At 56.5% G+C, this 56,567-nt stretch carries 55 protein-coding genes, 1 other RNA gene, 3 pseudogenes and 1 other annotated feature (1 of these 60 cut by a window edge); of the genes and pseudogenes, 25 read left to right on the top strand and 34 right to left on the bottom strand.

Features of this window, described 5'->3' with window-relative positions:
• Nucleotides 1-73 precede the first annotated feature (73 nt).
• From nirB to ORD17_RS08460, 8 genes are read left to right on the top strand one after another with little or no spacing between them, the layout of a single operon-like run.
• On the top strand, nt 74-2,503 hold the full coding sequence (nirB, locus tag ORD17_RS08495; RefSeq protein WP_308387939.1) for a nitrite reductase large subunit NirB: 2,430 nt from the start codon (nt 74-76) through the stop codon (nt 2,501-2,503).
• Nucleotides 2,504-2,514: 11 nt separating this feature from the next.
• Complete coding sequence (nirD, locus tag ORD17_RS08490; protein ID WP_308387938.1) at nt 2,515-2,835, top strand: nitrite reductase small subunit NirD; 321 nt, start codon at nt 2,515-2,517, stop codon at nt 2,833-2,835.
• Nucleotides 2,832-5,594, top strand: a complete 2,763-nt coding sequence (locus ORD17_RS08485; RefSeq protein ID WP_308387936.1) for a molybdopterin-dependent oxidoreductase — start codon at nt 2,832-2,834, stop codon at nt 5,592-5,594. Before nirD ends, ORD17_RS08485 begins: the two co-directional genes overlap by 4 nt.
• A 2-nt stretch (nt 5,595-5,596) precedes the next feature.
• Nucleotides 5,597-6,421 (top strand): DNA-binding protein YbiB, encoded by an 825-nt coding sequence (gene ybiB, locus ORD17_RS08480; RefSeq protein WP_308387935.1) that lies wholly within the window; start codon nt 5,597-5,599, stop codon nt 6,419-6,421.
• A 2-nt stretch (nt 6,422-6,423) separates the two neighbouring features.
• A complete protein-coding gene (locus ORD17_RS08475; protein ID WP_308387933.1) occupies nt 6,424-6,606 on the top strand; it encodes a hypothetical protein in 183 nt (60 codons plus the stop codon).
• A gap of 11 nt (nt 6,607-6,617) precedes the next feature.
• Complete coding sequence (gene cobA / locus ORD17_RS08470; protein WP_308387932.1) at nt 6,618-7,409, top strand: uroporphyrinogen-III C-methyltransferase; 792 nt, start codon at nt 6,618-6,620, stop codon at nt 7,407-7,409.
• Nucleotides 7,406-7,765, top strand: a complete 360-nt coding sequence (locus tag ORD17_RS08465; RefSeq protein ID WP_308387931.1) for a CbiX/SirB N-terminal domain-containing protein — start codon at nt 7,406-7,408, stop codon at nt 7,763-7,765. Before cobA ends, ORD17_RS08465 begins: the two co-directional genes overlap by 4 nt.
• 5 nt (nt 7,766-7,770) lie before the next feature.
• Nucleotides 7,771-8,340 (top strand): ANTAR domain-containing protein, encoded by a 570-nt coding sequence (locus ORD17_RS08460; RefSeq protein ID WP_308387930.1) that lies wholly within the window; start codon nt 7,771-7,773, stop codon nt 8,338-8,340.
• A 355-nt stretch (nt 8,341-8,695) separates the two neighbouring features.
• Here the strand turns inward: ORD17_RS08460 and ORD17_RS08455 are convergent, their stop codons facing one another.
• The 14 genes from ORD17_RS08455 to ORD17_RS08390 all read right to left on the bottom strand — a co-directional run bounded on the left by ORD17_RS08455 (nt 8,696) and on the right by ORD17_RS08390 (nt 21,415).
• Nucleotides 8,696-9,355: a hypothetical protein gene (locus ORD17_RS08455; protein ID WP_308387928.1), complete on the bottom strand. Its 660-nt coding sequence runs from the start codon at nt 9,353-9,355 to the stop codon at nt 8,696-8,698.
• Nucleotides 9,356-9,366: 11 nt separating this feature from the next.
• A complete protein-coding gene (locus ORD17_RS08450; protein WP_308387927.1) occupies nt 9,367-9,633 on the bottom strand; it encodes a metal-sensitive transcriptional regulator in 267 nt (88 codons plus the stop codon).
• A gap of 158 nt (nt 9,634-9,791) precedes the next feature.
• Nucleotides 9,792-10,340: a hypothetical protein gene (locus ORD17_RS08445; protein ID WP_308387926.1), complete on the bottom strand. Its 549-nt coding sequence runs from the start codon at nt 10,338-10,340 to the stop codon at nt 9,792-9,794.
• 14 nt (nt 10,341-10,354) lie between these two features.
• Nucleotides 10,355-13,465, bottom strand: coding sequence for a CusA/CzcA family heavy metal efflux RND transporter (locus ORD17_RS08440; RefSeq protein WP_308387925.1), 3,111 nt, complete (start codon nt 13,463-13,465; stop codon nt 10,355-10,357).
• On the bottom strand, nt 13,458-14,846 hold the full coding sequence (locus tag ORD17_RS08435; RefSeq protein WP_308387923.1) for an efflux RND transporter periplasmic adaptor subunit: 1,389 nt from the start codon (nt 14,844-14,846) through the stop codon (nt 13,458-13,460). Before ORD17_RS08435 ends, ORD17_RS08440 begins: the two co-directional genes overlap by 8 nt.
• A complete protein-coding gene (locus tag ORD17_RS08430) occupies nt 14,843-16,135 on the bottom strand; it encodes a TolC family protein (protein ID WP_308387922.1) in 1,293 nt (430 codons plus the stop codon). Before ORD17_RS08430 ends, ORD17_RS08435 begins: the two co-directional genes overlap by 4 nt.
• A gap of 70 nt (nt 16,136-16,205) precedes the next feature.
• Nucleotides 16,206-16,577 (bottom strand): hypothetical protein, encoded by a 372-nt coding sequence (locus tag ORD17_RS08425; protein ID WP_308387921.1) that lies wholly within the window; start codon nt 16,575-16,577, stop codon nt 16,206-16,208.
• Between the two features lie 213 nt (nt 16,578-16,790).
• Nucleotides 16,791-16,964 (bottom strand): DUF2892 domain-containing protein, encoded by a 174-nt coding sequence (locus ORD17_RS08420; RefSeq protein WP_308390082.1) that lies wholly within the window; start codon nt 16,962-16,964, stop codon nt 16,791-16,793.
• Nucleotides 16,965-17,046: 82 nt separating this feature from the next.
• Entirely contained in the window at nt 17,047-17,709 is a 663-nt protein-coding gene (locus tag ORD17_RS08415) for a Crp/Fnr family transcriptional regulator (protein ID WP_308387919.1), read from the bottom strand.
• A gap of 261 nt (nt 17,710-17,970) precedes the next feature.
• A complete protein-coding gene (locus ORD17_RS08410; RefSeq protein WP_308387918.1) occupies nt 17,971-18,369 on the bottom strand; it encodes a group II truncated hemoglobin in 399 nt (132 codons plus the stop codon).
• Between the two features lie 13 nt (nt 18,370-18,382).
• Entirely contained in the window at nt 18,383-19,114 is a 732-nt protein-coding gene (locus tag ORD17_RS08405) for a DUF2202 domain-containing protein (RefSeq protein ID WP_308387917.1), read from the bottom strand.
• A 28-nt stretch (nt 19,115-19,142) separates the two neighbouring features.
• Nucleotides 19,143-19,586, bottom strand: coding sequence for a PadR family transcriptional regulator (locus tag ORD17_RS08400; protein WP_308387916.1), 444 nt, complete (start codon nt 19,584-19,586; stop codon nt 19,143-19,145).
• Between the two features lie 201 nt (nt 19,587-19,787).
• Nucleotides 19,788-20,567: a 2OG-Fe dioxygenase family protein gene (locus ORD17_RS08395; protein ID WP_308390081.1), complete on the bottom strand. Its 780-nt coding sequence runs from the start codon at nt 20,565-20,567 to the stop codon at nt 19,788-19,790.
• A 122-nt stretch (nt 20,568-20,689) separates the two neighbouring features.
• Nucleotides 20,690-21,415, bottom strand: a complete 726-nt coding sequence (locus tag ORD17_RS08390; protein WP_308387914.1) for a Crp/Fnr family transcriptional regulator — start codon at nt 21,413-21,415, stop codon at nt 20,690-20,692.
• Between the two features lie 274 nt (nt 21,416-21,689).
• Between ORD17_RS08390 and ORD17_RS08385 the strand changes: the two genes are divergently transcribed.
• The 4 genes from ORD17_RS08385 (at nt 21,690) to ORD17_RS08370 (ending at nt 25,140) form a co-directional block, all read left to right on the top strand.
• Nucleotides 21,690-23,141: a cytochrome ubiquinol oxidase subunit I gene (locus ORD17_RS08385; protein WP_308387913.1), complete on the top strand. Its 1,452-nt coding sequence runs from the start codon at nt 21,690-21,692 to the stop codon at nt 23,139-23,141.
• Between the two features lie 49 nt (nt 23,142-23,190).
• Complete coding sequence (locus ORD17_RS08380; protein WP_308387912.1) at nt 23,191-24,276, top strand: cytochrome d ubiquinol oxidase subunit II; 1,086 nt, start codon at nt 23,191-23,193, stop codon at nt 24,274-24,276.
• 83 nt (nt 24,277-24,359) lie between these two features.
• On the top strand, nt 24,360-24,632 hold the full coding sequence (locus ORD17_RS08375) for a hypothetical protein (protein WP_308387911.1): 273 nt from the start codon (nt 24,360-24,362) through the stop codon (nt 24,630-24,632).
• 322 nt (nt 24,633-24,954) lie between these two features.
• Nucleotides 24,955-25,140, top strand: a complete 186-nt coding sequence (locus ORD17_RS08370) for a hypothetical protein (RefSeq protein WP_308387909.1) — start codon at nt 24,955-24,957, stop codon at nt 25,138-25,140.
• Between the two features lie 245 nt (nt 25,141-25,385).
• On the opposite strand, the gene ORD17_RS08365 is transcribed toward ORD17_RS08370, so the two are convergent.
• The 5 genes and pseudogenes from ORD17_RS08365 to ppsA all read right to left on the bottom strand — a co-directional run bounded on the left by ORD17_RS08365 (nt 25,386) and on the right by ppsA (nt 30,983).
• Nucleotides 25,386-26,981: an IS66 family transposase gene (locus ORD17_RS08365; protein WP_308387600.1), complete on the bottom strand. Its 1,596-nt coding sequence runs from the start codon at nt 26,979-26,981 to the stop codon at nt 25,386-25,388.
• Between the two features lie 15 nt (nt 26,982-26,996).
• Nucleotides 26,997-27,362 carry an IS66 family insertion sequence element accessory protein TnpB gene (gene tnpB / locus ORD17_RS08360; RefSeq protein ID WP_308387601.1) on the bottom strand — a complete coding sequence of 122 codons (366 nt, stop codon included), beginning with the start codon at nt 27,360-27,362 and terminating at the stop codon, nt 26,997-26,999.
• Between the two features lies 1 nt (nt 27,363).
• The gene (locus tag ORD17_RS08355; protein ID WP_308387602.1) at nt 27,364-27,663 is read right to left on the bottom strand and encodes a hypothetical protein; all 300 of its coding nucleotides are present in this window, start codon (nt 27,661-27,663) and stop codon (nt 27,364-27,366) included.
• Between the two features lie 113 nt (nt 27,664-27,776).
• A pseudogene (locus tag ORD17_RS08350) lies at nt 27,777-28,442 on the bottom strand (IS1595 family transposase); the annotation flags it as partial.
• A gap of 129 nt (nt 28,443-28,571) precedes the next feature.
• Nucleotides 28,572-30,983 (bottom strand): phosphoenolpyruvate synthase, encoded by a 2,412-nt coding sequence (ppsA, locus tag ORD17_RS08345; RefSeq protein WP_308387907.1) that lies wholly within the window; start codon nt 30,981-30,983, stop codon nt 28,572-28,574.
• A gap of 819 nt (nt 30,984-31,802) precedes the next feature.
• On the opposite strand from ppsA, the gene ORD17_RS08340 reads away from it, so the two are divergent.
• The 3 genes from ORD17_RS08340 to ORD17_RS08330 all read left to right on the top strand — a co-directional run bounded on the left by ORD17_RS08340 (nt 31,803) and on the right by ORD17_RS08330 (nt 34,630).
• The gene (locus tag ORD17_RS08340; RefSeq protein WP_308387905.1) at nt 31,803-32,234 is read left to right on the top strand and encodes a universal stress protein; all 432 of its coding nucleotides are present in this window, start codon (nt 31,803-31,805) and stop codon (nt 32,232-32,234) included.
• A 39-nt stretch (nt 32,235-32,273) separates the two neighbouring features.
• Complete coding sequence (locus ORD17_RS08335; RefSeq protein ID WP_308387904.1) at nt 32,274-33,794, top strand: DHA2 family efflux MFS transporter permease subunit; 1,521 nt, start codon at nt 32,274-32,276, stop codon at nt 33,792-33,794.
• A gap of 413 nt (nt 33,795-34,207) precedes the next feature.
• The gene (locus tag ORD17_RS08330; RefSeq protein WP_308387903.1) at nt 34,208-34,630 is read left to right on the top strand and encodes a DUF3417 domain-containing protein; all 423 of its coding nucleotides are present in this window, start codon (nt 34,208-34,210) and stop codon (nt 34,628-34,630) included.
• A 78-nt stretch (nt 34,631-34,708) separates the two neighbouring features.
• On the opposite strand, the gene ORD17_RS08325 is transcribed toward ORD17_RS08330, so the two are convergent.
• On the bottom strand, nt 34,709-35,764 hold the full coding sequence (locus tag ORD17_RS08325; protein WP_308387902.1) for an IS5 family transposase: 1,056 nt from the start codon (nt 35,762-35,764) through the stop codon (nt 34,709-34,711).
• A gap of 171 nt (nt 35,765-35,935) precedes the next feature.
• Nucleotides 35,936-37,153: an ISL3 family transposase gene (locus ORD17_RS08320; RefSeq protein ID WP_014003049.1), complete on the bottom strand. Its 1,218-nt coding sequence runs from the start codon at nt 37,151-37,153 to the stop codon at nt 35,936-35,938.
• Between the two features lie 179 nt (nt 37,154-37,332).
• Here ORD17_RS08320 and ORD17_RS08315 point away from each other — a divergent pair, with 179 nt between their 5' ends.
• The 3 genes and pseudogenes from ORD17_RS08315 (at nt 37,333) to ORD17_RS08310 (ending at nt 39,489) form a co-directional block, all read left to right on the top strand.
• Nucleotides 37,333-38,085, top strand: coding sequence for a sulfite exporter TauE/SafE family protein (locus ORD17_RS08315; protein ID WP_308390080.1), 753 nt, complete (start codon nt 37,333-37,335; stop codon nt 38,083-38,085).
• Between the two features lie 566 nt (nt 38,086-38,651).
• Nucleotides 38,652-38,990: pseudogene (locus ORD17_RS13475) on the top strand (transposase); the annotation flags it as partial.
• A 190-nt stretch (nt 38,991-39,180) separates the two neighbouring features.
• Nucleotides 39,181-39,489 (top strand): transposase, encoded by a 309-nt coding sequence (locus tag ORD17_RS08310; protein WP_374693365.1) that lies wholly within the window; start codon nt 39,181-39,183, stop codon nt 39,487-39,489.
• A 147-nt stretch (nt 39,490-39,636) separates the two neighbouring features.
• Here ORD17_RS08310 and ORD17_RS08305 read toward each other — a convergent pair whose 3' ends face one another.
• The 5 genes and pseudogenes from ORD17_RS08305 to ORD17_RS08285 all read right to left on the bottom strand — a co-directional run bounded on the left by ORD17_RS08305 (nt 39,637) and on the right by ORD17_RS08285 (nt 43,910).
• The gene (locus ORD17_RS08305; RefSeq protein ID WP_308387600.1) at nt 39,637-41,232 is read right to left on the bottom strand and encodes an IS66 family transposase; all 1,596 of its coding nucleotides are present in this window, start codon (nt 41,230-41,232) and stop codon (nt 39,637-39,639) included.
• Nucleotides 41,233-41,247: 15 nt separating this feature from the next.
• Nucleotides 41,248-41,613, bottom strand: coding sequence for an IS66 family insertion sequence element accessory protein TnpB (tnpB, locus tag ORD17_RS08300; protein WP_308387601.1), 366 nt, complete (start codon nt 41,611-41,613; stop codon nt 41,248-41,250).
• A 1-nt stretch (nt 41,614) separates the two neighbouring features.
• Nucleotides 41,615-41,914 carry a hypothetical protein gene (locus ORD17_RS08295; RefSeq protein ID WP_308387602.1) on the bottom strand — a complete coding sequence of 100 codons (300 nt, stop codon included), beginning with the start codon at nt 41,912-41,914 and terminating at the stop codon, nt 41,615-41,617.
• A gap of 108 nt (nt 41,915-42,022) precedes the next feature.
• Nucleotides 42,023-42,796: pseudogene (locus ORD17_RS08290) on the bottom strand (IS3 family transposase); the annotation flags it as partial.
• Nucleotides 42,600-42,716: a sequence feature (AL1L pseudoknot), on the bottom strand. Its footprint overlaps the pseudogene before it by 117 nt.
• Before the next feature lie 334 nt (nt 42,797-43,130).
• Nucleotides 43,131-43,910, bottom strand: a complete 780-nt coding sequence (locus ORD17_RS08285; protein WP_308387901.1) for a PhzF family phenazine biosynthesis protein — start codon at nt 43,908-43,910, stop codon at nt 43,131-43,133.
• A 1,009-nt stretch (nt 43,911-44,919) separates the two neighbouring features.
• Here ORD17_RS08285 and ORD17_RS08280 point away from each other — a divergent pair.
• Nucleotides 44,920-46,626, top strand: a complete 1,707-nt coding sequence (locus ORD17_RS08280; protein ID WP_308387900.1) for a proline--tRNA ligase — start codon at nt 44,920-44,922, stop codon at nt 46,624-46,626.
• Nucleotides 46,623-47,072 (top strand): universal stress protein, encoded by a 450-nt coding sequence (locus tag ORD17_RS08275; RefSeq protein WP_308387899.1) that lies wholly within the window; start codon nt 46,623-46,625, stop codon nt 47,070-47,072. The genes ORD17_RS08280 and ORD17_RS08275 overlap by 4 nt, the downstream gene beginning before the upstream one ends.
• Here the strand turns inward: ORD17_RS08275 and ORD17_RS08270 are convergent.
• Both ORD17_RS08270 and ORD17_RS08265 read right to left on the bottom strand, forming a co-directional pair.
• Nucleotides 47,069-47,689: an ABC-type transport auxiliary lipoprotein family protein gene (locus tag ORD17_RS08270; protein ID WP_308387898.1), complete on the bottom strand. Its 621-nt coding sequence runs from the start codon at nt 47,687-47,689 to the stop codon at nt 47,069-47,071. The genes ORD17_RS08275 and ORD17_RS08270 overlap by 4 nt on opposite strands.
• Nucleotides 47,690-47,700: 11 nt before the next feature.
• Nucleotides 47,701-48,639, bottom strand: coding sequence for an MlaD family protein (locus ORD17_RS08265; protein WP_308387897.1), 939 nt, complete (start codon nt 48,637-48,639; stop codon nt 47,701-47,703).
• A gap of 73 nt (nt 48,640-48,712) precedes the next feature.
• On the opposite strand from ORD17_RS08265, the gene ORD17_RS08260 reads away from it, so the two are divergent.
• The 3 genes from ORD17_RS08260 to ORD17_RS08250 are packed head-to-tail and all read left to right on the top strand — an operon-like array spanning nt 48,713 to nt 51,679.
• On the top strand, nt 48,713-49,363 hold the full coding sequence (locus ORD17_RS08260; RefSeq protein WP_308387896.1) for a protein-L-isoaspartate O-methyltransferase: 651 nt from the start codon (nt 48,713-48,715) through the stop codon (nt 49,361-49,363).
• A 2-nt stretch (nt 49,364-49,365) separates the two neighbouring features.
• Nucleotides 49,366-49,908: an isochorismatase family protein gene (locus ORD17_RS08255; protein WP_308387895.1), complete on the top strand. Its 543-nt coding sequence runs from the start codon at nt 49,366-49,368 to the stop codon at nt 49,906-49,908.
• Between the two features lie 7 nt (nt 49,909-49,915).
• Nucleotides 49,916-51,679, top strand: a complete 1,764-nt coding sequence (locus ORD17_RS08250; RefSeq protein ID WP_308387894.1) for a M61 family peptidase — start codon at nt 49,916-49,918, stop codon at nt 51,677-51,679.
• On the opposite strand, the gene ORD17_RS08245 is transcribed toward ORD17_RS08250, so the two are convergent.
• The 5 genes from ORD17_RS08245 to ORD17_RS08225 form a co-directional block, all read right to left on the bottom strand.
• Nucleotides 51,664-52,458 (bottom strand): TIGR00282 family metallophosphoesterase, encoded by a 795-nt coding sequence (locus ORD17_RS08245; protein WP_308387893.1) that lies wholly within the window; start codon nt 52,456-52,458, stop codon nt 51,664-51,666. The two genes, ORD17_RS08250 and ORD17_RS08245, sit on opposite strands and share 16 nt — an antisense overlap.
• Nucleotides 52,455-53,051 (bottom strand): 5-formyltetrahydrofolate cyclo-ligase, encoded by a 597-nt coding sequence (locus tag ORD17_RS08240; RefSeq protein WP_308387892.1) that lies wholly within the window; start codon nt 53,049-53,051, stop codon nt 52,455-52,457. The genes ORD17_RS08245 and ORD17_RS08240 overlap by 4 nt, the downstream gene beginning before the upstream one ends.
• 4 nt (nt 53,052-53,055) lie before the next feature.
• Nucleotides 53,056-53,237: non-coding RNA, 6S RNA (ssrS, locus tag ORD17_RS08235), on the bottom strand.
• Nucleotides 53,238-53,245: 8 nt separating this feature from the next.
• The gene (locus tag ORD17_RS08230; RefSeq protein ID WP_308387891.1) at nt 53,246-53,563 is read right to left on the bottom strand and encodes a cell division protein ZapA; all 318 of its coding nucleotides are present in this window, start codon (nt 53,561-53,563) and stop codon (nt 53,246-53,248) included.
• Entirely contained in the window at nt 53,560-53,805 is a 246-nt protein-coding gene (locus tag ORD17_RS08225) for a hypothetical protein (protein WP_308387890.1), read from the bottom strand. Before ORD17_RS08225 ends, ORD17_RS08230 begins: the two co-directional genes overlap by 4 nt.
• Before the next feature lie 69 nt (nt 53,806-53,874).
• Between ORD17_RS08225 and mrdA the strand changes: the two genes are divergently transcribed.
• Nucleotides 53,875-55,719, top strand: coding sequence for a penicillin-binding protein 2 (gene mrdA / locus ORD17_RS08220; RefSeq protein ID WP_308387889.1), 1,845 nt, complete (start codon nt 53,875-53,877; stop codon nt 55,717-55,719).
• Between the two features lie 271 nt (nt 55,720-55,990).
• Nucleotides 55,991-56,269: a 30S ribosomal protein S20 gene (gene rpsT, locus ORD17_RS08215; RefSeq protein ID WP_308387888.1), complete on the top strand. Its 279-nt coding sequence runs from the start codon at nt 55,991-55,993 to the stop codon at nt 56,267-56,269.
• A gap of 56 nt (nt 56,270-56,325) precedes the next feature.
• Here rpsT and ORD17_RS08210 read toward each other — a convergent pair whose 3' ends face one another.
• Nucleotides 56,326-56,567, bottom strand: partial view of a UvrD-helicase domain-containing protein gene (locus tag ORD17_RS08210; RefSeq protein ID WP_374693364.1) — the 3' end only. Its footprint extends 1,711 nt past the window's final position; only the last 242 of its 1,953 coding nucleotides appear in the window; its start codon lies off the right edge, out of view; the stop codon is at nt 56,326-56,328.

Below are 56,567 nucleotides of genomic sequence, written 5' to 3'. Positions count from 1 at the left end.
GGTATGTGAAACGGCAAAGGCGTCGTCAGCATTTACGGCTGGCTACGCCTTTTTTCTTTGGAGAATGGGCAACATGGCAAAAAAAGCGCGCCTGGTGGTAATCGGCAACGGCATGGCAGGAATTCGCACCGTCGAGGAGTTGCTCAAGATGGCGCCAGACCTATATGAAATCACGGTCTTTGGCGACGAGCCGCACCCCAACTACAACCGTATTTTGCTCACCCCGGTGCTCGCTGGCGAAATGCGTCTGGAGGAAACCATCCTCAACGACCACGACTGGTATGCCGAGCACGGCATTACCCTGCGCACCGGCAGTCCGGTGGCGAAGATCGATCGGGTCCGACGCAAAGTGATTACCGAGCAGGGGGAAACGGTTCCGTATGACCGGATTCTCATTGCCACGGGCGCTGCAGCGGCCTTGGCGCCCATCCCCGGCAAGGATCTTCCCGGCGTCTACAGTTACCGTGACATGCGTGACGTGGAAGCGCTGACCCAGGTAAGTGCAGAAGGCGGGGAAGCAGTTATTATCGGCGCCGGCCTCCTCGGCTTGGAGGTGGCCCATGGCTTGAATGCCCGGGGGATGCAGGTAACCGTCGTGCATCGACGGGCCTGGCCTTTAGATAAGCAGCTCGACGCTCGCGGTGGAGCCATGCTGCAGCAGGCAATGGAGGCGCGTGGCATCCGCTTTTTACTGGAGCGAGAAAGCGCTGCGGTGCTGGGTACCGACCGGGTAGAGGGTTTGCAGTTCCAGGACGGCAGCAGCATCCCCGCTCGAATCGTGGTCATGACCGTGGGCATTCGTCCGCGCATCGCCCTCGCAAAAGATGCTGGCCTCGCCTGCGAACAGGGAATTTTGGTCAGTGACACCTTGCAGACCTACGATCCCCGCATCTATGCCGTGGGGGAATGTGTCCAGCACCGCGGAATGACCTATGGTTTAGTCGCACCGCTATTTGAGCAGGCCAAGGTGGCTGCAAACCATCTGGCCGAGTATGGACGTATGCGCTATGAAGGTTCCGTCACTAGCACCAAGCTGAAGGTCACCGGGATTGAACTGTTTTCTGCCGGGGACTTCTTGGGCGGTGAAGACACGGAAGAACTCACCCTGCTCGATGCACATCAAGGAATCTACAAAAAGGTGGTATTACAAAACAGCAAAATCAAGGGGATTTTGTTGTACGGCGACACCAGCATCGGTCCCTGGCTTTTCGAACACCTGCGCCAAGAAAGTGATATTTCCACCATGCGTGACCACCTTCTCTTTGGAGAAACCCATTTGGGCGACGCAGGACACTCCGGGGCCAGCCAAGCAGCTAGATTGCCCGATAGTGCCGAGATCTGTGGCTGCAATGGAGTCAGTAAAGGGCAAATCGTGCATGCGATTCGGGAGGGCTTATTTACCGTCGAGGAGGTGCGCAAATGTACCAAGGCAAGTGCCTCCTGCGGCTCCTGCACCGGTCTCGTCGAACAATTATTGATGAGCACACTCGGTGGCGTATACGACGGAAGCGCACGAAAAAAAGCCATCTGCGCTTGCACGGACTACACTCATCAAGAAGTGCGCGATGCCATTCGTAAGGAAAAATTGCTATCTGTTCGGGAAACATTTCGTTTTCTCGGTTGGCGTAACCCTGGTGGTTGTGCCAGTTGTCGTCCGGCGGTCAATTACTATGTGCGTGCTGCTTGGCCAGCAGAGGGAAAAGATGATCCCTCGGCGCGATTCATCAACGAGCGCGCCCACGCCAATATCCAAAAGGACGGAACCTATTCGGTCGTTCCGCGCATTTACGGCGGCGTGACTACGCCAGCCGAATTGAAGCGCATTGCCGAAGTTGCCGAGCGTCATGCCGTCCCCATGGTCAAATTTACCGGGGGACAGCGCCTGGATTTGCTCGGCGTTGCAAAGGAGAAACTGCCGGTCATTTGGGCAGAGCTCGATATGCCCTCCGGACACGCCTATGGCAAGGCACTGCGTACGGTGAAATCCTGCGTGGGCAAGGAATTTTGTCGTTTTGGAGTACAGGACAGCACCCAGCTTGCCATTGATCTCGAGAAAAACTTGGAACGCATGTGGGCACCCCACAAAGTCAAGCTCGCCGCCTCGGGCTGCCCACGCAACTGCGCCGAAAGCACGATCAAGGACGTGGGTGTCATTGGGGTGGACTCTGGCTGGGAGATCTATGTCGGTGGCAACGGCGGGATGAAGGTGCGCGCCGCCGATTTGCTCACCAAGGTCAAGACCGAGGCCGAGGTTATCGAGATCAGTAAAGCATTTTTGCAAATGTATCGAGAGGATGCGCAGTACCTGGAACGTACCGCGCCATGGGTGGAGCGGGTCGGTCTGGAACGTATCAAAGCGCGGGTCGTCGATGACCTGGAGCAGCGCAAGGCCCTAGCCCAGGCGTTGGACTTTGCCATTGCCCAAGAAAAGGACCCCTGGGCGGAAGCGGTCGCGGGTCGTCTGGACATTCACGCTGGGCCATTACGCCGGATTTCGGCCTAAGGAGGGCAAAAATGGATTGGTTTCCTCTGGGGAAGGTAAGTGACGTGCCTCTGGGTGGTGGTCGTTATGTGGACACCCCCGCCGGGCAGATTGCCGTGCTGCGTAATGAGGAGGGAGAACTGTTTGCGGTACACAATCGTTGCCCGCATCGTGGCGGCCCTCTTTCGGAGGGATTTGTCTCAGGCAAAACAGTGTTCTGTCCGCTACACAACTGGCAGATCGATCTGGAGCGTGGCGAAGCTCTGCCTCCCGATCAAGGCTGCGTAAAGACCTTTCCCCTGAAAACGGAGGGTGAGGAGATTTGGCTGGGCTTGTCGGAAGCGCAGCCATGAGCGCGCTGACTACGACGATGCTTAGCAAGTCCGTTTGCCCCTACTGTGGGACCGGTTGCGGGGTTCTCATCGAGCATGACGGTACGCAAGTTCTCGGGGTACGGGGTGACCCGGAGCACCCCGCCAACTTCGGCCAATTGTGCAGCAAAGGGATAACCCTGGCGCAAACCGTGCACGGTCCGGGTCGGGCAGTTGTTCCGCTGCAACGGGTGGGGGGCGAGCAATGGCAGCAGCGCAGCTGGGAGGAGAGTCTGACCCAGATTGCGACGCGCTGGGCCGAAATCTATCGTGATCGCGGAGCGCAGGCACTCGCCTTTTATGTGTCCGGGCAGTTGCCAACGGAGGACTACTACGTTGCCAACAAGCTGGCCAAGGGTTTCCTCGGTACCAATCATATCGACACCAATTCTCGGCTCTGTATGGCCTCTGCAGTGACGGGGTACAAACGTAGTCTGGGTATGGACTCGGTACCCTGCTGTTATGACGATCTCGAAAAGACGGATTGTCTATTCATCGTCGGGGCAAATGTGGCCTATGCCCATCCCATTTTGTTTCGTCGCATCGAGGCGGCCAAGGCTAAACGGCCAGAATTGCGCATCATCGTCGTTGATCCACGGCGCACCGCGACGGCAAGTATTGCCGATCTCTTTCTGCCCATCCTGCCAGGCACCGACGTAGCGTTATTCCACGGCATGCTGCACCTGCTGATCTGGAATGACTGGCTGGACGAGGATTTTATCCGCAACCACACCCAAGGCTGGGGAGAACTCAAACAGCGAGTGCAGGAGTATACACCACAACGGGTTGCCGAGATCTGTCAGATATCGGAAGCCGATCTGCAACGGGCGACGGAACTCTTTGCCACTTCGCCGACAGTGCTGTCGCTGTGGTGTCAGGGGCTGAATCAATCGGCCCATGGCACCGACAACAATGTGGCGCTGATCAACCTGCATTTGGCAACCGGGCAGATCGGACGGGCCGGCGCGGGTCCGCTCAGTCTCACTGGGCAGCCCAATGCCATGGGTGGTCGAGAGACGGGGGGTATGCCGGCGCTCCTTCCGGGGCATCGAGAAGTTGCCAATGCCGAGCACCGGGCCGCTATCGCCGAACTTTGGGGGATCGACGCGCTGCACCCTACCCCTGGGCTTACTGCTGTACCGATGTATCAGGCTCTGGAACAGGGAGAATTGGCAGCGATCTGGATTACTTGCACCAACCCCGTGCTTTCTCTCCCGGATCGGCAGCAGGTTGAACATGCACTGCGGGCTGCCGAGCAGGTCGTTTTGCAAGAGAGCTATCTTGATGGGGAAACCATGCCCTTTGCGGATTGGGTACTGCCCGCAGCTAGTTGGGGAGAACGCGAAGCGCTGGTCACCAACTCTGAACGGCGGATCTCCCATCTGCAGGCCGCTGTGCCTGCCCCGGGTTCTGCCCGTCCCGACTGGCAGATCTTTTGTGATTTTGCCCATGCCCTCGGAGATGCCCTGGATCGATTGCGTATACCGCTGCCTGATCGAAGGGATCCATCCTGGCGCCAGCGTGCGGCACGCATGTTCCCCTTTCGCGATACGGCGAGCATTTTTCAAGAATATCGGCGCTGTACCAGCGGACGCGATCTGGACATCAGCGGCTTGGACATTGCCATCCTCGACCAGCAGGGGCCTCAGCAATGGCCTTTCCCCGCCGGGGCAAAAACGGGGCGGCAACGGCTCTACGAAGACGGGATATTCCCCACCGCGAGTGGCCGCGCTCAATTCCATGCGCCGGAGCACCTCGGTGTGGCGGAAGAAATTGACGCGCGCTATCCCTTACGCCTCACGACCGGCCGCTTGCGAGATCAATGGCACAGCATGGCGCGCAGTGGGCGTGTCGCGAGTCTTTTTGCCAGCGCGGAAGAGGCCTTTTTGCACATTCATCCCAGTGACGCCAAGCAGTTTGCTGTCAACGAGGGCGAGTTGGTCCAAATTGAAAGTCGACGGGGCAAGGCACTGTATCGGTTGCGCATTGATGAGACTCTGCAACGTGGGTTGCTGTTTGTGCCGATGCATTTCGGCACACGCAACGCGCCCGCCGCCCTATGCAATAACGTCACGATCCCCGCAATTGATCCGTATTCCGGGGAACCGGAATTCAAACACAACGCTGTGCGCCTGCAAGCTGCAGACCTTCCTTGGGAGGCCGCAGTGCTGTTAGAGGACAACGAGGGAAAAGAAGCCAAACGATTACGCACACTCGCACGAGAATTCCCCTATGCGGCTATCACGCCGCTTGTTTCTGCGCGCGGTCCAGCGATTCTGCTGCGCGTAGCGGCAAAGCAGGCGCCGGCAACCGCACTGGCACAACGCTGGGACGAGGAGTTTGGGTTATCGGGTTCGGATAGCTTGTTGTATGAGGACCCTCGGAATGCAGTAAGCAAACGTTTGCGCATCCGGGATGGACAGTTGACGGCAGTACGCCTGTGGGGAGGCCTGCAAACCTTGGACTGGTTACGTCAGTTATTTCTGGATGGAACGGATGTGGAGCCCTTTCGTCTGGCACTGCTGGCACCTCGCGTACCCGCAGATCTGGGGGCATGGCAACGATCGCGCGGCATTTGCGCCTGTAAGGGGGTGGACGAAAAGACCATCGTGCAAGTCATCGCCAATGGCGAGAGTACCCTGGAAGGGGTGATGCGGGCCTGTGGTGCGGGTACCGAATGTGGTTCTTGCAAACCCGAGATCCAACAGCTACTGCAGATCAACTTTGCCGAGGCGTCCTGAAGATGTGGAATGAATATCTCAGCCGTGTTGCCCGCGGTCGTGAACATGCCGAAGACCTCAGCAAAAGCGAAGCCGAAGCGCTTTTTGCTGCTTGGTTAGAGGGAGAACTACCGGAACTTTTTGCTGGCGCCTTTTGGGTCGCCTATCGTATCAAGGGCGAAAGCCTGGAGGAATTGCAGGGATTTCATGACGCCATCCGTGGGCGTATGACAACCCTGGCGCGTCCGAGTCGAATACGCCCGGTGGTCTTTGCCAGTTACAATGGTACGCGGCGGCGCGCCAATTTATTGCCGCTGCTGGCATTGGTGCTCACTCGCTGTGGAGTTCCGGTTCTGCTGCATGGACCAGACCTCGATGCACTACCGGCATCGCCTTCCCAAGACCACTCTCCCCACGGGCGGGTTCATAGCATACAAATCCTCCAACACTTGGGCCTGGCCTACGCCGAAACCATAGCCCAGGCGGACACCTTACTGCACCTTCAAGGTTTGACCTATCTGCCGTTGTCCTGCTGGCAACCGGGTCTGGCACGAATCTTCGCCCTACGTGAGAAGCTGGGCATACGTTCCAGTGTACATACCCTGCTGAAAGTCTTGCACCCTTTTGCCCCACAGGATGCGGTCGTCTGCGCTGCTGTCACCCACCCCCCTATCTCCAGCGCCTGCAAGAGTTTTTCATCCACAACGAAATGCCGGCCCTGTGCTTTCGCGCGACGGAGGGAGAACCTTTTGCCAACCCGCAGCGGCGCCCCGATCTCTTCGCCTGCCAGCAAGAACAAACGGAGATCCTCATCGCTAAGGACCAGAGGTCATCACCCAACCTGCTAGCCTTGCCAGACAACACAGTCGTTGCCACCAGTGCGTACATTCAGGACGTCCTTGATGGCCGGCAAGCCCTTCCTCACCCTCTGGCGGAGCAGGCTGCGGCGCTTCTGTTGCTAAGCAGACGTTGTGACAGCCTCGCCAGTGCTCGAGCCCTCCTGCGTCACTCCTTCTCCCGTATCGCTGCCTAGAGGAACGTGCCATGAATCCGTCCTTCTCTCCACCGTTGGTCTCGTTACTCGGCGCTGGTCCAGGCGATCCCGAGCTTTTGACCTTGCGTGCGGCGCGACGTCTCGCTGCGGCTGAGGTGATTTTCTACGATGCCTTGGCCAACCCGGAAATTCTCTCGCTAGCGCCCGATGACTGTCAGCGCATCGATGTGGGAAAACGCGGGGGACGGCCGTCGACTGCACAGCTGCTGATCCATGAACAGATGATCCGTGCCGCGCGACAGGGGCAGCGGGTGGTACGCTTGAAAGGCGGCGACCCCTTCCTGTTTGGGCGGGGAAGTGAAGAATGTCTCGCCTTACGCGCCGCGGGAATTGCCTATGAAATCGTGCCAGGCATCACCAGTGCCATGGGTGCCGCCGCCTATGCGGGAATCCCACTGACCCATCGCCAGATGAGCCGTTCCGTGCTTTTCTGCACCGGCCAGCAGGCGCGTAACTCCCCTCCCATCGATTGGTCACGCTTCGCCCAAGCTGCAGATACACTGGTCATCTACATGGGTATCAGCCAGATCACGCAGATCTGTGCCGGTCTGCTGGCGGGTGGCATGTCGCCCAGCACTCCTGCCACCGCCATCCAGTGGGCAACCCTGGAACAGCGGCAGGTACGCAGCACGGTTCAGGAGTTGCCCATAGCGATTGCTCGTGTCGGCATCGCCAGCCCTGCCGTGCTCATCATTGGTGCTGTGGTGGAGCTTGGCGATGTCCTTGCCTGGCGGCCGGCAGCGCAGGAATCTGGGCTTGCCCAACAGGCCGGTTGCCGATGATGGGACCAGTCCATGTCCTCCTCGCCCATGGCTCCCGCGATCCAGAATGGCGCTGGCCTTTCGAACGAATTGCAGGAGAACTGCAGACAGCCCACCCGCAACGCTCTGTCGTGCTCTGCTACCTGGAGATGTGGTCACCCAGTCTCGCTGAGGCGGTTTTTGCCGCGCACGCGAAGGGCAATAGAGATTTTCGCATAACGCCCTTATTCTGGAGTCGCGGCCGTCATTTGCGGGATGATCTACCGAAGCTTGTCCAGGACCTGTTGCGTGACTTACCCGATTGCAGCTTTGTTGTCGATCCACCCGTTGGCGAATCCGAAGTCGTACGCGCTGCAGTGCTGCGTCTGTTAGCCTGATCCGCATGTATCGTATCGTTCTCATTGACGACGACGAAGCGCGAGTATCCATCCTGCGTGATGCACTCGTCGGTGAAGGGCACGCGGTGCCCGCGGTATTGTCGTGGAAGGCGTTGTCTTGGCAGCGGGTAGAGGAATGCAAGGCAGAGGTCATCATTGCCGATGCCAGCTCCCCCGAGCGCGATGTTCTGGAACATATCGTTTTTTTGAGTGAGACCCTGGAATTGCCCGTCGTAGTGTTAGGAGCTCCAGAGGATGAAGACACGATGCGCCGCGCGATTCGGGCCGGCGTTGCTGCTTACGTCGCCCATGGAATTACTGCCCGCGACATTGACCCCATTCTGAAAGTGGCAGCGTTTCGTTACGCCGAGTACCGCCAGTTGCGTCAGGAGCTCAACAATACCCGCACGGCACTCAATGAGCGCAAGACCATAGAAAAGGCAAAAGGGATTCTTATGCGCGATTTGCAAATCGACGAATCAGAAGCCTACAAACGTATGCGAAAATTGGCAATGAACCAAGGTAAAAAGCTTATTGAAGTAGCCCTGATGATTACGCAAATGGAAACCCCGTAATTGCCCTGGGCAACGGAGCCGAACAACCGCTTTGATCTGCTGCCGACCATCGGGGATCAACGGCGGCAGGGCAGCGTTAACAGTCATTCGCAACCCTTGGTTTATGGATGCAAAATTACTTACATCGCAGCAGAACCCACTTACGAAAAGCAATAATGCTCCAAATACTCTCGATTATGCCAAAGGGCCATGTTCCCGCAAGGAATCCATAAATCGCCGAGCCAATGCATGTGAAGCCAAATGCCAGGGTGTACCATGATGATTTACTTTCCAATGCATAAAAAATCATCATCAGTGTCACCACCGATGCGCCATAAAGTGTTAGAATATCCAATTGCCCTCCTTCTGCGCGCCTTTATATGCCAGCAAAAAAAATTGCCCCCAACGTGATGAGAATGATCGGGCTCAATCGCTCTCCATGACGGTCTAGCCAAGCCCACCGCCAACGTAGCCCGAGCCATGTTGCCAGCCAAACCAGAAGGATTATCAGCAATAACGTCGAAAAAGAGTACACCAGCAACACCGCAGAAACGGCCAGCGGTCCGAGGGGCAAGGCAGCGAGAAGCACTGGAACGAAGGCTCCATCGGGCGAAGCCGCCACACCGGCAACCATCAGTGTGAACCAAGACCCTTGTGGCGCCGAGTGCTCGTGCTCGTGCTCGTGCTCGTGCTCGTGCTCGTGAGGGTGAGGGTACGAACCGCGCAGGCTTTGCCAGGCAAAAAGACCGATACCAGTCACAATCAATATGCCACCAAGAATTTGGCCTTGGACATGGGAAAATGCCGAAAACGTCTGTTCCAAGCCAAAGCCCAGCGCGATGAGTACGATACCCAAGACCAGTGAGCCCGCAATATGACCGAATCCCGCCCAAGCCGCTACACGCAGGGCCTTCTTCATGCTCCAGTGTTGCGTCCGCGCCAGGAGCGCGATCGGCATCCAATGGTCGGGTAAGATCGCATGCAGGAATGCCACCAGAAATGCCGCGACCAGCACGAGTAACCATGCTGAAGGCATCTTGGCAGTCCTCAGGGAAGAAAGTAGCGGGCGAAGGCCGCCTTGATCTCTGCGAGTCGGGGTTCTGCATCCCCCTCGCGCACCGCATCCAGCAGACAATGATCCAGATGGTCCTCGAATACGAGCCGCGCCACTTGATCGAGCGCGGCTCGGGCAGCCGACATCTGCACCAAGATTTCCGGGCAATCGCGGTCGGATTCCAGCATCTGCCGGATGCCGCGCATTTGCCCCTCCAGTCTTGCCATACGCTGCAAGATCGCCTGCCGATCATGGGCCATACCTATACCCCCAAGTGTATAAATTGGAGGGCATTGAACTACGGGTTAGCCAATGGCGTCAATACGACCGACCGCAGGTCTCAGTGCCGTGGGGAAGCCGTCTGGCCCGACAACTTCTCAACGAGGCATTGCGGCGACCGTCTCTCGTGCCTTGCAGACTACATCATGTTGCGCATCATGGCGGGCATACCGTCCTTGACGAAACGGGTAATCTCTCGGGCGTGCTCGTGGATCACCCGCACCATTTCTGGATCATTCGACGTTTCCGTCACGGCAACACCATCTTTCAGCAGATCGAGCTTGCGCTGGTAGAGCGTTGGATGGGCGAACATCACCGGCACGCTACGGCTGATGGGATAGGGAAAAGGGCGATCCTCCGCAAGTCGCGCATACATCTGGGAAACGTGCGCTTGCAGCAGGGCGACGGTTTCCGGCACGGCAGAAATCGTAACGGCATGAATCCCGTTGGGCAGAAAAGTTACCTTGCGATGAACTTGCGCGTGTCTCTCGAAAAGCTCCATTCCGGTCTGCATGGGCCCCCGGTTTTCTGGCGACATCATGGCCCCCATACCCTCTTTATCGGAACCATTTCCCATCATGCCCCCCATCATCCCTGCCATGGGAGAGGCACTGGCGGGATCGATGCGCACATATCCGAGCAGGGCGAGGGCCGAAAAAAACGACTTCATCCATTGTCTACGATCCATCTTGTTTCTCCTTTTTACGAAAATTTCCAACGACGTTTTTGCCACAGCGCATAAAGCGCTGGGATGACCAACAGTGCCAATAACGCGGCACTGAACATGCCGCCGATCACCGGCGCGGCAATGCGTTTCATCATGTCCGCGCCGGTTCCGTGACTGAGCATGATGGGAAGCAGGCCGACCACAACCAAGGTAAAAGTCATGGCAAGGGGACGCAGTCGCAGCATGCTGCCTTCCACCACGGCCAATTGCAGATCATGCCAATTCTGCAGGGCATCTCGGGTTCGTCGGCGATAGACCGCCTCATCCAGATAGAGCAGCATCACTACACCGAACTCGGCCGCTACCCCAGACAGTGCAATCAGCCCGACGATGACTGCCACGGACAACTTGTAGTACAGGAGATAGACCAGCCACAGCCCGCCGATCAGGGAAAATGGCAGCGTGATCAGGACGATGCCGACTTCAACGATGTTGCGAAAGTTGAAGTAGAGCAGTACTGCGATCAGCAGCAATACCGCAGGGACAATCAGGAGCAAACGTTGATTTGCCCGTTGCATGCTTTGGTACTCGCCTACCCAATCGATGGTATAACCTGGGGGTAAACGGACCTGTTTCGCTAGCACCCGCTGCGCTGCAGACACATAGCCCCCAATGCTCGTTCCGGGCTTGAGGTCCAGGGTAACCCAGGTATTCAATTGACTGTCGTCACTTGTCAGCATGGCGGGCCCCGCTTCCATGCGCACTTGGGCCACTTGCGCCAGAGGAATTTGCGTACCATCCGGCGCTGTGACATAGGCATTTCGCAAGGCTTGCAAGGACTGCCGCAGGGTACGGGGATACCGCAGATTGACCGGAAACCGTTCCACCCCCTCGACAGCCGTGGTCAGCACCTTGCCGCCAATAGCCGTTTGCACCAGTTGATTCACGTCTGCTACGGAGATTCCATAGCGGGCTGCCGCCGCGCGATCGGTGTGAATGACGATGTAGCGTCCTCCCAGTACATGGGCCGCATACACGGACTGGGTGCCGGGCAGCGGCTGCAGGGCCTTCTGCACTTCCTGCCCAAGACGGTTCAACACGGCAAGCCTGGGTCCGGCGACCTTGATCCCGAGTGGTGTCTGCAAACCCGTGGTCAACATATCTACCCGACCTTTGATGGGCTGCGTCCAGTCGTTACTGAGCCCCGGAATTTGGAGCGCCTGATTGAGCTTGCTGCGTAAACTGTTCAGGCTCATCCCTGCAGGCCAGTGCTGTCTGCGGCGAAGGGTTACCACCGTGTCGAACATAGAAATCGGGGACTGATCGGTAGCGGTCTGTGCTCTTCCAGCCTCACCGAAGACCGTTTTTACCTCGGGGAAGCTTTTGAGGATGCGATCCGTCAACTGCAATAAGGCACCTGCTTCTCCGTAGGAGAGGGCCGGATTCTCCGCAACGGGCATATACAGGAGAGTTCCCTCATTCAAAGGTGGCATGAGCTGGGTCCCCAGGCGTTGCCACGGATAGAACAGTGTCAGCGTCAGTAACCCTGCGCCGATAACCACCAGCCACGGCGCTCGCAAAACGCCATGGATAACGGGTCGATACGCTGCCGCCAACAGGCGATTCACGGGATTTTTTCGCTCTTCAGGGATGTGCCCGCGAATCAACCAGGCCATGAGGAGTGGGACCAGGGTGATGGACAACACGGCGGCGGCGGCAATGGCAAAGGTTTTGGTAAAGGCTAAAGGGGAAAACAATTTCCCTTCCTGGCCGCCGAGGGCAAAGATGGGCAAAAACGACACGGTGATCACGAGTAGGGAAAAAAACAGTGCCGGGCCGACTTCCAAAGCCGACTCCCGGGCCACCGCCCAGGGATCGCTCATTTTCCCGCTTTCCATACGCTTGTGCATGTTCTCGATCATCACCACGGGTGCGTCGACCATGACGCCAACGGCAATCGCAATCCCTCCCAGGGACATGATGTTGGCGGGAATGCTCAGGGCATACATGGCCACAAACGCGGCCAGGATACCAATGGGCAGAGCGATCAATACAACGAGGGCAGAGCGCGCGCGGAACAAAAAGAGGAAGGTGATGAGTAGGACGGCAATACACTCCTCTACCAGCTTGCCGCTGAGTGTTGCAATACTGCGCTGGATGAGGGGACGCTGACTGTAGGTGGTGACGATGCGCACGCCATGGGGTAGGGAGGACTGCAATTTGTGCAGTTTCTGCTGTACCCGTTGAATGAGGGCATTGGCATTTCCGCCCTGATTCATCATCACAATGCCGCCAACGACTTGTCCCTGGCCATTCAACTCGGCAATGCCGCTGGGAAGAACCGGACCTAACTGTACCCTAGCGACTTGTTGCAGAGTCACCGGTACCCCATCGCGCACCCCCAGAGAAACCTGGCGCAGATCGGCAAGGGAATGGATATAGCCGGACGTTCGCACGATGTAGCGCGACTCCCCCATATCAATGACCGACCCGCTGGTTTCCCCATTGGCAGCACGAATGGCTGCCTCGACCTGTGGCAATGTGATGCCATAGCTGAGCAAGCGATGAGGATGGATGACTACCTGATATTCCTGCTCCATGCCCCCAACGGTGGCCACCTGCGCTACACCTGGAATCCCTTGGATGGCGAATTTCAAAAACCAATTCTGTAGGGTGGTCAATTGCGCCAAATTAAGCGTACCGCTGGGGTCCGTGAGGGCATATTCGTAGATCCAATCGACCCCGGAGCTGTTTGGACCCAACGCCGGGATCACGCCGCTCGGGAGCTCACTCTGCGCCTGCTCCAAGTACTGCAGAACGAGGTTCCTGGCCTGATAGATTGGGGTGCCGTCTTTGAAGAGCACATACACGTAGGAGTCGCCAAACATGGAATAGCCCCGAACCGCACGGGCACCAGGCACCTCCTGTAGGGTGGTCTCCAAGGGATAGGTCACTTGGTCCTGCACCACCTGTGGTGCTTGTCCAGGATCACTGGTTTTGACGATAACCTGGGTAGGCGAGATATCCGGGATCGCTTCCAGGGGAATGGCGCGAATCGCCAGAATTCCTGCCGCCACGGTGAGAAGCGCCGCAAGGATGACGATCAATGGATTGTCGAGGGAGGAACGAACGATGCCTTTAATCATGTCCGCCTCCCATCTGCATACCGGCCATGGAGGTAGAAGGCTTCTTTGCCGACTGATTGGTAGCAACCGAGGGTGCGGGGGCTGAGGCAGAATGGGTCGGGGCACTTGCCCTGCCAGATTCATTGCCACCGAGCATTCGAGCGCGCACCGATTGAAATTGGGACTCGGAGTAGAGTAAAAATTGCGCGTTGTCGACCACGCGCTCGCCAGCGCGTAGCCCTTGTTCGATCGCCGTCCAGCCATCCGCGGAGGGTCCCACCTGGACCTCCACGGGTAGGAAGTGCCCACCTTGCTGGCGAAGGATGACGAAGTCTCCCCGCTCTGTATGCAGGATGGCGCTGTCGGGAACGGCTAGCTGCGGTTGCACTTGGGTCCACACGCGCGCATTCACATACATTCCAGGACGCAATACGCCACCGGGATTGGCAACGCTCAAGCGTGCCGTAACGGTTCGGTTCTGCGTGCTTTGGGTGGGATACAGAAAACGCAGCCGGCCACGCCAAACCTTGCCGGGATAGTCGGGAGAGCGCAGGTCGACACGATCGCCAACGCGCACTCCCGGCAGCTGGTACCCGTACAGCGCCACTTGGACCCAGACGCGATCCAGATTGGCGATTTCCAGGAGGCTGCTCTCTGCCGACAGATATCCGCCTTGATGGACAGCGATCTGCTCGACGACACCGGAGGCGGGCGCCACAATGGGGACTTGAGCCTGCGCCACCCCAGTCTTTGCGAGTTCGTGTATCGCCTTCGGGGATAGCCCCAACAGTCGTAAACGTTCCCCCGCAGCACTGCGTAATCGCCCGACCGCAGGGCCAGCGTTGGCGTCTTCCTGCGCAAGCACGTACTCCTGTTCAGCACTGTACATTTCTGGCGAATAGATTTGCGCCAGGATGCTTCCAGCCTGCACGGGATCGCCTACCGCACGGACGGCCAAGTTCCGGATCCACCCAGAAAAACGCGGTGTAACGCTGAATACGCGGTTTTGGTCGATGGCGACTGTCCCGACGGTAGAGAACACCTGGCCGATTTTCCGCTGCATTACAGGAACCGTGTGCACGCCCAGCTCTTGTGCCATCCGCGCGTTGACTGCCAGACCAGGAGACGAGGCTGTTGGCGCGTGGGCATATACCGGGATGTAGGCCATTCCCATGTTGTCTTTCCTGGGATGACTCGCATGAATGGCGGGATTCATGGGGTTTGCCCAGTAGAGAATACGTGGCTTGGCAGGAGAAGATGAGTTTTTCTCGACGGGATGCTTCGCGACTGGTATTGAAGTGGTCGTGGGGGAAAAAGCGGATCCCAGCAGAACGCTTGCTGCCCCGATCCCTACCCCAATTCCGAGAGACGCGAGGGAAAAAACGAGAATCTTCCGGTTCATGATTGCGCTCCTTGGTATTGGGTGGCTAGGTATGCCAGTTCTGCGCTGCTGAGTGCTTGATTCTCTCTGGCGACCAGGGCCTGCAGTGCTGTCTCCAGTACCGAGTTCTGCGCATGGAGAACCGATTGCATGGACGTTCGCCCGGCGATGAAACCAGCGAGTTCGGCACGATAGGTTTGCGTTGCGAGGGGCAACAACGTTTTTTCACTGCGTTGGTACTGTGCATCAGCTGCCTGGAACTGGGCATAGGCCGTATGGATCTGACGTGCCAAGCGTAGTCGTTCTTCCTCGTAGGTATCTTCCGCAGCCATCTCTTTTTCTTGGGCCGCGGCTATGGTTTGGTCCTGGCGATCTCCGGGAAAGATCGGGAGACTCAGATTGACGCCAATCGAGAGCCAATTGGGACTACCCGGCATAAAATCCTGGCCATAGGCGGTGCTTACGGTTATGGATGGCAAGAGATTTGTGCGCGCTACCCGGACTGCAAGGGCCGCTGCGCGACTGCTGGCAGCGGCGGCTTGCAATGCCGGTTGCCCTGGTAACTTCATTTGCAGTGCGGCTAGCGGCGCTGGCGGCTGCAAATGGGGCCAAGACCAACGCAGTTGTAGGGCCGAAGTGGAGCCCAAAAGCTCGGCGATCCGAGCGAGGGCCGTTTGTTGTTGGGCGCGGACTTGGTCCATTCGATTTTCCAAGTTGGCGAGGGCCAGTTGGCTGCGTAATACCGCGGCTTGGTCCACTCTCCCGGCACGATAGGCGTCTACCGCTGCCTGTTCCGTCATCTGGTCGAGCCGTTTCTGACGCTGCAGGATGCTGCGTTCCTGGTGCGCTACCTGCGCTTGGATCCAACTCTGTTGCAAGAGCCAACGCAGCTCTGCTGCCCGTTCCGCGCGTATGGCGGTCTCTGCGGTCGCCTCCATGCGTAATTGCCGACCCCGCAACGCGAGTTGCCCAAAGGGAGGAAAGGTCTGACTCAACCCCACACTGAGCATGCTCATCTGCTGTTGGTTCATGGAGAAATTGTTAGTAGGGAGATTAACGGCTCCCAAGCTGATATGGGGATCTGGCAGTTGTGCTGCGGCCACTGCCTGGTGACGCAATGCCTGGATCTTTTGTTGATAGGCGGCCAAGCTCGGGTTTTGTTGCTGCAGCAGGCGTTCGGCGGCGGAGAGGTCAAGCCGCGTGGCGGTCGCCTGGCCCGGGGTCAGCAGACCGGCGACGGATCCGAGCATGATCCAAGCGAGAGCATGCCTGGAGCGGAAGGGTAGAGATTTCTCCGGAAAGGAAATCATGGCGTTCTCCTGAAAATGACACGGACAATCCCGCCCAACGGGCTGGGAGGCGCTCGTCTTCAGGAAAAACTCAGATCAGTAGCCGGACCTGCGAAAGGGGTGGCGGGTGCGCCCAAACCAAGACGAGATCCAGGAACGTCGCGATGGAAAAACGCAACGGCGGCAATGAGAACCACAGGAGCGCATAGAGTGAGACTGCCGGGAGAATGAGGTGGCCAAAGACCGAACCATCCGGGGCATGGGCCAAGGCGCAGAGCGCAACACAGGAATGACCCTGCATCCCGGGCATGGCCATTTTTCCGTCCATCATTGGGCAATGCATGGGCATGTCCCGCATGCTTGTCATGGACATTTCTGCCATCCGGCTGCAATGGCAAAAGTCCGGAAACACCGCATCAGCCAATGGCAGCAACAACAGGATCAGGCTGAAAAGGACCGTCATCCGGGCTCGCAATAGGGCACCCAGCCGTCCCCCGCCGTAGCTGCGGGGGAAAGAGGTGAATCTGGGCGAAGTGCTGCAAGCAGTCACAGGATTCTGGAGGCCCCTAAATGGATAAGGAAATCCTTATGGATAAATGCTAGCATTGCATCTTGCTGTAATGTCAAGGGGAAAAAGCCCCCTTGCCAGACAGTGTCTAAAGGAGCCTACAGCGCCTTATTTGCGCAGTGGACAGGTGCGCAACCCCAGGAGAGAGTAAAGTGGACACCAGCCCACCAGGCCCGTCAGCAGGGGTACCACGCCGACCCACCCCCAAGGGGTTTGCGGACCCACAAAGACCAGTATCAACAAACCCACTCCAACCAAAACCCGGATACCCCGATCAACCATTCCTTCGTTTAACATGACGCTGCTCCGCATAGTGGATACGGTAGCAGCATAGCGGTGGAACCCTTGGGTTGCAGTGACTTAATCACCAAACATCCGCCGCCAGACGTTCCAGTGCTTGGCGATCCAGAATTTGCACCAAGCCGGTACGGCGATGCAGCCATCCCCGCGTCTCAAAATCCTTTAACAAGCGGCTGATCACCTCCCGCGCCGAACCGAGCTCGAGGGCAAGTTCCTGGTGAGTAATCGTCAAATGTCCCTGGTCACCGCTCAAGCTGAGAAGCCGGCGCGCTAGGCGCACATCTAGGCGGGTGAATGCCACTTCTTCCATCACCAGGAGCATCTCGCTGAGACGTTGTCCATAGGCCTGAAACACGAAGTCACGAAACGATGCCGAGGCAGCAATGGCTTGTTGGAAAGCATCCGCAGCTAGAGTAATGGCCTGTACAGGGGTTTCGGCAAGGCCCATGGCCGGGTAGCGGTGATGACTAAGCAAACAAGCGGTGGTCAGTATGCACGTTTCTCCCGGCCCCACTCGGTAGAGCACAATCTCTCTTCCCTGGGGCGAGCACTGCTGTACCCGAACCGAGCCGGACAGAACGAATAGATAACGGCTGCAAGGACTGCCTTCCTCGAACACTACGGTACCATGTGACAGCGACAGGCGTTCGACCTGCTGCAGTGCCTGCAAAGCCACAGGATCGGAAATCTGCTGTAGCGCTGGAAAATGAGAATACCAATTGTCCACGGAGAAATTGTTACCTCATCTAAAAAGAAACCAAAGGCAGGATTCAAACCTTACCGTGCGCTATCACAATATTTCCCGAAGATTGGTGGACACACAAATCCCGGCAACGAGAAATGGGATATCTCGCGACGTCTGGCTTTAATCTACTGCTATCGATTGGGGCCATCATTGGCAGTCCAACAGCGCGTTCCATCTGTACCCCCACCACATTTACCTCGGAAGAAATGCTTTCGGAATCGCTGCAGTCGGCCGTTGTCCCTATCAACAGTTACGCATGGCATCTGCCGTTCGTTGCAAGGCTGTCTGCAGGTGCTCATGAACTTCAGGCGCTATTGCTTGCCTCTTCATGGCCTCAAGCATGCATTCCATCCATTGGTCTCGAGCTTGGTTATTTACGGGAAAGCTCGCATGGCGAGCACGTAGACGAGGATGACCGAACTTTTGTACGTACAAGTCTGGCCCACCAAGCCACCCGGAGAGAAACAAGAATAGTTTTTCTTTCGACTCTGAGAGGTCTTCAGGATGCATTACGCGCAGTGGGGTATGCCACTGCGCGTCACTGTCCATTAGATCATAAAAGCAATTTACCAGCTTGCGCAGTGCCGCTTCCCCACCCAACAACTGATATGGCGACTGGCTTGGTTCAAGATTCACGCTCATGCATCTCCGTTCTCTATGAAACTGCAATGTGTTCCGAATCACATTCTTCGTGGGCAGACAGGGACGTGCGCAGAAATTCGTCTGGTGACAAATGTTGTGGATGGTAGACGATCCCCATTTTTTCCTTCCAGCGATAAAATGCACGAAGATGGTTGCGTGAGCCACGTTCTAGCTCACGATACACCATGCGGATCGCCTCTTTGTCGGTTTGCTTGCTGGCCTGCTGCAGGTCGGCAATGTCTAGTTCCTCGATCAGCAAGCCCACGCGAATCGCTTCTTCTTCACTACGCAGGCCCTGGGCCAACAGGTCATTGTAGAGCCTTTGCAGTGTCGAGCTGTGAAATGAACCCACACCCAGTCCTTGCACGGGATCTTCTAAGCCATAATGGTCCAGCAGAGCTAGCATACCATCCATGTGTGCTTGTTCTGAACCAATGATATTACCAAAGGGACGAATGCCCCAGCGCTCAAAAAGACGCAGATAGACATCGCGGGCAATTTTCTCTTCCTCTCGCATGAGTAATAAGCCTTCTTTCTCGCTGGCGGTAAGGCTGTCCCGTGGGCCCCGCGCAATATTTGCTCGAATATCGGCTACGTGCGCTTTCCGTTGTGCCGAGTTCGGACGTCTATCCAAACTTTCAGGGTCACGAGTTAGTCCGGTACCCACTTTTATCCCTCTTCTTCCTCGCCCCCTTCCCTGGCCCATCCCTCGTCCGGTTCCTCTACCCATCACAATCGAATTCATTCCGTATTCCTCCAAGATTTCTCGTAACCTACCGATCCAATGCCTGGATTTCTTCCAGGGCCTTTGCCAAGATTTCTTGTACCTGCAGCATCCACTCCGGGGACTTCCCGGGTAGTGAAATGCGTTCATGCACTGCGTCCTGCAATGCGCGCAGACGCACTCGGGTTTGCTCTCCAGCGTCCTTTCCCAAGTTGCTTAGCCGTTCTTCAATGGCGGCGGCCAGCGCCTGGTTTTGGGCCAGGAATTTTTGCCCTTGCTCCGTCAAGTGGTACAAACGCTTATTCCCTTCCAGGGTGACCGATAGGATTCCCTGATCCTCCAGCATGGAGAGCATGGGATACATCATGCCGGGGCTAGGACTGTATGTGCCGCCAGACTGCTCCTCTAGCAGCTTGATCAGGTCATAACCGTGTCGTGGCTGCTCGGCAATCCGCCGCAGTACGACATAGCGCAACATCCCTTGATCGAGCATCCGTCCGCGACGCCGTCCTCCCCCACATCTCCGCGGGTACTCTGCGTCCTGACATCTCCCGTTTCCTTGCTTCACTATCGACTCCCGATTGGGCTGGCCTCAAGGCCACATCCTTACTATCTTAGATATATCTTATAACGGTACTCAGGATTGTCAAGGCCGAAGGATTGCCCAAATGGTCTCAGATCGTGGTGAGATACCCTATCGATCCTCCGGATCCAGGAAACCCTCTGCCCGATACGTCAGCACCAAGGTATCCCGCCAGCCCAGTTCGTTGTTTATGCTGGGCTCTATCGGAGAGGTCTCGTGGATCACTTGGGTGTCATCCAAGAGAAGCACGCTGCAAGGTTCGGACAGGGTGAGGCGACTCAACTCTGTACCCGTCTGGGTAAAGACGCGGGTCTCGCCGCCATGGATCTTCTGCCGTTGCAACACGATGATTGCGATGAAATCCACCCCATCTCGATGCGCGCCTTCCGGTGTTGGCCGACCGACACCTCCGTCCGTGGTGATGCGAAATTGGTGTGCCTCAATGAACCATTGTGCAGCGGGACGGATGGAAGCAAAAAATTCTCCCAAGCCCAGCAATAGCGGTTTCCATGCCGCTGCCTGCGTCAGCGGCACAGAGAGTGGCGCAAACCAGCGCTCTATACCGCCGTGCAAGGCGTTATACGTCGTTGGTTGCCAATGGGCTCGATGAGGTACGGGGAGTAAGCCCTCCGCGACGGGTTTCGGGCCCAGCGTCTGAATGAAACTACTATGGCGCCGCCGTCGATACCGTCCGCCATCCCGAAGATATGCATCCAAGGGAAGATCATCCCAAATAGCCACTAGCGGTGCACACCGGCTCGTTTCCAAGTGGAGAAGCGTCGACAGCTGCTCCGCAGTGAGGGCATACCACCCCTGTCGAGCGAATCGATTTCGCAGGTCTGCATTGGAGTTCGTCGGTACAGATAGAGGTGCATCAACAAACTCTTTCATAATCATAGCCATCCGATTTCCATGGTGTCGTCGTTGGGAGGAATATATCGTGAACAAGGCGCGGCAGGGTGCTGGCCGTCCGTCCTGTTGCCAGCGTTGCACAGTGCCACTCTGCTAGCCAATCAACCCAGGTCGCTATCACTTGCTTCAGCCTCTGGAAAAAGGAGGTTTCGCAGCCGTTGGTAATCGACTTGGATCCAGCCATGCTGCTCACGAATCAAGTGTTGCCGCTTAAATTTTGCCATGATTCGGCTGAGGTGGGCGGTCGACATGCCCAGGTGGCTGGCCAATTCCTCCCGGTGGAGTGGCAGGGAAATTTTCTGTCCATCGGGAAAGTCCCGACACCAACGCGTCAGGAAACCTGCCACACGGAGTTCCGCGCTTGCGGAAAGCACCAAGAGGAGATGATTCTCTGTTTCCTGGTGTGCCTGCTGGAGCCGCATGCGAATTGCTTGCCGGACGCGTGGTTCTTGCTCGCACCACTGGTGCAGGGCAGTTACCTCTAAAGAACAGATATGTGCATTTTCCAGAATCGTCGCCGTGTGCTGGTAATACGACTGATCCAGTCCCTCAAAGCCCCAGATATCGCCACTGCGCAAAAGCTGTACGAGATGCGTCTCCCGTGGGCCGGTTTTCTCCAGCTTGACGACACCACTGCGAACGACAAAAGCCGTGGCGGCGGGCTGCCCCTCGTGGCTCAGCACTGTGCCGCGGGTCGCCTGCAGATCATAGACGGGCATCGGTAACTGCTGTAAATCTCCCGTCGATAGTCCTGCGAAAATACTCCACCGATGAATTGGGCAGCTACCGCAGGGAGAAAGCCCCAGGTTCATCACTTGGTCGGCCATTCGAGCACGTCTCCGGTGATCGTTGATAGAGTAAGAGTAGCGGATAGGCATTCGAAAGCAAGCGAAATCACATTGGAAATTGCGAAATATCATTATTGGGGTAAAGCAAGCGGATGTTGGTCTCTTTTTATGGTGATATGCACACAATTATAAGTGACAATTCACAATTCATTTTTTCAACCCCCTGTTTTTTAATGCCGACAATGCCGGGCACGCTTGATGCTTCATCATCTACAGTCGCTACCACTTGTGGCGTCTTTGGAGGTGAATTGTCATGCTAATGGAAAATACTTTGCCGATCCTATTGAGTCGGCTGGACTTTGCCTGGATTACATCCATGCATATCCTATGGACGCCGCTAACCATCGGCGTCTCTTGGATTCTTTTTGGGCTGGAGGTCGCTTGGTTGCGCTCTGGCGACGAGCGATGGTATCGCCTGGAGCGGTTCTTCGAAAAAATCTTCATTGTCAATTTTGGCGCTGGTGTCGCAACGGGGGTAACCATGGAGATGGCCTTCGGCATTCTCTACGGTCCGTTCTCACAGGCCGCAGGTCCGTTCTTTGGCAACATCTTGGGCTTTGAAACCATTACTGCCTTCATGTACGAGGCCGGCTTCATTGGTCTCATGGTCTTTGGGTGGAACAAGATCGGCAAGGGAATGCACCTGTTTTCCACGTTCAATGTGGCGCTCGCCTCGAGCCTATCGGCGTATTGGATCCTAGTCGCCAATTCCTGGATGCAAACTCCAGATGGGGTCGTACTGAAGAACGGCATTTTTCAGGTCACCAATTGGTGGCATGCCATATTCAATGCCAATGCCCGCTGGGGATTTCCACACATGTGGGTGGCGACCATGGTGTTGGGCTTCTTCGTGCTGGCTGCTGTAAGTTCTTGGTATATCCTGAAAAACCGTCATGCCGACTTGTTCCTCAAGATGCTCAAGCCGGCGGTATTGGCATTGCTGATCGTAACTCCGGTGCAAATCTGGCTGGGCGATAGCTTGGGAGTGGATGTAGCGCATTCCGAGCCTACTTCTCTGGCGGCTATGGAAGGTCATTACCATACCTACTTACCCGATGGAAAAGTGAACACTGGATGGCATTTGATCGCCATACCAAATGCAAAGAATGACGGCAATGTCTTTGCCATCACCATTCCTCATGTATTGAGCCTATTAGAGACCCACACCCTGAACGGTAAAGTGACAGGTATGGACGCCTTCCCGGCTAAAGATCGTCCTGACGTATGGGTACCGTTCTATGCCTTCCGGATCATGGTCGCCATTGGCTTCTTTCTCTTCTTCATGGCGCTGTGGGGCACTGCTCTGATAATGCGCGGTAAGTTTACGGTGTCCGGATTGCGGCAACGGCCTTGGTTTTTGCGATTGATGGTGTTCAGTGGGTTTCTCCCTTATCTCGCGATCTGGACCGGCTGGTGGACACGCGAAGTGGGCCGGCAACCTTGGGTGGTGTATGGACTCATGCGCACCTATGAAGGCACCAGTCACATGGGAATTGGGCAAGAAGTGATTTGGTTCCTGGGGTATATCACCTTCGAACTGAGTGTCTGGGCGGGCGCCTGGTATTTCTTTAGCAAGATTATCCGCAAGGGTCCGGATCTTCATAGCCCATTACCCGGTGCGCACGAAGAAGGGGAAGCCCCAGAAGCGGGCGGTGGTTTGGTCACTCCCCACTTTGCCAAGCCAGTATTGCGGCAAGAACCGTGATGACGTTTCCCTCGAACCTGGTTCGAGGGATAGCACAAGGAGCTTACTCATGTTGTTTGATATTGGCAGAATCGCTGACACACTCACCACTTGGTGGTGGTTGTTATTAAGCCTGATTTTCCTTTTCTACATCGGCCTGGATGGCGCAGATTTGGGTGCCGGGATTTTTGCTCTGTTTTCTCGTGATGAGGAAGAGCGTGGTGCCATCATGGCGTCCATGGCCGGGATGTGGGACGGTAACGAAACTTGGCTGGTGGTAGCAGGTGGCGTACTTTTTGGGGCCTTTCCCCTGGTGTATGGCTCGGCATTCAATTATCTCATGATCCCGCTCATGCTTGCTTTATGGGGAGTCATCTCTCGTGCCGTGGCATTCGAGTTTCATGTCCACGCGACGGGTAGTAAGAGATTGTGGGGCAGAGCCTTCGCCTTCGGAAGTTTTCTTGCCCCATTTGGTGCGGGTTTGGCCCTGGGTGCAACCTTGCAGGGATTTCCCATGAAGGTAGGCCCGGCTATGGCCGCACACGCGCCTGGGTTGTTTGTCAATTCACCCGTGCCGCATTATAGCGGGAATGCATTGACCTTCTTGACGCCCTTCTCCTTCTTTACCGGTATTGGTGCAGTCATCGCCGCCGGACTTGCAGGTGGCCTCTATCTGTGTGCCCGCTTTGAGCCGGGAGATGAAATCAATGTCAAGGCGCAAAAGTGGACCACCTTATTTTCCTATATTGCCTTAGCCGCGATTGTCGTGGTGGTAATTTGGTCGTATGCCATTTTCCCTTGGGCGGCAGCAAAATGGACCGGCCCCCACTGGTGGATATGGGCCCTTTGGTTGGCGGTGGTGCTCTTTGCTGCCTTCAAATCGATGATGGCACATTCGATGCAGAGAGATTTTATCGCGTTGCTTTGGGGAGAAGGGGTGGTGGCACTACTCTGGTTTGCCATGTGGGCAACCATGTTTCCCTACATCGTCCCGAACACCTGGACCATCGCGCAGGCTGCTAACCCGGCAGACTCTATCGCGGTGTTTACCTTGTTCATGACGGGGTTTGTACCCATCATGATTCTCTATAACTGGTACCAGATCTGGGTATTCCGTGGTCGGTATACCAAGAAAGCAAGTTATCTGGCGCATTAGCAAATAAGGACGTGGGGGGCAGGCACTACCGTTTTGCCCTCCTCGCCTCCGTGCTGATCGGCTGAAACATGGGAGAACGAGCAGTGGCCATTAGACAACTGATGAATCAACAACAGGAAATGATTGGGAAAGCACGAAGTGAATTGCTTGATGTACTTGATGTGCTCGAGAATCGTCATGAAGTGCTGCAGGATAAATGGCAGAATGTTCTCGAAGCTCTACCAGAGGACTGTTCTGATGATCTCGTCCAACATAAAATCTTGATGGAAACAGAGATATCGCGTTATCGACGTTATCTGCTGTTGATCCGAGATCACCTGCTGCAGCAGGAAAACCGACTACTGCTTCGATGGTGAAAAGAAGGATTGCAAGGACAACATCACGACAGAGAAGTCCAACAAATGCCGGTTATTCTCTCTACGGATACGTTTTCCAAGATATTGGCAATAGGAGTGCCCTATGGAAATGGTGAAATCATAATCAGGGGGATATCAGATTACGTTATCCAAGGCCGATGCCGAGTCCATTAGCAGCGAGCTGCTCAAGCAGGCCGTAAATTGCAATAGAGCAGCACTGGATCTAGCTTATCTTGCAGCAGAAGCAGCATTATCTTTAGATAACACATTTCAGCAGCCGAAATACTTTCTGCAGTGTTCGTAGTCATAATGGAGATATCTTATGCAATGCAAGACAGAAGCGCAGGCTATTTCTCTGACCTTGTCAGAGCGGGAAATACGTCAGTTGGCGCAGGCGCTGCGAAATCTTCCCAAACCAGGCACCAAAGTAGAGGCTCTAGTTTCTTTATTGCAGAATATTCCCGAAATCGATAAAGAGGGCTGGGAAGACCGTAGGGAATGGGTCTGAACCATTCTCTAGACTGCACATAAGTTTGGATGCAGCAGGAGATAATTTCGCAGATTGCCAATCTAACAAGGCGATTGGGTTTCTTAACGACAGTGCAGCAGCCGTCACGTCTGTGTAGTCACTTTGGAGGCCGGGCGATTTCAATCTTGAAGTGCAACACCGCTACTTAACTCCTTGAGTTTCTGTGCCATTACTTCCGCTGGCGATTATTCATCTCCTCGTAACCGGTCTCCCCGCGGCGTTCTTTATGCGGGCTTGCGGACGTGATACAGCGGAGAACGCAGGGGGTTGGCGGCGAAGTGCTCTTTCCAGAGTCTTGGGGTGAGCTGCGCCACGTCCTTGGCGGGGTGGGTGGCCACCCGTTGCAGGACATCGACGAGGTAGTCGTACGGGTCCACCCCCTGAAGCCGGCAGGTACTGAGCAGGCTCTGGATGATCCCGAGATACTCGGCGCCCAACTCGGTCCAGCAAAAGAGCCAGTTCTTCCGGCCCAGGGGAATCGGTCGGATCTGTCGTTCGATGTGGTTGCTGTCTATGGGTACGTCGGGATCTTCCAGAAAGACTTGGAGCGGACCTTTGCGGCTATGGACATAGGCCAAGGCCTTGGTGAAGAGGTTGCTCGGTAGCAGGGCGATGTCCTGGAGCTGTTGCTCTACCCAGTGGAAGAAGGCTGTCACCAGCGGCAGGGTATGTCGTCTGCGGTATTCCCGCTTGGCCTGCCCGGTGAGTTGTTTCTCCTGGATTTCTTCCTCGATGCGATAGAACTCCCGGATCTGCCGGAGGGCTTCGGCCACCCGCTCGGGCTCATGGGCCTCGGCCTTGACGAATTCTCTGCGGCTATGCGCCCAGCACTGGGCATGGACTAGCCCTTCGTTCTCTTTCTGGAACCGGGCATAGGCGGCATAGCCATCGCTCAGGAGTACGGTGCCCGGCGGCAGCTTGCCGAGTAGCTCTTCGATGTGGACCGTGCCCCGGGTGGCGGCATAGGGAAAGCAGATCTCCTGGGCATCGCCAAAGACGGGCCAGAAATACCCTCGGTGCATCTTGCCCTTCCCTGACAATCCGGCCTTGATGGGGGTTTCATCCATGGTCAGCACCCGCGATTGGCGAATGCTCTCGAACTGCGCCGCATAAATCGGTGCAAGCAGGAAGATGGAGCGTTGCACCAAGTCCGTGAGCCAGGAGCGGCTCACCCGCAGCCCCTGCTGGGTCATGCGCTGATGTTGCCGATACAAGGGCAGATGGTAGAGGAATTTGTCGATCAGGATTCCCGCCAGGAGACTGACGTCAGCCCGACCACCCTCCAAGACCGCGGCAGGCGCCGGGGCCTGGGTGATCTTTCCGGAGTCGCGCAGTTTCACTACGGGCCGCTCGTATTTGAGAACTACATAGCTGGCGGGCTCTTGGGCCAAGCGATAGCTGATCTTGGTGTCGATGATCTCATAGGCCGAAGGGTCCAGCCCCTGGGTCTCGGGAGCCGGCAGCACGATGGTTTCGACCGGCAGGCGCGATTCGTCGAAGAAGGGCAGGCTCTCTGCCTTCTCCTCGGGGCGCTTGGCCACCGTGCGGGTATGGGCAGCGACGGTACGGGTAGGAACCGGCTGTTTTTCCTGCGCCTCGAAGATCTCGCCGAGACTGAGCTGCTCTATGGGAGGAGGCGGAAGACGGCGCTCGCTCTTGGGTCCGAAGAGCTGGCGGCGAAACCAATCCAGCTGGGCTTGAAGACCTTGGATCTGTGCCTGAAATTCTTCCCGCAGGGACTGGTTGAGGAGCACCTGCAATTGCCAAGCGGCGAGGGCTTCGGGGTAGTTGCGTGGGAGCGAGGAAGTCTCTGTTTCCATTGCAGAATCATAGCGCTAACTCCCAGTTTCCGCCAGTTTTTCGGGGACTTGGCGCTGATAGCGACGGCGTGTTTTGGCCACTTCGAGGCCCTCGAGCAGGAGTTTCAAACCGGTCCAATCCAACTCCCCCGCTGGAGGTCGCTGCCAGCTCCAGAATTGGCCGCGCTCCAGGCGCTTGGCCCAGAGGCAATACCCTGTGCGATCCCAGTAGATCACCTTCATCTGCGTGGCGCGGCGGTTCACGAAGACGAAACAGTGCCCAGACAAGGGATCCTGCCCCAGGAACTGCCGCACCAAAGCCGACAGCCCGTCAAAAGACTTGCGCATGTCTACCGGTACCCGGCAGACGAAGACCCGGATGCGCCCCTCGGGAAAAAACATCTCAGCCGCGGCGAATGGTAAGGGTGCAGCCGGCGCCCAAGTCCAGACGAATCTCCAAGGAAGAAATCCCTGTCTCCCGCTCGCTTGGCAATCCCAGCTTCAGGAACTCGGGCAAGGGGGCAACGCTGGAAGATGCCGCCGTCTTTTGGCTGGCCCCACCCCGCAGCCGCTGCCGCCAGTAGTAAAATTGCGAAAGAACCAGACCCTGCCCTTGGCAAAACTGCGGCGTTGACAGCCCGCTGGTCTCTTGTGCCGTCACCATCTCCTGCCAATACCGCGTCTTTTCTTCCGAGCTGCGCATGATCTTACTTCTCCAAGCGTCCCAAGGAGCCATCATGCTGGCAACACAATACCCTCAACGAAAGAACGCCGCGGAGCGATCGCTTACATCTCCTCGGACACTTTGGTCCAGTATTGCTGGGAGTATTGCGACAGATCGGTTCCTTTGGGGAAGTACTGGCGCAGAAGCCCGTTAGTGTTCTCGTTAGTGGGCCGCTGCCAAGGACTGTGAGGGTCGGCAAAGTAGACCCGCAAATGGGTGCGTTGTTCCAGTATCGCAACGAATCCAGCCTTTTTGCTACGGTTTTCTACAGCGACCAGAATCGGCGTCTTCCCCTCTGCCCCACGACCACACTTGCCTCCGGAGCTCCGGCCGCCCACGAAGGCATCATCTACCTCCACGAGACCGCCCAAGCGATAGATGCTATCGCGATCGGCCATGGCACGACGCATTTTGCGCAGCATCCGATGCGCGGTAATCCAGGATACGCCAATCTGCTTGGACAGTCGCAAGGCCGACAGCCCGCCTTTGTCGCAACCCATCAGGTAGATGGCCAAAAACCACAGCACCAACGGCACATTGCTGGAATGAAAGAGCATGCCCGCCGTGACCGAAGTCTGATGGCGGCAACGCCCGCATTGATAGAGTTTTCGATCCGCTATCCAATGGCCGTGGTCATGCCCACATTTCGGGCACTGGAAGCCGTTAGGCCAGCGCTGCTGCTTCAGAGCTTCCATGCAGGCTTCCTCTGTGCCAAAGCGCTCCTGGCACTGCACCAGATTCATCGCTTCTGCCTTCATCTTCAGCCCTCATCCTCTATTCGCATGCAAGGAGTTAGTGTCGCTTGGCTGAAAATAATTCGGAGGCATGTTCGATAATGACGTAAGCATTGCTTCTCCTCTTTTTTGTACACCTGCATAATGCAAAGATCAGGAATGCCCGCTGCGCGATTGCTTTTGTAGCTGAGCCTCCACTTCCAGCACGTGCCGCGTGGTAGCAATCACGGTGTCTGGGTTCAAGCTCATCGTGTCGATACCCAGGCGCACCAGAAATTCGGCCATTTCAGGGTAATCCGATGGCGCCTGACCACATAATCCAGAATGTATATCGTTGCGACGGCAGCCCTCCACGGCAAGCCGAATCATTTCTTTTACTCCATCGTCGCGTTCATCGTAGTCGAAGGCGACGATTTCACTGTCACGATCCACACCTAGGGTAAGCTGGGTGAGGTCGTTGGAGCCAATGGAAAACCCATCGAAACGCTTGGCAAACTGGTCGATCAGAATGACATTATTGGGAATCTCGCACATTGCGTAGATCTGCAGTCCATTTTCCCCACGTGTCAGTCCAAAGTCACTCATTTTGGCTAATACGGCATCTGCCTCAGAAACGCGACGCACGAAAGGTAGCATCAGAATCACATTAGATAACCCCATGTCCTCGCGAACACGTTTCATTGCCAGACATTCTAATCGGAAGCCCTCGGCGTAGGCTGGATGGGCATAACGGGAAGAGCCGCGAAAACCAATCATCGGATTGGATTCGTCAGGCTCAAAATCGGAACCACCAATCAGGCTTGCATATTCGTTTGATTTGAAGTCCGACATACGCACAACGACTGGCTTGGGCCAGAATGCCGCCGCAATTGTTCCAATGCCTTCTGATAGTCGTTGCACAAAAAAACTGGCCCCGTCCGAGTATCCCGAGAGAAGATGTTCGATGGCTTGTCGTGTATCCGGATTTTGTACTTTTTCCGGATGCAACAACGCCATCGGGTGCGCCTTGATGGATTCGTTGATGATAAACTCCATCCGTGCCAAACCAACACCATCATTTGGTAGAAACGCAGTCTTGAAAGCAATATCCGGATTTCCAATATTGATCATAATGCCGGTTCTGGGCCGTGGGATGTCTCCTACCTCTGTTTTTTCTACATGAAACCGGATAGTTCCACGATACACCTTGCCGCTGTCTCCTTCGGCGCAGGAAATGGTAACGTTCTCGCCATCACCTACGGTACTGGTCGCATTGCCAGCGCCCACCACAGCAGGGATTCCAAGTTCGCGGGCGATGATTGCCGCATGGCAGGTGCGTCCACCGCGATTGGTGACAATGGCTGCTGCGGTTTTCATGACCGGTTCCCAGTCCGGTGTGGTGGTATCGGCAATAAGAACTTCTCCGGGCTTGAATTCGGACAGATGCGCTACGCTGGTAACGACTCGCGCCCGTCCACTGGCGATTTTCTCACCGACCGAGCGGCCACTAGTGAGTACCTCTGCCTTTCCATCCATGACATAACTTTCAATTGTCGTGGCACGACGTTGTGAGGCCACTGTTTCTGGTCGTGCCTGGACGACGTAGATCCTGTCGTCGATCCCGTCCTTGGCCCACTCCATATCCATCGGATGGCCATAGTGCTGCTCGATTTTGATCGCCGCATCGGCCAATTCCAAAATGTCTGCGTCCGAGAGGCAAAAGCGCTCGCGGTCCTTTTGCGGGGTGGGAATGTTCCGCGTGGTTTCCCGTGTTTCGCCCTCGACAAAAACCATTTTCATTGCTTTGGCACCCAGGCTGCGGCGGAGCACTGCGCGATGTCCTGCAGTGAACGTGGGTTTGTGGACATAGAATTCGTCGGGATCGACGGCGCCTTGGACCACGTTCTCTCCTAAACCATAGGCTCCGGTGATAAAGACCACATCGCGGAATCCGGACTCCGTGTCTAGGGAGAACATCACTCCGGAAGCGGCCAGGTCCGAGCGCACCATTTTCATGACACCGATGGACAGTGCCACCCTGAAATGGTCAAAGCCCTGGTCCACTCGATAGTGGATGGCGCGGTCGGTAAACAGACTGGCGAAGTCACGACGACAAGCGTCAAGCAGGCTCTGGTCGCCACGAATATTCAGGTAGGTGTCCTGCTGACCAGCAAAGCTTGCAGTGGGCAGATCCTCGGCAGTCGCCGAACTGCGCACCGCCAGACTCACGTCCTCGCCGTATTCGGCTTGGAGTCGACGATAAGCAGCAATGATTTCTTCGGCGAGGTCTGTGGGTAACGTCGCGCCGTACACGATCTCACGCGCACGCTTGCCCCTTCGGGCAAGATCCTGCATGTCTGCCGGGTTGAGGTCATCAAGCGCTTCGTGCAATGCTCCCCAGGCGTTTGCGGTATCCAGCACGTAGCGATAGGCATCAGCGGTAATGGCAAAGCCGTTGGGTACACGCACCCCTTGAGTCGAGAGCTTGCGGTACATTTCTCCGAGGGAGGCGTTTTTGCCACCTACCACAGGCACGTCATTAACACCAATTTGATCGAAAAAACGGATGAATCGACTCGTTTCCATATACACTCCTGACAAGTTGGTAGGTTGCTACAACACCCCCACGATTCGGAGGGGAGGTATGCCGCGCGGGGCAGAAAATCAAACCCTCTTGTACTTTTATAGCATAGAATTCGGAAGGATGTTTCAATGTTTTCCTCTGGGCCTGTGTTCCTGGTGAGGCGGAATCGCATTCTCTCGGAGGAAGGGGGGTCACCGTGCTCACAAGCCTTTTCGCACGTCCATGCGTGACCGGCCTTACCCTGGCGATTGGATGTAGGCCCCGGACATTGTTCTGGTCATGTGCGTCCCTCCGTCCCCGTTGGGGCGCATACGACACAGTCGTCTCCCAAGTGGCGATGCCCACCATGCGGCAGTGTACGCACCTCATGACAAAGGGCGGCAATCAAGCGTATCTCGTGACGAAGCTTGCCTAACTTCTGGGTCCAGTGGGGAACGCTGCCACACCACTCCCTGGTGATCAGCCCAGGCTCCTGTATCACGAAAAACTCCAGGACTTTCTCGCGTTTCGCCCACGTGCGATGAATCTCACCGGTATCTCAATCCACCCAGTGCAACAGCATCACACGCTTTTCCAAGTCCAGATCATAGATTGTAACCTTCAGAGCGAGTCCTTTCTGTGAATGAATTTCCACCTTGGCAATTCGACGCCGCCCAGCTCAAGCGAGGGCTCCCTTTCTGAAAGACACCCCGCTGCTGGTCCTGTAGAAGGCATTCATTACATCTTCATGGGGACTACTCGCACTGCTTTGCTCTCCCGGCGAGTAGCGGACGACATAGGCTTGATAGTATCTTGGTTCTCTTCGCACACAGGAGGAGTGAATGTTTAAGACCATCCTATTGGCAGTGGACGGCAGCGCAGCCTCAGAGTCCGCAGCACTACACGCCTTCACTCTTACCCAGGCCTATCATTCGACCCTGCATATCCTAACCGTGGTGGATGTTTACGGAGCCTACTATGCTACTCCCGAGTCCATCGCGCTATTACAAGAGGAGGGAAGAGAGCTGCTACAAAAGTTCGCTCGGCAGACCAACGAACGCGGAATAACCCCTCAGACACATTTGCTAGAGACAGATGCCAGTGGATCAAGACATATAGGAGGTATGATTGTTGCCATAGCGAAGAAAATAGAAGCAGATTTGTTGGTGCTTGGCAGTCATGGTCTCCGTGGATGGCGTGAGATGCTGATGGGCAGTGTTGCTACGGAAGTTTCACAGACGGCACATTGTTCCGTACTTATTGCTCGCGATTAAGTCAAGTCTTCGAGAGTGAATTCCACATCTGAGCCAAGCGTGGTGGTTATTACTCCCCACCTGTTAATTATTACCATTGCGGTGATGACTGCCATCATCATGAATGTACTGGACATCACCATTGTGAATGTTGCCCTGCCGCACATGGAGGGTTCACTGCATGCGAATAGTGACCAAATTACTTGGGCATTGACCACCTACATGCTTGCCATGGTAATTGTGACACCACTGACCGGCCTGTTAGTAGAGCATCTTGGGCAGCGTCGTCTGATTCTTTGGAGCGTTGCGGGTTTTCTAATTTGCTCTGCTTTGAGCGGACAATCTCATACCCTTTTGGAAATTGTTTTCTGGCGCTTCATTCAAGGCGTTTTTGGCGCATCCCTGGTTCCCGTTGGGCAAGCAATTTTGGTCGAAAGCTATCCGCGAGCCAAGCGAGGTGTGGCAATGGCGACTCTAGGAATGGGCACGATGCTGGGCCCCATCGTTGGGCCAGTGCTAGGCGGATACCTCACCGAGGATCTTTCTTGGCGATGGTGTTTTTATGTTAACCTGCCTGTCGGAGCGATTGCTCTTTTGTTGCTGTTCTTTTATGTGCCAGATTTTGGGCGTAGTGACCATCCACGCCCCCTAGATTGGCTCGGATTGATCTGGATGACGATTGGTCTCGGCGGCCTTCAGTTAATTCTCAGTCTTGGTGATCAAGATGATTGGTTTAGTTCTCATTTTCTTGTCGGCGCTGCGGTGGTATCTGGGTTGGGTTTTTTCCTGTTTCTGGTACGCAGCCTCTCTATCTCCAGTCCTGTAGTCGATCTTTCTCTCTTGGCTGATCGTTCACTAACTTTGGGTAGTTTGGGCATTGGCCTGTTTGGTCTTGCTCTTTACGGAACCATGGTTATACTTCCCATCTATCTACAAGATTTTATGGGATACGAACCACAAACGACCGGCTTGGTAATGGCTCCTCAAGGAATCGGTTCCTGGATTTCTATGTGGATGGCTGGACGATTACTCAATCGTGGGGCAAATCCCCGACTGATGGTGATGGTTGGTGTGGCTTTGGGAAGTTTGGGCACTTGGCTGAGCCTTTCATATAATTTGCATATCAACCAAAGTTGGATTATATGGCCTGGAGTGATTCGTGGATTGGGATTTGGATTAATCTCCATACCACTATTTACATTGGCCTTCGCTACTCTTAGCAAAGCAGATACTCCTGCAGGGTCTGGAATTTTTAACCTGATGCGCAATCTGGGCGGATCTATTGGAATTGCTATCGTTTCGACAATCCTGACAGAAGAGGCGCAAGTGGCCTGGAACCAGATGGGCGGGCATATCAATCCATACTCTCCAGTGCTAAGAAGTTCATTAGCAATCATGGGGACTCATCCCGGAGAGCTGAATTGGCAAATCTTGGGCATGGAACTAGGTCGGCATGCGGCTATGCGCGGAATTCTAGATGCCTTTTACTTTTTATTATTTAGTTTTCTGGCTATGTTGGTTATTGCACTTCTGATGCCTTCCGCAAAAAAAACTGCCAACCCTGAGCCGCATAAGAGGTGATAGGTGTACTATGAGATCTACAAACTGGATTCGCTGGATTACCAGCGTTCTATCGTGACGGCGCCGTCGGCTTCTCTGATGAGAGAGCAGGTGATGATTTGGGTATTATGACCATCTGGCCCTATGATGTGGTGCAGTTATATAAAAAGCAATCTGGTTTTATATATACCGGGCATGATGGTGCGTACATATATCGAAATCACCTGCCTGCGGTGCGCCCCTTGCTGTGCGGTCTCGAAGTGGCATCCCAGGGTATGGAATAGCACAAAGCAGTCCGGTTAGATTTAGAGTGGTATCGCTCAACAGTGGCTCGGCCTCATTACCCTTTCTCTTTCATCCTCTGGGATGGTGCGAGTTGCAATCTCCCCAGTGTAAATGTTGTATACTAGGACGTAGCGCCTGAGGAGAAATCCATGGACATCACACCCTTCTATGTATTACTCCAGCTTCCCAAGGCTCTTGAGGGCTTGACTGAACTCACTTTCGATCTTCGTTGGTCTCGTAGCTACAGTAGCGACTTGTTATGGGAACGCTTGGATGAGACGGTCTGGAAGGCCACCAGGGATCCCTGGTTACTGTTGCAAAATCTGGATTCCAGCATTGTCGACCGATTAGCCAACGATGCTGATTTTTTTGATCTACAGCAGCATCGCCAAAAGTTGCGACCGACACGTTGGTTTCAGAAATATTTTTCAAAATCCTCCCTGCAAACGTGGATCGCTTATTTTAGTATGGAGTTTGGACTCTCCGTGAAATTCCCCGAGTTTAACAGGTCGCTGAAAAACCGAGCAATAAAATCTGCTCGGCACCTATTTTTCTCGAAAAACGCGGCCTGAAGGCAGTTCTGGACCACTTTTGTGCGGTTTTTCTGGTCAATCTGCCCGGATTCCCGAACTCTGGACGCAGTACTCCCATCACGCTACCCCCAGTCGTGCCATACGCACCAGATTGTAGGCGGTGGACACCAGAGTGAAGTGCAGCCCCACCCGTTCCAATCCACGGAATCGCGTTTTGCGCATCCCGCCCACGGTCTTCATCCACCCAAAGATCGACTCGATCCGCTTGCGGACACGAATGCTGATGTTGTACCCGACATGACGGGTCGTGCGACCATCTACCGCGGATCCCTTGCACTTACGGGCCACGTGCGGGGTGACATTCCGATCACGAAGGTCCTGGACGAAGCCATGACGATCGTAACCCTTATCGGCGCCAAGGGTGATCCGGTGGCTTCCACCCAGCTCATCCATGAGCTGTAACGCAGCATCCACCTCTGCTGTCCCATCCGCCGTAGTGACCTTCTCTCCGGCAATCAAACCATGGCGGTTATCCATGAGCACATGCCCCAGATACGCCAACCGCGAGGCATCCCCCGGTGCCTTCTTGTAGAGACGGCAATCGGGGTCCGTTACCGCGGCATGGGTGTCATTGCTGCGCTTCTGCCCACGGAAATCCGAGCCGTCGCCCTGCCGATCCTCGGGGTCTTTGGGCTGGAAGGATTTTTGTGAAGCCCAGGCTTCCAGTAAGGTGCCATCTACAGAAAAGTGCTCCTCGGATAGTAGTCCCTGAGACCTTGCTTGCGCCAAAACCGTCTGAAAGAAGCGTTGCACTGTTCCGTTGTCCAATAAGCGATCCCGGTTCTTGCTGAACACCGTGGACACCCAAATCGAATCATCCATACCCAAGCCCACGAACCAGCGGAACAGGAGATTGTAGTTCAGCTGCTCGATGAGCTGCCGTTCGGAGCGCACGCTATAAAAGACCTGCAACAGCAAAGCACGAAGCAGATGCTCTGGGGGAATCGAGGGGCGCCCCAGGTCTGAGTAGATCTGGTTGAAATGTCCGTCGAGCTCTGCCAAGGAGCGATCTACGATCACCCGAATAGCACGTAGGGGATGATCCTTCGGCACTCGCTCCTCGGGGGACAGATAACTGAACATCGCACCCGACTCTACCTTGGTTCCACGCATGATCGAATCCCTCCGTGCCCTGGTCCGCCAATTATACCACGGACTTTTTCAGCATCCTGTTAGTGGAGGGCGTGTTCGATTTCTTTTACTGCCTCTGAAGGTACCCGTAGCTCTAGTCGCAAGCAACATAACTGCTCCTAATGGAATGTAAAATTAGGGTTCTTCGATGTTTCATGTGGGTAGCCTGAGATCCAGTTTACCGAGGATCAGGTAGGCCATGTTGATAAAGTTCTTGTGGGTACGGTAGCCACGGGCTTTTGCCTTGGCGGACTGGAGGAGGCTATTGAAGCCTTCCAGAATCCCGTTGGTGATCTGGCTCTCGAACCAGCGGAGCACACCATCCCAGTGATTCATGACGGTGTAGGCGACCTTGACCATTGGCGGTAATCCGCTGTCCTTGACGTTTTCCACCCAGGCCTTGAGCAGGGTGGCGCCCTGGTGGCGATTCTGGACGGTGAAGATTTCTTGGAAGGTCAGGCGAAGCTGATAAGCCTGTGCTGTCTTGAGGTTCTGGTTCTTGAGGATCTCCCGGAGCCTGGCGCTTTGCTTGGCGGAGAGCTTTCCCGGGTTCTTGAGCCAAAGCCAGCGGCTCTTTTTCAGGTCTGGTTGGGAGAGGGCTTCCCCCTTGCGTACGGCATCTACGGCCTCATTGACGAGCTTCATGAGGTGAAAGCGATCGAAGGTGACCTGGGCGTTGGGCAGGTGTTCTGCGGCCCCTTTTTGGAAGGCTGGCGAGAGGTCCATGCTGACCTCCGTAATGGCCTCGGCGCTGCCGCCATGGGCCTGCAGATCTTCGGCGAACTGCGCAAAAGTCTCGGCATCCTTGCCGGGTGTGGCAAACAGCAGGCGCTTCGCCACGAGGTCCACAAACAGGGTGATGTAATCATGGCCGCGCCGGCTGCTCGTCTCATCGATACCGACGGAATGGACCTCTGACATGTCCGCGGCCTCGCGGGCCTTGGCGACGTAATGATCGAGCACCCGCCAGAGTCGCTGGTCCGTCTCCCGCACTAGGCGGGAGACCGTCAACACGGGCATCTCCCGGACCATGGCCATGACTAGAGCCTCAAAGAGCAGCGTGAATCCCGAGCCTTCCCGCGCCCAAGGGACGGATACCAAATGCACGCCGTGTTCCGGGCAATGGACCCGTGGTACGCGGGCATGGAGATAAGCCGCATGCTGGAAGAAGTCGAGGTGACGCCAGACCTTCTCCTGGGTGTCATAGACCGGGCAGTCCTGGCCGCAGACCGGACAGGGAAACTGACTACCCCTTGGGAAGTTCACATGCAGGTCCAGGCGCTTTTCCTCCACCGTGAACCGCACATCGTCCACCATCCACGGCGGAACCAACCCCAACGCCAGAGTGAACAGTTGATTACCTTGGTCCATCCTTATCCTCAGCTCGCTGCCCTTCCCATAAAGCAATCATACCGCCTTACCCACTCAATGTGTCGAGGAGCCAAAATTAGCTTAATATCCGGATGGCCTGACTGAGGATGACACATGCAGAGCTTGACTAATTGTATTTGGTTGGTAGCTAACGAAAAAGTGCAGGCGTCTAATAGGTGATGTTACCTCATTGGATAATGTATCTTATTCTTTTTAGCTCTGGAATAATTGCTGGTTTTGTCAATATTCTGGCTGGCGCCGGTTCTGCTTTAACATTGCCAATTTTGATATTTTCTGGGTTGACTCCGGCTGTCGCTAATGGAACTAATAGAATAGGAATTCTTTTTGAAAATGTATTAGCGAGTCACAAATTTGTCCGCGCGGGAGTCGTGCAACCAAGCTTTGCACTCAGGCTTGCTTTGTGGGCATTGCCCGGCGCGGTGATTGGTGCCTGGTCTAGCATTCATGTTGGCAGCTTCTGGTTTCAGAGGATTTTAGTAATTATCTTAGGATTCTCCGCTATTACACTCTACCTCCCAATTCGTCCATCTAAGCAGGTAATTGATCTCATAGAAAATAAGTCGATTGCAATATATCCAATAATGGTTTTGCTAGGATTTTATGGCGGTTTCATTCAAGCTGGCATCGGCTTTCTATTTATTTTCTTTCTTAGGTGGACACTGCGAATCAATCTGGCCGCAATAAATGGATTAAAGACCACTATCATTAGCGCATACACTGTGCCGGTTTTAATAATATTCGTGATGCAAGGGAATATCGCTTGGGTGTCCGGCTTGTTCGTCGCAGCTGGCGGGATTTTTGGTGCTTATTTTTCTAGTAAGATCACGTTAAGTTCTCATGGAGAATTTTGGATAAAAATCATGGTTACTTTTGTGATTCTTGTTATGGGTATTAAATTATGGTATTTTTAGAAAGTCGCTATCGGGTACCTCGAATAACTCCTTGGTCTCACGGATTTGGTAGAATAGTGACAGTCCGGAGAGATTGGGCGTGATGGGATGATTGCGGGGAGAACTGCGGTAACGAACGATCTTATGTCTTGGTACCAGTTCCTATGGGCTGGTACCCTTCGGTTGATCCCCGGAGCGAGGCGGGTCAGATTGATGGCAGGCTAAGGACTTGATCCTGAATAGCAGATTAATCATCCGCCTCAACTTTGCTATTAGTTCGGACGGTATCCGAGGCCTGCCATTGGCCTGCCCAGATAAGGATGAACCGGCATAGTCCGCAGATCACCGCTAATCGTTAGCACACGGAGGCTAGCATGATTGAACCAACCTTTTTCGTTGGCATCGATGTGGCCAAGACCAAATTCAATGTCGTGCTGCTGAATCCGCAGGACAAGTAAGGCAGTAAGGTATTCCCCAACACTCCCACGGGCTTTCAGCAATACCGTGAATGGCTGAAGAAGCACCAAGCGTTGGAGGCGCTGGAGAACAATCGCTTGGAATTAGCAGAGGGGCCCGCACGGAAGTCGGTGGAAGCCTTCCTGAAAGTTATCGGACAGCAGATTCAGACGGTACGTTTGCAGATTGAGATCTATATTGACAACCATTCCGGCCTCAAAAACCAGAAGGAGCTGCTCTCCAGCATTCCTGGCATAGGAGATGGCACCGCTGCCAGCTTGCTCGCCTTCCTCAGTCCATGGGACCGTTTCCACACGGCCAAGCAAGTCGTAGCCTACGCTGGCCTCAATCCACGCATCCGTCAGTCGGGGCAGTGGGCTGGCAAAACCCCCATTGCCAAGGCCGGGAATGGCCTCCTACGTAAGGCACTGTATCTGCCAGCGGTGGTAGCACAAAGATACAATCCCGCGCTCGCAGCATTCTGTGGCCGCCTCTTGGCCAACGGAAAATGCCCAATGCAAGTAGTCGTCGCGGCCATGCGCAAGCTTCTACACGTCGCCTACGGCGTGCTCAAATCGGGGAAACCTTTCCAGGCAGCTCGCTATTGCGTAATGGCGTTCAAGACGGTATCAGATGGCAGATCAGGAATGAGCCCTGAAGATGGATGGCTTTGCCGATCCACTGCAGAAGATCGATGCAGTGGTGGATCTCTCTGCATTGGACGCGGCCATAGAGAAGATTCCTCCCCGTCCTGCGCAGCCCAAGGGTGGGCGGCCATCCTATCCCACGGAAGTGATGGTGCGAATTCTGGTCATCAAGCGCATGTATGGCCTCTCTGATGAGCAGACCGAGTACCAGCTCCTGGATCGTCGTAGTTTCCTGTGTTTCTGCGGCTTGGAACATTCTCGCTACGTTCCTGAGTTCCTGACCGGACCACGATTTGGAACTTTGAGAACCGGATTGGAGTAGAGGGTGTCTCTGCCTTATTCGAGGAGCTTGATCGGCAACTTCACGCCCATGGCTTGGAAGCACGTGCCGGGCAAATTGTCGACGCCACCTTGGTGCCTACGCCGAAGCAGCATTTTACCAAGGTAACCGGTCTCCCCGCGGCGTTCTTTATGCGGGCTTGCGGACGTGATACAGCGGAGAACGCAGGGGGTTGGCGGCGAAGTGCTCTTTCCAGAGTCTTGGGGTGAGCTGCGCCACGTCCTTGGCGGGGTGGGTGGCCACCCGTTGCAGGACATCGACGAGGTAGTCGTACGGGTCCACCCCCTGAAGCCGGCAGGTACTGAGCAGGCTCTGGATGATCCCGAGATACTCGGCGCCCAACTCGGTCCAGCAAAAGAGCCAGTTCTTCCGGCCCAGGGGAATCGGTCGGATCTGTCGTTCGATGTGGTTGCTGTCTATGGGTACGTCGGGATCTTCCAGAAAGACTTGGAGCGGACCTTTGCGGCTATGGACATAGGCCAAGGCCTTGGTGAAGAGGTTGCTCGGTAGCAGGGCGATGTCCTGGAGCTGTTGCTCTACCCAGTGGAAGAAGGCTGTCACCAGCGGCAGGGTATGTCGTCTGCGGTATTCCCGCTTGGCCTGCCCGGTGAGTTGTTTCTCCTGGATTTCTTCCTCGATGCGATAGAACTCCCGGATCTGCCGGAGGGCTTCGGCCACCCGCTCGGGCTCATGGGCCTCGGCCTTGACGAATTCTCTGCGGCTATGCGCCCAGCACTGGGCATGGACTAGCCCTTCGTTCTCTTTCTGGAACCGGGCATAGGCGGCATAGCCATCGCTCAGGAGTACGGTGCCCGGCGGCAGCTTGCCGAGTAGCTCTTCGATGTGGACCGTGCCCCGGGTGGCGGCATAGGGAAAGCAGATCTCCTGGGCATCGCCAAAGACGGGCCAGAAATACCCTCGGTGCATCTTGCCCTTCCCTGACAATCCGGCCTTGATGGGGGTTTCATCCATGGTCAGCACCCGCGATTGGCGAATGCTCTCGAACTGCGCCGCATAAATCGGTGCAAGCAGGAAGATGGAGCGTTGCACCAAGTCCGTGAGCCAGGAGCGGCTCACCCGCAGCCCCTGCTGGGTCATGCGCTGATGTTGCCGATACAAGGGCAGATGGTAGAGGAATTTGTCGATCAGGATTCCCGCCAGGAGACTGACGTCAGCCCGACCACCCTCCAAGACCGCGGCAGGCGCCGGGGCCTGGGTGATCTTTCCGGAGTCGCGCAGTTTCACTACGGGCCGCTCGTATTTGAGAACTACATAGCTGGCGGGCTCTTGGGCCAAGCGATAGCTGATCTTGGTGTCGATGATCTCATAGGCCGAAGGGTCCAGCCCCTGGGTCTCGGGAGCCGGCAGCACGATGGTTTCGACCGGCAGGCGCGATTCGTCGAAGAAGGGCAGGCTCTCTGCCTTCTCCTCGGGGCGCTTGGCCACCGTGCGGGTATGGGCAGCGACGGTACGGGTAGGAACCGGCTGTTTTTCCTGCGCCTCGAAGATCTCGCCGAGACTGAGCTGCTCTATGGGAGGAGGCGGAAGACGGCGCTCGCTCTTGGGTCCGAAGAGCTGGCGGCGAAACCAATCCAGCTGGGCTTGAAGACCTTGGATCTGTGCCTGAAATTCTTCCCGCAGGGACTGGTTGAGGAGCACCTGCAATTGCCAAGCGGCGAGGGCTTCGGGGTAGTTGCGTGGGAGCGAGGAAGTCTCTGTTTCCATTGCAGAATCATAGCGCTAACTCCCAGTTTCCGCCAGTTTTTCGGGGACTTGGCGCTGATAGCGACGGCGTGTTTTGGCCACTTCGAGGCCCTCGAGCAGGAGTTTCAAACCGGTCCAATCCAACTCCCCCGCTGGAGGTCGCTGCCAGCTCCAGAATTGGCCGCGCTCCAGGCGCTTGGCCCAGAGGCAATACCCTGTGCGATCCCAGTAGATCACCTTCATCTGCGTGGCGCGGCGGTTCACGAAGACGAAACAGTGCCCAGACAAGGGATCCTGCCCCAGGAACTGCCGCACCAAAGCCGACAGCCCGTCAAAAGACTTGCGCATGTCTACCGGTACCCGGCAGACGAAGACCCGGATGCGCCCCTCGGGAAAAAACATCTCAGCCGCGGCGAATGGTAAGGGTGCAGCCGGCGCCCAAGTCCAGACGAATCTCCAAGGAAGAAATCCCTGTCTCCCGCTCGCTTGGCAATCCCAGCTTCAGGAACTCGGGCAAGGGGGCAACGCTGGAAGATGCCGCCGTCTTTTGGCTGGCCCCACCCCGCAGCCGCTGCCGCCAGTAGTAAAATTGCGAAAGAACCAGACCCTGCCCTTGGCAAAACTGCGGCGTTGACAGCCCGCTGGTCTCTTGTGCCGTCACCATCTCCTGCCAATACCGCGTCTTTTCTTCCGAGCTGCGCATGATCTTACTTCTCCAAGCGTCCCAAGGAGCCATCATGCTGGCAACACAATACCCTCAACGAAAGAACGCCGCGGAGCGATCGCTTACAGAGTAGCCACCATCGATCAGCTCCACGGCAGCCTCGCCCAACCGCTCTGAGTAGCGAATGCTGAGGTACTGGGAGCCGCGATCAGAGTGGTGAATCAATCCCTGGCCAGGGTGGCGCGCATGAAGGGCCTGCTCCAAGGCATCCAGGACAAAGTCTGTATGCATCGCAGTGCTGGTCTGCCAGCCGACAATCTTCCGGGCAAAGGTATCGATGATGAAAGCCACATAAATCCACCCTTCCCAAGTCGACACATAGGTGAAATCTGCCACCCAGAGCTGATCGGGCCGATCCGCGCGAAAGTCCCGATGGATAAGATCTTGAGGGTACGGATTCCGCTGGTCTGGAACCGTGATCCGTTGCCGTTTGCCGCGCCGGACTCCTTGCCAGCCCTGTAAGCGCATCAGCCGCTCGACGATGCAGCGGGCCACCTGGACCCCTTGTCTACGCAGCTTGTGGCATACCTTGATGGCTCCATAGACCTGCCCGCTTACCTCCCAGACAGCCTAAATAAGCGGTAGAAGCTCCTCCTCTCTTCTGGCTCTCCGGCTCCGCAATTCTGGACGTCGTCGACAAGCAAGGGCATGACGATACCCCCGATGGGGCCACCTGCAAAACGCGGCAGATGGGCTCGACCCCATAGTCTCCTCGGTATTGGTCTATGAAGGCTCTCAGCGCTTGCATCGGCGGTCGAGCTCCGCCTGGGCAAAAAACGCTCTGGCGAGCTTCAGGATCTCATTGGCGCGCCGAAGCTCTTTGACCTCCCGCTCCAGCTCTTGGATTCGTTGCCGCTCCGACACCTCCATATGTTCGTAGGTAATAAAGTTTGCTCACAGCCTTCGCTATTTCCAGCAAGCAGGCGTCGCCAGCCGAAGTAGTGGTCCGGGTGCGTGATCTGGTTGATCGGGTCATCCCCTGTAGGGGAAGGTTCGGCAGCAGGCTAGCTTCGCTCGGTATGTCGCGTGCGATGAACGGCTGTTGTGCAGCGATAGCCGTCATTGACATGACCTGCTGGGCTTGGTCGGGATGTTTTCTGGACACAGAATGGTGGATGGGATGTTTGACGGTTTTCTACGCCAAAAAGTGTCCAGAAACTAGGGTGTTCAGAAAACAATCGATTATTAACCGTCTTTAGAGGCGTATTTTTGTCTCCATTACGGTTACTGCATTACCAGATAAAAGAGTGCGGTTTCCGAGCACTTCGCAAAGAAGATTTCCACCACGCTGAGAAAGCTGTTTCGCTTGTAATTTTTTCTTTCCAAATCTGCTAGCCCAGTACGGAGCAAGAGCGCAATGGGCAGAGCCTGTAACCGGGTCTTCTGGAACGCCGAGTTTTGGTGCAAAAAAACGACTAACAAAGTCAACCTGATTACCTGGGGCAGTGATTGCTACGCCGCGAGAATCCAATGTGCTTAGAAGAAAATTATCTGGTCTTATTTTTACTACCATCTCTTCTGTATCGTAAACTGCAATGTAATCATCAGATAACAAAACTTCCTTTGGTGGTATTCCCAAAGCATTTACTAATATCTCCGGCGCATCGATCTGTTTTAAATCATAAGAAGGAAAATCCATCTGGATAACATTATTTATTTTATTTACGATCAATTCACCGCTACGCGAATCAAATAAAATCCTGTCATTTTTATAACCTAGTTCTGAAAAAATAACGTGAGCTGCTGCTAAGGTTGCATGACCACAGAGATCAACCTCCGTTAATGGTGTAAACCAACGTATGGAAAATATTTTTTTCGTTCTGACAAAAAATGCGGTCTCGGAGAGGTTGTTCTCCATCGCAATATTCTGCAACAGTGAATCATCTGGCCAGAATTTAAGTTGGCAAACGGCTGCTGGATTTCCTTTAAAGGCGCGATCAGTAAAAGCATCAACCTGATATTGTTTTATTTTCATGAATTACCCCATGGTAGCTATCTGTAGTTGTGACGTGCATATCCTAACTCGTACGACAGACAGCCAACTGCTGCATTCCTTGGTCTTGCGGCGTCGCAGTAGTCGGTCGCATAACTCTGCTCCATGTCTACAACTTTTGCTACGGTCATAATAGGCTTGGTGGTCCTGAATGTGAAGTGGACCTCACCGCCCAATCAAGCAACACGCACCGCCGTGTGGCTAGCAGGTTTGCATGCGCGGCTCCACACTGCCGTTCATATCTGGACAACAATTCTTGGTCTGGAACGGCCCTTGGAGGCGTGGATATGTGGCTCTTCATCAGGTTGAGTAGGCATGGGGTAAATTGTTGTGGCGTAGTCGTGCCCTCAATAAGAATTGGCAATAACCAACCAGGCACGAGCAGAATTTCTGCCAGATCCAGCAAGGTAGCCATCTCCGGCACTTGCGCAAAAATGCCGTCCCGGAATTCAACACTACCAATCGCAGGGGAGCGGCCTGGACGCCAAGATATTGCTCGGCTGTTTTTTCGGCAAAAATTGGCATGCCAACAAGGATAAATCGTGGCGTCGTCGCCAAAGCCAGGGGAGAGGGAGGAAACCCGCCGGTAAGCACGCCAAGGCCAACCGTGGCCAGCAGCCAAAGAACAGCTGCCGCCGCTACGCTCGTAGTTCCGCCGGTGGCCTTGGCCACCGCATAGGGCATGCAGACAGGGTTGAATCCGCTTTTCTGTTCTCCGAAGAAGTGTTACCAATCAAGTATCGAATCGGAAAAATGAAACAGGCAGCGATAATCAAGTATCGCGTAGGCAATGCCCATATGCTCTGCCCCTGGCAACTCCCACCCCAATATATGCGAGATACTGGACGACGCTCCGCCTCGGAATTGGTGGCGTACTGGGGATCGAGCTGGAAGCGAAGACATGGATTACCCCAGCAACGCGCTACTCCCCCTTTTGTGTGGCCCTGACTTTGCCTACACTGCACCATCTTTCTGTAGTCATGGATCGGGTATGCGCGCCAGTCAATTCTTTCTTCCCACCCTCAAGGAAACCCCAGCGGAGGCTGAGCTCATCAGCCATCAGCTACTGCTCCGCGGGGGTTTCATCCGCCGCCTCGCTTCGGGCCTCTATACTTGGCTGCCGCTCGGCCTGCGCGTCCTGCGCCAAGTGGAGACGGTGGTCCGCGAGGAGATGGAACGCGCTGGCGCTCAGGAAGTGCTGATGCCGGTGGTACAACCTGCAGAGCTGTGGCAGGAATCTGGGCGCTGGGAACTCTATGGACCGGAACTACTGCGCCTGAAAGATCGCCATCAACGTGATTTCTGTCTGGGACCGACCCACGAGGAGGTGATCAGCGATCTGGCGCGGCGGGAGATCCGCTCTTATCGACAACTGCCGCTGAACCTGTATCAAGTGCAGACGAAGTTTCGCGATGAGATTCGTCCGCGCTTTGGACTCATGCGCGCACGTGAGTTCATCATGAAGGATGCCTATTCGTTTCACATCGACCAGGATTCCCTGCAGGCTACCTATCAGGATATGTATGACGCCTACAGCCGAGTCTTTACCCGCCTGGGCCTGGAATTTCGTGCCGTCGATGCCGATACCGGGGCCATCGGTGGTAAGGCTTCCCATGAATTCCATGTGTTGGCGGATTCCGGGGAAGATGCCATCGTGCATTGCTCGGCCTGTGACTACGCGGCCAATCGGGAGCTGGCCCGCAGCCGTCCGCTGGACGACAGCAACGATCCCCTTCTACCTGCCGAGCAACGGGCCACTCCGGGGATTCGCACGGTAGAAGAACAGGCGAAGATGCTCGGCATCAGCACGGCTCAGGTGGTCAAGAATCTTCTCGTCTTTGCCGATGACAAACCCGTGCTGCTCCTGCTGCGGGGAGACGACGAGCTGAATCTGGTCAAGGCAGCACGGGCGCTGGATGCAGATACCTTGCGCCTCGCCAGCGCCGAGGAAGCCTTGGAGCTGCTCGGTGTGCCCTTTGGCTTCCTGGGCCCCAAAGATCTGCCGGCCCCTCTACCCATTGTGGCGGACCAACGGGCTCTGGCCCTGCGTAACTTCAGTACGGGCGCCAACAGTGTCGGACAGCACTGGCTGAATCTCAACTGGGATCGCGATCTGCCGCGCCCGCAAGCAGCAGACCTCCGTAACGTTCAGGCAGGAGATGCCTGTCCGCACTGTGCCACGGGCAGTCTAGGCATTCGCCGCGGTATCGAGGTAGGACACGTTTTTCAGTTGGGCACCCGGTACAGCGACAAACTGGGCGTACGCATCCTCAACGAAGCCGGGAAAGAGCAGGTCGTGCTCATGGGCTGTTACGGCATTGGCGTATCGCGCATCGTCGCCGCTGCTGTCGAGCAGAATTTTGACGAACGCGGCATTTGCTGGCCACCCGCCCTGGCCCCCTTCGACGTCGGCATCGTTGCCATCCAGGCCAAGAAATCACCAGAGGTTCTGGCGGCTGCCGAGGCGATGATGGAAAGCTTGGAGCATCTCGGAATGCAGGTCTTTCTCGATGACCGTGACGAGCGTCCAGGGGTGCAGTTTGCGACCATGGACCTGATTGGCCTGCCGCACCGCCTAGTCATCAGTGAAAAGACCCTGGCGCAGGGCGTCTGGGAGTATCGCGGCCGACGCGACAGCCAAAATCGCCTGCTCAGTGAGGCAGAAGTGCTGAGCATTTTGCAAGGAGAGCGCAGATGAACTACCAAAAAATCCTCGTCGCCATCGATTTCAGCAGTATGGCCAGCGTGGTGCTCGAGCATGCGGAAGAGGAGGCGCGACTGCATCAGGCGGAGCTCACCCTGTTGCATGTCTTCGATACCCAGATCATGGACCTGCAGCTACCAGAGGAGTTGTTACCGAGCTCTTTGGAAATGGTACAGCGCCTGCGTTCGCTGGCGCAGGAGCGACTCGATACCCTGCAGAAGCCCATCCGCGTTCCGAGCCACAGCGTGTTGCTCGAGAAAGCTGGTGGTATCGGCCGGAATATCTGTGAGTATGCGACGGAAAAGGGTCAGAACCTGATCGTCATCGGCAGTCAGGAACAAGGGGCGATTGGTCGCCTATTGTTGGGTTCCGTGGCCACTGCCGTGGTCCATCACGCGCAGTGTCCGGTGCTGGTGGTCAAAACGCCAGCGGCCGCCTAGTCTGCGGCAGGACTGTGTTGCGCCGCCCAGGCGCCGATTTGCGTCACCAGATCCTGAGCGGCCCGGTTCATAGCCATCGCGCCCCCCGCAGGTCCGACCCTCGGCAGAGGCGCTTGGACGGCAAAGCTCTTCTGTGCCAGAACCCGATAGCCCTGGGCTGCCAGCAAGGTGGCAGTGCAGGAAATCTGCGCCTCGCCGGCTGTGGCACTGACGTAGTGCACACTAAAGTCCTGCAGACCGAGTTGTAGCAGCAGCTCTGGATGCCCCGCCTGCGCCGGCCCCAAGACGGCGCGCCAGGTGCCTTGCTGGCGCAGGCGTTGACTCAGCAACAGGGTGAGCATCTGGCCCGGAGCCGCCGCCCAGCGCGCGTCGTTGTATGGTCGCAGGGCCTGCGGGTCGGCATACTGCAAGCGGTAGAGGTACTCCTCGCCGGCCAGCCAGCTCGGCGCCGTGACGGCTTCCAGACGCAACACGCCGGCCTGATGCTGCCCTGTGGGCTGGCTATGCGGCACCGCCGTCAAGGCATACGGCTGCTGCCAGGCCGGCGCGCTGGCACAGGCCGCCAGGGCCAGACCGACTGCCGCAAGCGCACTGGACGCAAGAACACGCCAAGACATCGCCTTTCCTCTCATGATTTCCCTCCGGCAAAGCCCGACTGTCCAGGCCCGGGCGGAGGGGAGCCACGCCCATACAGGAGTGCCTGGGGGTTTTGCCGCAATTCCCGACTCAAGGCGCCCAAATCCTCACTGCTTTGCAACAGGTTCTGCGTCAGGGTATTGAGCTGCGGCAGGGTCTGATCATTGAGGACGGCAACACTCTGCTGACCAGAGCTTGCCAGCCGCTGCAAGGCGATGCTGGTACCGCTGAGCTGGTGCAAAGGCGCCTTGGCGGCAAGCGCCAGCTCATCGAGGTGACGCAACAGTTGCTGACTGGACTGCATGGTCGAGCGGGTCGCAGCAATGGTCGACGGCAACTCCCGCAGCGCCGGCTGTAAAGCGGCCTCCAGCTCGGCCAGCTCGGCGCTGGCCTGATCCAGATGACGCAAGGTCGCACTGAAGTGCTTGCGGTTCTGTTCGTCGAGGAGGTCGTTCATGCGTAAGGCCAATTCATTGCCATGGTTGACCAAGGATTCGCCGCTGCGGGACAGCACCTGAATGAAACTGGGATGCATGGGAATGTCGGGGGCCTGCCCTGGCGCATGCGCCAGCGGCGAAAAATCCGTACCGGCATCGCTGAGCGACAAATAGCTCAAGCCCGTCACTCCCTGCGGTTCCAGCTCGGCAAAGGTCGCTTTGGTAATGGGGGTCTTGGCATCGATACTGATCTGCACCTGTACCATACGCGGATTGCGTGGATCGAAGCCAATGGACTTCACCTCGCCCACGCGCACGCCCTTGAAACGCACCGGCGCCTGCACCGTAAGACCGGTCACACTGTACGGGGAGATGACATTATAGAGTTTGCCGACCGGCGCCGAGTGGTGCATCCAGAGTCCAGCCGCGGCGAGTGCTGCCCCCAACACGACAATAAAGACCAAGGCAATCAAAGCATGCGCCCGACTTTCCAATGATCGACCCCCGGAAAAATTGACTTGCCCTGGACGGCATGCCTAAATGTAGCAGGTATTTTGGATGATTCCCATGCACTTCGACAGCCTTCGCCAAACCATGATCGACACCCAGATTCGCACCTGGGATGTCCTCGACCCGGAAGTTCTGCAAGTTCTGCAACGCGTCAAGCGGGAACAGTTCGTGCCCACGCAGCTGCAGGGCCTCGCCTTTGCCGATTTTGAAATCCCTTTGGGGCATGGCGAACGCATGTGGACGCCGAAGATGGAAGCACGGGTTTTGCAGGAGCTGGAAATTCGCCCGCAAGACCAGATCCTCGAGGTAGGCACCGGCAGCGGCTACTTTACCGCCCTGCTGGCCAGCATGGGCAAGCTCGTCCACAGCGTGGACGATCGCGCTGATTTTATCCACGCCGCCGAAGGACGTCTGCAGCTGCAGGGCATTACCAATGTGCATCTCTACGTGGGCGATGCTGCGGGCGGCTGGCCCGTACCCGGCCCCTACGACGTTATTGTCCTAACCGGCTCTCTCCCACAGCTTCCCAGGGCCTTTCTCGAGCAGCTGAAGCCCGGCGGGCGCCTGCTCGCCATCCTCGGTGAGTCACCGCTCTGTGAGGTGCGCCGCTACCGCCGTACTGCCGAAGGCAGTTTGGGCAGCAGGGATCTGTTTGAAACAGACATTCCCGCGCTACGCCATCCCGTCAGCAAGAAATTCCAGTTCTGAAGATGCGCATTCGTGCGGCGCGCAGTCTCGTCCTCGTCATCGACCTGCAGGACAAGCTGCTGGCCATGCTGGGGGGCGAACGCAAGGAAACCCTGCTGTACAACGTCCATCGCTTCCTGGGCAGTGCCAGAGCCTTGGAGCTTCCCATTCTGCTCTCGGCCCAATATCCCAAAGGCCTCGGCGCGATCGACCCCAGCCTCCAGGATTTCGGTACCGTCTTCGAGAAGACTGAGTTCTCCTGTTACGCAAATCCTGCCTTGCGCAATGCCCTGCGTTCCCGGGTAGATCGACGGCAGATCTGCCTGCTTGGGGTAGAAAGCCACATTTGCGTGCTGCAGACTGCCCTCGACCTGCAGTCCCAAGGCTGGGAGGTGGTTATCCCCATCGACGCGATAGGCAGTCGCGATCCCCAGCAGGGCGAGTGGGCACTCGCACGTCTGCGGCAGACTGGCGTCACCTTGAGCAGTACCGAATCCATCTTTTACGAATGGATGGAGGACGCTGCCGATCCCCGTTTTCGAGAACTGGCACCCGCTTGGCGCTGAGGCATTCGTGAATTTGCAATACCATATCCGCCTCCACGCAAGTGCGCATCTGATTCAGGTAGATCTGCATCTTGCCGAGCCCGACCCTGACGGCCAGATTCTCGCGCTGCCCGCCTGGGTGCCCGGTAGTTATACCGTCCGTGATCTCGCCCGCCACATTGTCAGCATGCGGGCAACTGCGGGCGGGCTAGAGTTGCCCGTGGAAAAATTCCGCAAGGACCACTGGCGCCTAGCCCCTGGCAACGGCCCGGTAACCATCTCCTATCAGGTCTATGCCTTCGACAGATCGGTGCGCACTGCCTATCTCGATGATATGGGCGGGTTTTTCAATGGCCCGGCGGTATTTCTGCGGGTGCTTGGCCAAGAGCAGCGGGAACATATCCTGCGAATCAGCGGTCCAGCCGACTGGCAACTAGCCACCAGCATGCAGGCGCTCTCTGCCAGCGCCTGGTCGTGGGGCGAGTTCCAGGCAGCCGACTACCGCAGCTTCTGCAACCATCCCTTGCTCTTCGGCCCCCTCCACCGGGTGGATTTCTGTGCTGGGGAACTGCCTCACCACCTTGCTCTGTTGGGCCACGACAACCCAGAATTGTTGCGCGTGGGCGAGGATCTTGCCCGAATCTGTGCCTACCAGCAGCAGTTTTGGCGCGGCAGCCCCTTCTCGCGCTATCATTTTCTGTGTATGGGTGGGCAAAACGTCTACGGTGGCCTCGAACACCAGGCATCCTCCGCCCTGTTGTGCAGTCGTAGTGATCTCGACGGCACCGATCCCAAAGGCTACCGTCAGTTTCTTGGCCTCGCCAGCCACGAATATTTTCACTCCTGGCTGGTCCAGGGTATCCGGCCGGCGGCATGGAGCGACAGTTTCTGGGAAACAGAGATTATCAGCCGCGATCTCTGGGTCTTCGAGGGCATCACTTCTTACTACGATAGCCTGCTTCTGTGTCGCGCAGGCCTCTGGTCTCCTGGCGAGTACCTGGAAGAGCTGGGACAGGAAATCACCCGCCTCGCCCGACGTCCCGGGGAGGCCTATCAGAGTCTTGCGGAATCCAGTGCCGACGCCTGGACCAAGCTTTATCATCCGCATCCATCCGCGGCCAACTTCGAGATCAGCTACTACAACAAGGGCGCCCTGGCCGCCCTCTGTCTCGACGCTCGACTGCGGCAGCGAGGCTCAAGCCTCGACGCGTTTCTACGCCAACTCTGGCAAGAGTATGGACAAACGCAGCGGTCCCTGCCCGAGGGCGAAATCTTTTCCCTGCTGGAGACAGTCTTGGGAAATAGCGTGGGTAACGAAGTGCGGCAGTGGGTTATCGAAGCGCAGCCTCTACCGCTAGAAGAATGCCTGCAGATTCTGGGGATCGATCTGCACTGGCGTGCCGCCCGCGACGAGCAGGACCGTGGTGGCCAGGAGACGGAAGGTCGACGTTCGGATCTCGGTGCCCACTGGAAAAAGGCAGCGCTGGGCGTGGAACTGACCTTTGTGCGCGCTGGCGCTGCGGCGGAACAGGCGGGCCTCTGCCCGGGCGATCGTTTGCTGGCCCTGGACGGAGAAGAGATCCTCGCGGAGCGCCTGCAGACCGAATTCGATCGACTGCCCCCGGGAATCCCCCGGCATCTGCACTTTCTACGCGATGGCCGGATGCGTGAATGCGACTGCCTTCCGCTCGCCCCCCCGCTGGATACTGCCTATCTGCAGATCAGCGACGGCGGAAATCAGCGCTGCAGCGAATGGCTCAGCGGGACTTTGGCAAATCAGCCTGCGGCGTAGTCCCGACGAATCCGCTCCACCCGAATCGCCTTACCGGTCTGCGTGTCGATTTCTGCCAGCAGACCACAGAGGCTCGCCACGCCATCGACCACAGGTGCCTTGGCAGGCATGGCGTCGATGAAGCGACGTTTGGCAACCTCCCTATCCACCCCGATGATCGAATCGTAACAACCGCACATACCGGCGTCACTCTGATAGGCCATTCCCCCCGGGAACACCCGCTCGTCCGCCGTGGGAACATGGGTATGGCTACCCACCGCCATGCTAACCCTGCCGTCCAGATGCCAGGCAAGGGCATATTTTTCACTCGTGGCCTCCGCGTGCAAATCGACGAGAATCACGTCACAGTCGGCTAGATCGTCGCTCAAGGCTGCATCTGCAGCGCGGAAGGGACAATCATAGAGCGGATGCATGAACAGGCGCCCCATGAGGTTGAGCACGCCCAGGCTCCAGCCATTTTTTTCGATACGCAGCGCCCCGCGCCCCGGCGTACCGGGAGGCGCGTTATACGGCCGAAGCAGGCGCGGCTCCTCGACGATAAAGGAGATCGCTTCCTTTTGATCCCAAACATGGTTGCCAGCCGTAACCGCATCAACGCCCCAGGTAAAAAATTCGTCCAGAATCTTGCGCGTGATTCCCGCACCGCCCGCAGCATTCTCGCCGTTGACCACTATCGCATCCAGCCTCATCTGCGCGCGCAGATCGGCCAAGCCGTGCTGCAAGGCACGGCGTCCGGGCGCTCCCATCACATCGCCCGCAAAGAAGATTCGTATGTTCATCGTCGAAAACTCCGATATTCTCGTTCCGTGGCAATGGCATCCAGAGGAATATCCCATGGCTCCGTAGGCAATTCTTGCAGCTCCTGAAAGGCGTGGGCCACCCCCACCAAACGCGGTCGACGCCAGTGACGGCGGTGCCGCAACGACGCCAGGCTACGATCATAGAAACCGCCCCCCATGCCCAGTCGATGGCCGGTAGCATCGAAGGCGACCAACGGCAACAGCAACAAATCCAGCTCTGCGGCGGATTTCCAGTAACGACGCGCCACCTCGGGCTCGGGGATGGCCAAACGATTCTTGCGCAGGGTTGTACCTGCGGAAAACGGCGCGAAACGAAGTTCGGTCGCATGCAAGCCAGCCAGGACGGGGAGAAAGAATCGTTGGCGATGCGACCAAGGCAGTTGCAAAATGGGCAATGCGCTGATCTCCCCGCGCATGGGCCAATATAAAGCAATGGTATGCGCCTTGCGGAGAACCAGAGATTTTCGCAACTGATGGAGCAGGCCACCTTCCGCTTGGCGGAGATCAGCGGCGCTCAGGGCCGCACGCCGTTGCCGCATGCTGCGACGAATATCGGTTTTAGATACTGACAAAGAAAAACTCCCCGCTTGGGTCGTGGCGCCCGCTATCCCACGAACCTGACGACCAGGTCGGGAGCCCCGGAATCGTATCAGGCTACTCCGCAGGGGAGCGGCACACCAACGATATGGACCAAGGCCCCCTGGATAGACAATGTTGGTTCAGGAAATATCCCGGAACCACGAGCCCCGCAGGGAGTGATTCCAAGCTACTCCGCGCCCTGCCCCATGTCAACCAGGTTCTGCAGTCGGGCAGTCACGGTCTCCAAAGTGTGCTGCGCCTGTTGCAATTCACCCTGGCTGCGCTGCAGGTCGGCAGCGAGATTCAACGCGACCATGAGCAGGGCGCGCTCGCGTTGGACGCCCACGCCCTGACGCACCTTTGCTGCCTGCAACCGCTCCTGCAGCAAGGCAATGGCTTGCCCGAGCAGATTCCGTTCCTCGGGCGAGCAGGTGATTTGATAGGACTGATTGAGAAACTCTGCGGCGATCAGTTCGCGCGTATCGGCGGCATTGCCCTGACTCATCGCTGATACTCTTCCCGTTCCCAGATGGAGATTTGCTCTAGTAAGTGATCCAGACGCTCGCGAATGTCTTGCTGCTGTCGACGAAGCTGCAGATTTTCTGCTTCCAGGATCTCTTTTTCCCGACGTAGCCGCGCAAGTTCGGCAATCTGACCTACCCCCCGCACCTGGCGGCGCAGAGCGTGATAATCGAGTATCATGGCTTCGACTTGACCCAGGAGAGATTCGACCCGAGATTCCCGCACGCTTACCCCCGGCTTCCGTGTGAAAAGGAGTGTACGAAGGGCAGCAGGCATTTGCAAATCGATAACCCCATGAAAAAGACCTCCACCCCTCTTGTTTCCGGGCAGAATTTTCGTAACCGGCTCGGCCTTGCTGCCGTCGTGGTGCTGCTGCTGTTGTTGGTCGTGCTCGCCCGCCTGCTCGACCTGCAGGTGTTGCATTATCAAAAATTCCGGCAACTCGCCCACGACAACCATGTTGCCCTGGTTCCCGTCAACCCACCCCGCGGCTTGATCCTTGCCGATCATGGCCAGGTTCTTGCGCAAAATCAGCCCACCTACGCGGTGGAAGTCACACCGGATCAGACCAACGACCTGGACAGCACCCTCGATCGGCTGCAGAAACTGCTCGATCTTTCCGACGGTGATATGGCCCGTTTCGACAAAAGCATGGCGGCCAAGGCGAGCTTCGATCCCATCATCCTCAAAGCCGATCTCAGTCCCCAGCAAGTCGCCGCCTTAGCGGTGCGCAAGGCAGAATTTCCTGGGGTACGCGTTACCGCACTGATGCATCGCAACTACCCCTTCGGTGCCCTTTTTGCCCATGTCGTCGGCTATGTGGGTCCCATCACCGCGAGCGATCTAAAACGACATCAGGCAGAGAACTATCGCGGGCGGGACTACATCGGCAAGACCGGTCTGGAAAGCCACTACGAGCAACGATTGCGCGGCCAGATGGGGTATCAGATCAAACAGATCGATGCTGAAGGCTTGCAGGTCGGCACGCTGGAAGAGCAACAGCCGGTGGCTGGCGACAATCTGGTGACCCATTTACGGCTGCGGGTGCAGGAGGCAGCCGCCAATGCCCTTGAGAGCAACCATTATCGGGGCGCCGTCGTCGCTCTTGATCCCAATGATGGGCATGTACTCGCCATGGTCAGCAGCCCCAGTTTCGATGCCAACTGGTTTGTTGATGGCATCAGCACGGCGCACTGGCGCAGTCTCCTCGACAACCCCGGTCATCCCCTGACTGACCGCGCCGACAATGGCCTCTACCCGCCTGGCTCCTGCGCCAAGCCTTTCTTCTCGATCCAGGCCATTCAGTCGGGGGTAATTGGCCCGGATTTTCAGACCTATTGTCCGGGCAATTTTCAGCTCGGCGGACACACTTACTGGGACTGGAACCGCAGTGGTTTTGGCGAAACCAATCTAACCAAGGCGTTAGCCTGGTCCGTCGATGTCTTCTACTACAAACTGGCGGTGAAGATGGGCATCCAGCTCCAGGATCAAACCCTGTGGCGCTTCGGTTTTGGCAAGTCGCCCGGCATCGATTTACCCGGCGGCCTGGCAGGCTTGGTTCCCACCCCCGAGTGGAAGCGGGCCCATCTGCACGCACCCTGGTATACCGGTGATTCGGTCATCCTGGGCATTGGGCAGGGCTATCTCCTGGTGACCCCCTTGCAACTCGCTCGCGCCGTATCCGCCATTGCCAACGGCGGCTATCTGGTGCAGCCACAGGTCGGCAAGGAATGGGTCAACCCCAGCACCGGAGAACGGAGTCCCATCCCCAATGCGGCACCGGAAAATCTCCATATCGATCCGGTAGCATTACATGCCGTGCGCAAGGGGATGGAGGCCTGCGTCAATACCGGAACCTGTCATACCGTCAGCATCCCCGGCATCAGCATCGCCGGCAAAACCGGCACTGCACAGATTCCCGAGGGCTATGCCCATGGCCGGACGATTTACAACAATGACTCCCTGTTCATCGGCTGGGCTCCGGTAGATCAGCCGAAAATTGCCGTGGCGGTGGTGGTGGAGAATGGCGGCCACAATGCCTGGCAGGCATTGCCGGTGGCCCGTGCCACCATTGCCGCTTACTTGCAGCCTGACCGCGACCCCGGCCCTCCCGCGGCGCATTTGCATCCGCAGCACTGACCGCGCAACAGTGACACAATTTGGCCGCCTCAGTCTGTCAATCCAATCTTGCCGAGGGTACCTCGGCTGGCTGGGTAGCCAATGCCCGCGGTTCCCAAGCCGGGAAAGCGAAGGAGGTGGTTGCGACGACGTGCCAATTCGCTCTGAAATCTCCATCGCTGGCTCGTTGGGCTGACACACGTCTTGACTTTCCTGGCGAAACTGCGCACACTCCGCTGATCTTTCGCCCCAGCAACGGGGCCTTCGTTTTGCATGTATCAGGAGTGGTAGCGTGGCGAATTCGGCTCAGGCGCGCAAGCGCGCAATTCAGAATCAAAAGCGGCGGCTGCACAACGACAGTCTGCATTCCCGTATGCGCACCTACGTCAAGCACGTGCTGCGCGCCGTCCATGAGGGTAACCAGGAGCAGGCTCGTGCTGCCCTGCACACTGCCGAGTCGATCATCGACAAGACCGCGAGCAAAGGCGTCATCCATCGCAATGCCGCGGCGCGTACCAAGAGTCGCCTGTCGGCACGGGTGAAGGCGATGGGAGAGCAGGCTTCCGCCTAACTCTCTCTTGTAGCTAGCGAGATACGGGGCCAGTCGGACGACTGGCTTTTCGCTTTTCAACCGTCGAGCAGAGCGCGAAGGCGCACAAAGGCGTCCTCGGTTTCCTCGGGTGCAGCCACTGTGTTCGCAGCGCCTGGCCAGTCCAGATGCTCGGCGGGGATCTCTTGCAAAAATCGCGATGGTACGGGATTCAGGGTTTCTCCATAACGCTTACGCTTCTGGCAGAAGCTGAGCTGCAAACGAAAGCGCGCGCGGGTCATTCCCACATAGAACAAACGACGCTCCTCGGCGATCTGCT

Origin of the sequence: Acidithiobacillus sp. AMEEHan, assembly GCF_030996345.1 — a bacterium.
In the GTDB taxonomy this organism is placed as follows: Bacteria; Pseudomonadota; Gammaproteobacteria; order Acidithiobacillales; family Acidithiobacillaceae; genus Igneacidithiobacillus.
The sequence above is the reverse complement of the archived record's forward strand: the minus strand, read 5'-3'. Positions and strand labels throughout refer to the sequence as shown.

Excerpts from the sequence above, each read along its gene's own strand:
- nirB (WP_308387939.1), top strand. The coding sequence starts at position 74 with ATGGCAAAAAAAGCGCGCCTGGTGGTAATCGGCAACGGCATGGCAGGA.
- nirD (WP_308387938.1), top strand. The coding sequence starts at position 2,515 with ATGGATTGGTTTCCTCTGGGGAAGGTAAGTGACGTGCCTCTGGGTGGT.
- ORD17_RS08485 (WP_308387936.1), top strand. The coding sequence starts at position 2,832 with ATGAGCGCGCTGACTACGACGATGCTTAGCAAGTCCGTTTGCCCCTAC.
- ybiB (WP_308387935.1), top strand. The coding sequence starts at position 5,597 with ATGTGGAATGAATATCTCAGCCGTGTTGCCCGCGGTCGTGAACATGCC.
- cobA (WP_308387932.1), top strand. The coding sequence starts at position 6,618 with ATGAATCCGTCCTTCTCTCCACCGTTGGTCTCGTTACTCGGCGCTGGT.
- ORD17_RS08465 (WP_308387931.1), top strand. The coding sequence starts at position 7,406 with ATGATGGGACCAGTCCATGTCCTCCTCGCCCATGGCTCCCGCGATCCA.
- ORD17_RS08460 (WP_308387930.1), top strand. The coding sequence starts at position 7,771 with ATGTATCGTATCGTTCTCATTGACGACGACGAAGCGCGAGTATCCATC.
- ORD17_RS08455 (WP_308387928.1), bottom strand. The coding sequence starts at position 9,355 with ATGCCTTCAGCATGGTTACTCGTGCTGGTCGCGGCATTTCTGGTGGCA.
- ORD17_RS08450 (WP_308387927.1), bottom strand. The coding sequence starts at position 9,633 with ATGGCCCATGATCGGCAGGCGATCTTGCAGCGTATGGCAAGACTGGAG.
- ORD17_RS08445 (WP_308387926.1), bottom strand. The coding sequence starts at position 10,340 with ATGGATCGTAGACAATGGATGAAGTCGTTTTTTTCGGCCCTCGCCCTG.
- ORD17_RS08440 (WP_308387925.1), bottom strand. The coding sequence starts at position 13,465 with ATGATTAAAGGCATCGTTCGTTCCTCCCTCGACAATCCATTGATCGTC.
- ORD17_RS08435 (WP_308387923.1), bottom strand. The coding sequence starts at position 14,846 with ATGAACCGGAAGATTCTCGTTTTTTCCCTCGCGTCTCTCGGAATTGGG.
- ORD17_RS08430 (WP_308387922.1), bottom strand. The coding sequence starts at position 16,135 with ATGATTTCCTTTCCGGAGAAATCTCTACCCTTCCGCTCCAGGCATGCT.
- ORD17_RS08425 (WP_308387921.1), bottom strand. The coding sequence starts at position 16,577 with ATGACGGTCCTTTTCAGCCTGATCCTGTTGTTGCTGCCATTGGCTGAT.
- ORD17_RS08420 (WP_308390082.1), bottom strand. The coding sequence starts at position 16,964 with ATGGTTGATCGGGGTATCCGGGTTTTGGTTGGAGTGGGTTTGTTGATA.
- ORD17_RS08410 (WP_308387918.1), bottom strand. The coding sequence starts at position 18,369 with ATGAGCGTGAATCTTGAACCAAGCCAGTCGCCATATCAGTTGTTGGGT.
- ORD17_RS08405 (WP_308387917.1), bottom strand. The coding sequence starts at position 19,114 with ATGAATTCGATTGTGATGGGTAGAGGAACCGGACGAGGGATGGGCCAG.
- ORD17_RS08400 (WP_308387916.1), bottom strand. The coding sequence starts at position 19,586 with ATGCTCGATCAAGGGATGTTGCGCTATGTCGTACTGCGGCGGATTGCC.
- ORD17_RS08395 (WP_308390081.1), bottom strand. The coding sequence starts at position 20,567 with ATGAAAGAGTTTGTTGATGCACCTCTATCTGTACCGACGAACTCCAAT.
- ORD17_RS08390 (WP_308387914.1), bottom strand. The coding sequence starts at position 21,415 with ATGGCCGACCAAGTGATGAACCTGGGGCTTTCTCCCTGCGGTAGCTGC.
- ORD17_RS08385 (WP_308387913.1), top strand. The coding sequence starts at position 21,690 with ATGCTAATGGAAAATACTTTGCCGATCCTATTGAGTCGGCTGGACTTT.
- ORD17_RS08380 (WP_308387912.1), top strand. The coding sequence starts at position 23,191 with ATGTTGTTTGATATTGGCAGAATCGCTGACACACTCACCACTTGGTGG.
- ORD17_RS08370 (WP_308387909.1), top strand. The coding sequence starts at position 24,955 with ATGCAATGCAAGACAGAAGCGCAGGCTATTTCTCTGACCTTGTCAGAG.
- ORD17_RS08365 (WP_308387600.1), bottom strand. The coding sequence starts at position 26,981 with ATGGAAACAGAGACTTCCTCGCTCCCACGCAACTACCCCGAAGCCCTC.
- tnpB (WP_308387601.1), bottom strand. The coding sequence starts at position 27,362 with ATGTTTTTTCCCGAGGGGCGCATCCGGGTCTTCGTCTGCCGGGTACCG.
- ORD17_RS08355 (WP_308387602.1), bottom strand. The coding sequence starts at position 27,663 with ATGCGCAGCTCGGAAGAAAAGACGCGGTATTGGCAGGAGATGGTGACG.
- ppsA (WP_308387907.1), bottom strand. The coding sequence starts at position 30,983 with ATGGAAACGAGTCGATTCATCCGTTTTTTCGATCAAATTGGTGTTAAT.
- ORD17_RS08340 (WP_308387905.1), top strand. The coding sequence starts at position 31,803 with ATGTTTAAGACCATCCTATTGGCAGTGGACGGCAGCGCAGCCTCAGAG.
- ORD17_RS08330 (WP_308387903.1), top strand. The coding sequence starts at position 34,208 with ATGGACATCACACCCTTCTATGTATTACTCCAGCTTCCCAAGGCTCTT.
- ORD17_RS08325 (WP_308387902.1), bottom strand. The coding sequence starts at position 35,764 with ATGCGTGGAACCAAGGTAGAGTCGGGTGCGATGTTCAGTTATCTGTCC.
- ORD17_RS08320 (WP_014003049.1), bottom strand. The coding sequence starts at position 37,153 with ATGGACCAAGGTAATCAACTGTTCACTCTGGCGTTGGGGTTGGTTCCG.
- ORD17_RS08315 (WP_308390080.1), top strand. The coding sequence starts at position 37,333 with ATGTTACCTCATTGGATAATGTATCTTATTCTTTTTAGCTCTGGAATA.
- ORD17_RS08310 (WP_374693365.1), top strand. The coding sequence starts at position 39,181 with ATGGATGGCTTTGCCGATCCACTGCAGAAGATCGATGCAGTGGTGGAT.
- ORD17_RS08305 (WP_308387600.1), bottom strand. The coding sequence starts at position 41,232 with ATGGAAACAGAGACTTCCTCGCTCCCACGCAACTACCCCGAAGCCCTC.
- tnpB (WP_308387601.1), bottom strand. The coding sequence starts at position 41,613 with ATGTTTTTTCCCGAGGGGCGCATCCGGGTCTTCGTCTGCCGGGTACCG.
- ORD17_RS08295 (WP_308387602.1), bottom strand. The coding sequence starts at position 41,914 with ATGCGCAGCTCGGAAGAAAAGACGCGGTATTGGCAGGAGATGGTGACG.
- ORD17_RS08285 (WP_308387901.1), bottom strand. The coding sequence starts at position 43,910 with ATGAAAATAAAACAATATCAGGTTGATGCTTTTACTGATCGCGCCTTT.
- ORD17_RS08280 (WP_308387900.1), top strand. The coding sequence starts at position 44,920 with ATGCGCGCCAGTCAATTCTTTCTTCCCACCCTCAAGGAAACCCCAGCG.
- ORD17_RS08275 (WP_308387899.1), top strand. The coding sequence starts at position 46,623 with ATGAACTACCAAAAAATCCTCGTCGCCATCGATTTCAGCAGTATGGCC.
- ORD17_RS08270 (WP_308387898.1), bottom strand. The coding sequence starts at position 47,689 with ATGTCTTGGCGTGTTCTTGCGTCCAGTGCGCTTGCGGCAGTCGGTCTG.
- ORD17_RS08260 (WP_308387896.1), top strand. The coding sequence starts at position 48,713 with ATGCACTTCGACAGCCTTCGCCAAACCATGATCGACACCCAGATTCGC.
- ORD17_RS08255 (WP_308387895.1), top strand. The coding sequence starts at position 49,366 with ATGCGCATTCGTGCGGCGCGCAGTCTCGTCCTCGTCATCGACCTGCAG.
- ORD17_RS08245 (WP_308387893.1), bottom strand. The coding sequence starts at position 52,458 with ATGAACATACGAATCTTCTTTGCGGGCGATGTGATGGGAGCGCCCGGA.
- ORD17_RS08230 (WP_308387891.1), bottom strand. The coding sequence starts at position 53,563 with ATGAGTCAGGGCAATGCCGCCGATACGCGCGAACTGATCGCCGCAGAG.
- mrdA (WP_308387889.1), top strand. The coding sequence starts at position 53,875 with ATGAAAAAGACCTCCACCCCTCTTGTTTCCGGGCAGAATTTTCGTAAC.